The organism is Vreelandella rituensis (genome assembly GCF_003336665.1).
Taxonomy (GTDB): Bacteria; Pseudomonadota; Gammaproteobacteria; order Pseudomonadales; family Halomonadaceae; genus Vreelandella; species Vreelandella rituensis.
Genome location: NZ_QPIJ01000034.1, coordinates 1 through 49,344, shown reverse-complemented (window position 1 = coordinate 49,344; position 49,344 = coordinate 1). Strand labels below are relative to the sequence as shown.

General features: G+C 56.0%; 49 protein-coding genes and 4 pseudogenes. 23 read left to right on the top strand and 30 right to left on the bottom strand.

Going from position 1 to position 49,344, the window contains the following annotated elements; genetic code table 11:
• Positions 1–205: 205 nt before the first annotated feature.
• The 3 genes from DU506_RS13720 to DU506_RS13710 all read right to left on the bottom strand — a co-directional run bounded on the left by DU506_RS13720 (position 206) and on the right by DU506_RS13710 (position 2,959).
• Entirely contained in the window at positions 206–829 is a 624-nt protein-coding gene (locus tag DU506_RS13720) for a substrate-binding domain-containing protein (protein WP_235825626.1), read from the bottom strand.
• 8 nt (positions 830–837) lie between these two features.
• Positions 838–2,094 (bottom strand): DUF2254 family protein, encoded by a 1,257-nt coding sequence (locus DU506_RS13715; RefSeq protein ID WP_114487466.1) that lies wholly within the window; start codon positions 2,092–2,094, stop codon positions 838–840.
• 601 nt (positions 2,095–2,695) lie between these two features.
• Entirely contained in the window at positions 2,696–2,959 is a 264-nt protein-coding gene (locus DU506_RS13710) for a hypothetical protein (protein ID WP_114487465.1), read from the bottom strand.
• 187 nt (positions 2,960–3,146) lie between these two features.
• On the opposite strand from DU506_RS13710, the gene DU506_RS13705 reads away from it, so the two are divergent.
• Both DU506_RS13705 and DU506_RS13700 read left to right on the top strand, forming a co-directional pair.
• The gene (locus tag DU506_RS13705; RefSeq protein ID WP_114487464.1) at positions 3,147–4,343 is read left to right on the top strand and encodes an MFS transporter; all 1,197 of its coding nucleotides are present in this window, start codon (positions 3,147–3,149) and stop codon (positions 4,341–4,343) included.
• 29 nt (positions 4,344–4,372) lie between these two features.
• Positions 4,373–4,828 (top strand): hypothetical protein, encoded by a 456-nt coding sequence (locus tag DU506_RS13700; RefSeq protein ID WP_114487463.1) that lies wholly within the window; start codon positions 4,373–4,375, stop codon positions 4,826–4,828.
• Positions 4,829–4,846: 18 nt separating this feature from the next.
• Here DU506_RS13700 and DU506_RS13695 read toward each other — a convergent pair whose 3' ends face one another.
• Positions 4,847–5,122, bottom strand: a complete 276-nt coding sequence (locus DU506_RS13695) for a metal-sensing transcriptional repressor (RefSeq protein WP_114487462.1) — start codon at positions 5,120–5,122, stop codon at positions 4,847–4,849.
• A gap of 39 nt (positions 5,123–5,161) precedes the next feature.
• Here DU506_RS13695 and DU506_RS13690 point away from each other — a divergent pair, with 39 nt between their 5' ends.
• The 3 genes from DU506_RS13690 to DU506_RS13680 are packed head-to-tail and all read left to right on the top strand — an operon-like array spanning position 5,162 to position 7,220.
• Entirely contained in the window at positions 5,162–5,623 is a 462-nt protein-coding gene (locus tag DU506_RS13690; RefSeq protein WP_147273756.1) for a hypothetical protein, read from the top strand.
• 52 nt (positions 5,624–5,675) lie between these two features.
• The gene (locus DU506_RS13685; protein WP_114487460.1) at positions 5,676–6,410 is read left to right on the top strand and encodes a HupE/UreJ family protein; all 735 of its coding nucleotides are present in this window, start codon (positions 5,676–5,678) and stop codon (positions 6,408–6,410) included.
• Positions 6,411–6,425: 15 nt separating this feature from the next.
• On the top strand, positions 6,426–7,220 hold the full coding sequence (locus DU506_RS13680; protein ID WP_114487459.1) for a hypothetical protein: 795 nt from the start codon (positions 6,426–6,428) through the stop codon (positions 7,218–7,220).
• 301 nt (positions 7,221–7,521) lie between these two features.
• On the opposite strand, the gene DU506_RS13675 is transcribed toward DU506_RS13680, so the two are convergent.
• The 5 genes and pseudogenes from DU506_RS13675 to DU506_RS13650 all read right to left on the bottom strand — a co-directional run bounded on the left by DU506_RS13675 (position 7,522) and on the right by DU506_RS13650 (position 12,303).
• On the bottom strand, positions 7,522–7,803 hold the full coding sequence (locus tag DU506_RS13675; RefSeq protein WP_114487458.1) for a helix-turn-helix domain-containing protein: 282 nt from the start codon (positions 7,801–7,803) through the stop codon (positions 7,522–7,524).
• Positions 7,800–8,009 carry a type II toxin-antitoxin system RelE/ParE family toxin gene (locus tag DU506_RS22820; protein WP_422822335.1) on the bottom strand — a complete coding sequence of 70 codons (210 nt, stop codon included), beginning with the start codon at positions 8,007–8,009 and terminating at the stop codon, positions 7,800–7,802. Before DU506_RS22820 ends, DU506_RS13675 begins: the two co-directional genes overlap by 4 nt.
• 432 nt (positions 8,010–8,441) lie before the next feature.
• On the bottom strand, positions 8,442–9,335 hold the full coding sequence (locus DU506_RS13665; RefSeq protein ID WP_114487457.1) for a dihydrodipicolinate synthase family protein: 894 nt from the start codon (positions 9,333–9,335) through the stop codon (positions 8,442–8,444).
• A 550-nt stretch (positions 9,336–9,885) separates the two neighbouring features.
• A pseudogene (locus tag DU506_RS13655) lies at positions 9,886–10,320 on the bottom strand (MATE family efflux transporter); the annotation flags it as partial.
• Between the two features lie 114 nt (positions 10,321–10,434).
• Positions 10,435–12,303: a putative bifunctional diguanylate cyclase/phosphodiesterase gene (locus tag DU506_RS13650; RefSeq protein ID WP_235825624.1), complete on the bottom strand. Its 1,869-nt coding sequence runs from the start codon at positions 12,301–12,303 to the stop codon at positions 10,435–10,437.
• A 265-nt stretch (positions 12,304–12,568) separates the two neighbouring features.
• Between DU506_RS13650 and DU506_RS13645 the strand changes: the two genes are divergently transcribed.
• Positions 12,569–13,363, top strand: a complete 795-nt coding sequence (locus tag DU506_RS13645) for a 2OG-Fe dioxygenase family protein (protein WP_114487456.1) — start codon at positions 12,569–12,571, stop codon at positions 13,361–13,363.
• 294 nt (positions 13,364–13,657) lie between these two features.
• Here DU506_RS13645 and DU506_RS13640 read toward each other — a convergent pair whose 3' ends face one another.
• The gene (locus tag DU506_RS13640) at positions 13,658–13,894 is read right to left on the bottom strand and encodes a hypothetical protein (RefSeq protein WP_114487455.1); all 237 of its coding nucleotides are present in this window, start codon (positions 13,892–13,894) and stop codon (positions 13,658–13,660) included.
• On the opposite strand from DU506_RS13640, the gene DU506_RS22215 reads away from it, so the two are divergent.
• On the top strand, positions 13,893–14,189 hold the full coding sequence (locus DU506_RS22215; protein ID WP_235825622.1) for a group II intron maturase-specific domain-containing protein: 297 nt from the start codon (positions 13,893–13,895) through the stop codon (positions 14,187–14,189). The two genes, DU506_RS13640 and DU506_RS22215, sit on opposite strands and share 2 nt — an antisense overlap.
• Positions 14,179–14,676: a recombinase family protein gene (locus DU506_RS13630; protein WP_462965152.1), complete on the top strand. Its 498-nt coding sequence runs from the start codon at positions 14,179–14,181 to the stop codon at positions 14,674–14,676. The genes DU506_RS22215 and DU506_RS13630 overlap by 11 nt, the downstream gene beginning before the upstream one ends.
• 60 nt (positions 14,677–14,736) lie before the next feature.
• Here DU506_RS13630 and DU506_RS13625 read toward each other — a convergent pair whose 3' ends face one another.
• The 3 genes from DU506_RS13625 to DU506_RS22520 all read right to left on the bottom strand — a co-directional run bounded on the left by DU506_RS13625 (position 14,737) and on the right by DU506_RS22520 (position 16,873).
• Positions 14,737–15,993, bottom strand: coding sequence for a type II toxin-antitoxin system HipA family toxin (locus DU506_RS13625; RefSeq protein ID WP_114487454.1), 1,257 nt, complete (start codon positions 15,991–15,993; stop codon positions 14,737–14,739).
• Positions 15,980–16,318 carry a helix-turn-helix domain-containing protein gene (locus tag DU506_RS13620; protein WP_114487453.1) on the bottom strand — a complete coding sequence of 113 codons (339 nt, stop codon included), beginning with the start codon at positions 16,316–16,318 and terminating at the stop codon, positions 15,980–15,982. The genes DU506_RS13625 and DU506_RS13620 overlap by 14 nt, the downstream gene beginning before the upstream one ends.
• Before the next feature lie 426 nt (positions 16,319–16,744).
• On the bottom strand, positions 16,745–16,873 hold the full coding sequence (locus DU506_RS22520) for a hypothetical protein (protein WP_268877327.1): 129 nt from the start codon (positions 16,871–16,873) through the stop codon (positions 16,745–16,747).
• Positions 16,874–17,179: 306 nt separating this feature from the next.
• Here DU506_RS22520 and DU506_RS13610 point away from each other — a divergent pair, with 306 nt between their 5' ends.
• Complete coding sequence (locus tag DU506_RS13610; RefSeq protein WP_114487452.1) at positions 17,180–17,407, top strand: antitoxin Xre/MbcA/ParS toxin-binding domain-containing protein; 228 nt, start codon at positions 17,180–17,182, stop codon at positions 17,405–17,407.
• 45 nt (positions 17,408–17,452) lie between these two features.
• On the opposite strand, the gene DU506_RS13605 is transcribed toward DU506_RS13610, so the two are convergent.
• Genes DU506_RS13605 through DU506_RS21970 form a run of 4 tightly spaced genes read right to left on the bottom strand, consistent with a single transcriptional unit; the run spans position 17,453 to position 18,591 of the window.
• On the bottom strand, positions 17,453–17,644 hold the full coding sequence (locus tag DU506_RS13605) for an MbcA/ParS/Xre antitoxin family protein (protein ID WP_114487451.1): 192 nt from the start codon (positions 17,642–17,644) through the stop codon (positions 17,453–17,455).
• A complete protein-coding gene (locus tag DU506_RS13600) occupies positions 17,641–17,856 on the bottom strand; it encodes a hypothetical protein (RefSeq protein WP_114487450.1) in 216 nt (71 codons plus the stop codon). The genes DU506_RS13605 and DU506_RS13600 overlap by 4 nt, the downstream gene beginning before the upstream one ends.
• Before the next feature lie 7 nt (positions 17,857–17,863).
• Positions 17,864–18,055, bottom strand: coding sequence for an antitoxin Xre/MbcA/ParS toxin-binding domain-containing protein (locus tag DU506_RS13595; protein WP_220254391.1), 192 nt, complete (start codon positions 18,053–18,055; stop codon positions 17,864–17,866).
• Positions 18,056–18,081: 26 nt separating this feature from the next.
• Positions 18,082–18,591 carry an antitoxin Xre/MbcA/ParS toxin-binding domain-containing protein gene (locus DU506_RS21970; protein ID WP_220254389.1) on the bottom strand — a complete coding sequence of 170 codons (510 nt, stop codon included), beginning with the start codon at positions 18,589–18,591 and terminating at the stop codon, positions 18,082–18,084.
• A gap of 103 nt (positions 18,592–18,694) precedes the next feature.
• Between DU506_RS21970 and DU506_RS13580 the strand changes: the two genes are divergently transcribed.
• The 5 genes from DU506_RS13580 (at position 18,695) to DU506_RS13560 (ending at position 22,248) form a co-directional block, all read left to right on the top strand.
• Positions 18,695–18,874, top strand: a complete 180-nt coding sequence (locus DU506_RS13580; protein WP_147273755.1) for a hypothetical protein — start codon at positions 18,695–18,697, stop codon at positions 18,872–18,874.
• A gap of 112 nt (positions 18,875–18,986) precedes the next feature.
• On the top strand, positions 18,987–19,331 hold the full coding sequence (locus DU506_RS22700) for a hypothetical protein (RefSeq protein WP_328587983.1): 345 nt from the start codon (positions 18,987–18,989) through the stop codon (positions 19,329–19,331).
• A gap of 164 nt (positions 19,332–19,495) precedes the next feature.
• A complete protein-coding gene (locus DU506_RS13570) occupies positions 19,496–20,446 on the top strand; it encodes a metallophosphoesterase (protein ID WP_114487447.1) in 951 nt (316 codons plus the stop codon).
• 12 nt (positions 20,447–20,458) lie between these two features.
• The gene (locus tag DU506_RS13565; RefSeq protein WP_114487446.1) at positions 20,459–20,884 is read left to right on the top strand and encodes a secondary thiamine-phosphate synthase enzyme YjbQ; all 426 of its coding nucleotides are present in this window, start codon (positions 20,459–20,461) and stop codon (positions 20,882–20,884) included.
• Between the two features lie 140 nt (positions 20,885–21,024).
• A complete protein-coding gene (locus DU506_RS13560) occupies positions 21,025–22,248 on the top strand; it encodes a DUF4236 domain-containing protein (protein WP_114487445.1) in 1,224 nt (407 codons plus the stop codon).
• 80 nt (positions 22,249–22,328) lie between these two features.
• Here the strand turns inward: DU506_RS13560 and DU506_RS13555 are convergent, their stop codons facing one another.
• Positions 22,329–23,555, bottom strand: coding sequence for a PcfJ domain-containing protein (locus tag DU506_RS13555; protein ID WP_114487444.1), 1,227 nt, complete (start codon positions 23,553–23,555; stop codon positions 22,329–22,331).
• A 388-nt stretch (positions 23,556–23,943) separates the two neighbouring features.
• Between DU506_RS13555 and DU506_RS13550 the strand changes: the two genes are divergently transcribed.
• A complete protein-coding gene (locus DU506_RS13550) occupies positions 23,944–24,312 on the top strand; it encodes a PH domain-containing protein (RefSeq protein WP_114487443.1) in 369 nt (122 codons plus the stop codon).
• A 38-nt stretch (positions 24,313–24,350) separates the two neighbouring features.
• Positions 24,351–25,532 carry a hypothetical protein gene (locus DU506_RS13545; RefSeq protein ID WP_114487442.1) on the top strand — a complete coding sequence of 394 codons (1,182 nt, stop codon included), beginning with the start codon at positions 24,351–24,353 and terminating at the stop codon, positions 25,530–25,532.
• Positions 25,533–26,001: 469 nt separating this feature from the next.
• Here the strand turns inward: DU506_RS13545 and DU506_RS13540 are convergent.
• Positions 26,002–26,855, bottom strand: a pseudogene (locus tag DU506_RS13540) (IS5 family transposase).
• A gap of 222 nt (positions 26,856–27,077) precedes the next feature.
• On the opposite strand from DU506_RS13540, the gene DU506_RS13535 reads away from it, so the two are divergent.
• The 4 genes from DU506_RS13535 (at position 27,078) to DU506_RS13520 (ending at position 33,775) form a co-directional block, all read left to right on the top strand.
• Positions 27,078–28,895: a DUF262 domain-containing protein gene (locus DU506_RS13535; protein WP_114487441.1), complete on the top strand. Its 1,818-nt coding sequence runs from the start codon at positions 27,078–27,080 to the stop codon at positions 28,893–28,895.
• A complete protein-coding gene (locus DU506_RS13530; RefSeq protein WP_114487440.1) occupies positions 28,892–31,084 on the top strand; it encodes a DUF262 domain-containing protein in 2,193 nt (730 codons plus the stop codon). The genes DU506_RS13535 and DU506_RS13530 overlap by 4 nt, the downstream gene beginning before the upstream one ends.
• A gap of 291 nt (positions 31,085–31,375) precedes the next feature.
• The gene (locus tag DU506_RS13525) at positions 31,376–32,686 is read left to right on the top strand and encodes a protein NO VEIN domain-containing protein (protein WP_114487439.1); all 1,311 of its coding nucleotides are present in this window, start codon (positions 31,376–31,378) and stop codon (positions 32,684–32,686) included.
• Between the two features lie 117 nt (positions 32,687–32,803).
• Positions 32,804–33,775 (top strand): nuclease-related domain-containing protein, encoded by a 972-nt coding sequence (locus tag DU506_RS13520; RefSeq protein WP_114487438.1) that lies wholly within the window; start codon positions 32,804–32,806, stop codon positions 33,773–33,775.
• A gap of 15 nt (positions 33,776–33,790) precedes the next feature.
• Here the strand turns inward: DU506_RS13520 and DU506_RS13515 are convergent, their stop codons facing one another.
• The 8 genes and pseudogenes from DU506_RS13515 to DU506_RS13480 all read right to left on the bottom strand — a co-directional run.
• The gene (locus tag DU506_RS13515; protein ID WP_114487437.1) at positions 33,791–35,515 is read right to left on the bottom strand and encodes a class I SAM-dependent methyltransferase; all 1,725 of its coding nucleotides are present in this window, start codon (positions 35,513–35,515) and stop codon (positions 33,791–33,793) included.
• Between the two features lie 96 nt (positions 35,516–35,611).
• A complete protein-coding gene (locus DU506_RS13510; protein WP_114487436.1) occupies positions 35,612–36,514 on the bottom strand; it encodes a 3'-5' exonuclease in 903 nt (300 codons plus the stop codon).
• A 37-nt stretch (positions 36,515–36,551) separates the two neighbouring features.
• The gene (locus DU506_RS13505; RefSeq protein WP_114487435.1) at positions 36,552–37,205 is read right to left on the bottom strand and encodes a poly-gamma-glutamate hydrolase family protein; all 654 of its coding nucleotides are present in this window, start codon (positions 37,203–37,205) and stop codon (positions 36,552–36,554) included.
• On the bottom strand, positions 37,202–37,441 hold the full coding sequence (locus tag DU506_RS13500) for a hypothetical protein (RefSeq protein ID WP_114487434.1): 240 nt from the start codon (positions 37,439–37,441) through the stop codon (positions 37,202–37,204). The genes DU506_RS13505 and DU506_RS13500 overlap by 4 nt, the downstream gene beginning before the upstream one ends.
• 184 nt (positions 37,442–37,625) lie before the next feature.
• Positions 37,626–39,704, bottom strand: coding sequence for an exodeoxyribonuclease V subunit alpha (gene recD / locus DU506_RS13495; protein WP_220254387.1), 2,079 nt, complete (start codon positions 39,702–39,704; stop codon positions 37,626–37,628).
• Positions 39,704–43,504, bottom strand: coding sequence for an exodeoxyribonuclease V subunit beta (gene recB / locus DU506_RS13490; protein ID WP_114487433.1), 3,801 nt, complete (start codon positions 43,502–43,504; stop codon positions 39,704–39,706). Before recB ends, recD begins: the two co-directional genes overlap by 1 nt.
• Before the next feature lie 56 nt (positions 43,505–43,560).
• Positions 43,561–44,501 (bottom strand): annotated as a pseudogene (locus DU506_RS22695) (hypothetical protein).
• Between the two features lie 960 nt (positions 44,502–45,461).
• Positions 45,462–45,657 (bottom strand): annotated as a pseudogene (locus DU506_RS13480) (transposase); the annotation flags it as partial.
• A 250-nt stretch (positions 45,658–45,907) separates the two neighbouring features.
• On the opposite strand from DU506_RS13480, the gene DU506_RS21685 reads away from it, so the two are divergent.
• Together DU506_RS21685 and DU506_RS13475 are read left to right on the top strand one after the other, a co-directional pair.
• Entirely contained in the window at positions 45,908–46,048 is a 141-nt protein-coding gene (locus DU506_RS21685; protein ID WP_181870768.1) for a hypothetical protein, read from the top strand.
• Positions 46,032–46,385: a hypothetical protein gene (locus tag DU506_RS13475; protein ID WP_220254385.1), complete on the top strand. Its 354-nt coding sequence runs from the start codon at positions 46,032–46,034 to the stop codon at positions 46,383–46,385. Before DU506_RS21685 ends, DU506_RS13475 begins: the two co-directional genes overlap by 17 nt.
• A 628-nt stretch (positions 46,386–47,013) precedes the next feature.
• Here the strand turns inward: DU506_RS13475 and mobI are convergent.
• Positions 47,014–47,565 carry a conjugative transfer protein MobI(A/C) gene (mobI, locus tag DU506_RS13470; protein WP_114487430.1) on the bottom strand — a complete coding sequence of 184 codons (552 nt, stop codon included), beginning with the start codon at positions 47,563–47,565 and terminating at the stop codon, positions 47,014–47,016.
• 188 nt (positions 47,566–47,753) lie between these two features.
• Between mobI and DU506_RS13465 the strand changes: the two genes are divergently transcribed.
• A complete protein-coding gene (locus DU506_RS13465) occupies positions 47,754–48,110 on the top strand; it encodes a hypothetical protein (protein WP_114487429.1) in 357 nt (118 codons plus the stop codon).
• A gap of 261 nt (positions 48,111–48,371) precedes the next feature.
• Here DU506_RS13465 and DU506_RS22815 read toward each other — a convergent pair whose 3' ends face one another.
• Both DU506_RS22815 and DU506_RS13455 read right to left on the bottom strand, forming a co-directional pair.
• Positions 48,372–48,695, bottom strand: a complete 324-nt coding sequence (locus DU506_RS22815) for an IS3 family transposase (protein ID WP_422822334.1) — start codon at positions 48,693–48,695, stop codon at positions 48,372–48,374.
• A gap of 83 nt (positions 48,696–48,778) precedes the next feature.
• The gene (locus DU506_RS13455) at positions 48,779–49,039 is read right to left on the bottom strand and encodes a transposase (RefSeq protein WP_114487427.1); all 261 of its coding nucleotides are present in this window, start codon (positions 49,037–49,039) and stop codon (positions 48,779–48,781) included.
• Between the last annotated feature and the right edge of the window lie 305 nt (positions 49,040–49,344).

Sequence of the window (49,344 nt, the reverse complement as noted above, 5' to 3'; positions counted from 1 at the left end):
TGGAGGGTAGAATCGGTCATGGCGTATCCACTCTTGTTGGTTGAGATCTTGGTCGTGATCAATCAACAGGATACGCCACCCTTCCTACTTCCTCCCATACACCAGAAGTCACCATAGCTCGTTCAAGAATGATGTTGCCCTTCATTTATGAAGACATAGAGTTATAGAATCGTTCTGACCCAAATTGAGGTATCAATTCTTACTATTAGGAAGGTAGACGGGTGCTGCCGCGCAACATGGGAGTGGCCGGCAATATGAGATGCTCGGGCTGCATATCCTCTTGTATCATCTGCTTCATCAGCAGTTCAGTCGCTTTTTGGATCATCATGTCGACAGGTTGCCTAACAGTGGACAGAGAATTGCTAGGCCAAGCAGCCATGGGCACATCGTCGAAACCAATAATCGAGACATCGCTTGGCACCTTAAGAGTAAATTCATGTCGCAGAATCTCCATAGCGGCGAGTGCCAACAAGTCATTGGCTGCGAAGATGGCATCGGGACGCGTAGGTGAGCTAAACAGACGCCGGGTTGCCTGACATGCATCCTCGTAACGATAGTTTCCGATCTCAGTGGCTAGACAGTCTTGGTTCATGGAACGCAGCCCCTCAAGAAAGCCAGCTTCTCGTTGCTGATGCGTTGATGAATCCGGCAGGCCACCAATGAAGGCAATATGTTGATGCCCCAATGATGAGAGGTAGCGGCCGGCCCAGTATCCGCCCTGAATATTGTCGCTGCCGACCTGACTGATACCCGCATAATCCACCGTTCGGTTTATGATGACGACTGGTATGCCGAAGTCGTCTACCAACCCGGCTTGAGTCTGGGCCATAGTGATGGCTAGCATTCAAGCCGTTGGCGATCTTGAAATAGCATACCGTTGGCTTTTGCAAGAGCTCGCAGCATTTCAGCCTGATGTTCGACCTCAGAGACGACCGGGGCCGCCTCACAGTCCTCGGCAAGCTTTCGAACCCTATGCAGCATCTTCATCAGGTGGCGGGCTGCTTCGGGATCTTGGGAGGCCGGTCCTCGGAGGCGTTCCGCGCACAATCTCACAAGGTCGGCGGCGTTCCAGCCGACATCGTCGTAGATATAGCGGTCATCTTCGTCCTTGTCGTGCAGCTGTGGTAACCCCCGGTCAATGATTTCCTCGAGTACGCCCTCAAGGTGGACCATTACCTCGTAGGAAGTTGAAGTGTCGGCGCTTTGAAGCGCGAACGTCCCGACGTCCACCAGTTGAATTATGGTAAACGCGATGTCCATATCAGGGCTGCGGGTGCGGGCTAGTTTGAAAGCGCCGGCCACTGCGTCGAAGTTAACTTCGTCTTTGTTCTCTGTAGAGGATACGAGCGCGATAGTGCTGCGAGGGGTGACAAACTCGCCGACACGGTGACGCAGATGAATAACTCCGCCCGCCGGCAGCGCTTTACGCATCTGGTCGATGTCGATATTGGTCACCCAGCCGGCCCCCTGCGCCTGTACTGCCTGCGGTTCAGACAGTGGTGGCGGCACTTCTTTAAGTTTAAGCCGCTCCTCGGGGAGGCGATCAAGCGCTTTGAGAACATTTTCGGCAAGGCGGCTGATCAGTTCCGGTAGTGAAAGGCTCCGTGTAGCGTGCTGAATCGCCAGCAGCACGCCTGCCATCGCGGCGAGTGCGATTAACGCTACCAGCACGGTACTTACAAAGGGAGCAGAGGCCTGATCTTCGGTGGGCAATCGCAACAAAATGACCAGCACAGTCATAACGCCCGCCGACATGAACGCCAGCAGATTACGCTGGAAGTTGTCATCTAGAAAGATCAGTAGCGTTCGTGGCGAAAAGTGTGAAGCCATGAGACCGACCACAACGGTGCGCATCCACAGACCGAATACTGCGACCGTGATCAAGCCACTGAGCACCGATCCCATCAGAACCCGCGCGCCAGCGACGTTACCGAGCTCGACCGGCGGGGACGACAGCCAAATCGTATCCACGGCCATGACTGCCAGGCCTAAGCCGAGGCCGATTGCCAAGGCGACGCCCATCGCTAACGTAATCTTGCCTAAATGCAGGGATGTTAAACGCGGCGGAGTCTTGCCAAAATGTCTCTTCTTCATGCAGTTACCTTGTGGTGGCGGCCGTATTGCGATCTGAAATCAAGCTATAAGTGCTTCAGCGCTGTTTGTCCCTAGCCCTTGGATCACCGTCAGCTGATCGTGTTTGTGCAGCACGACAACGCTCAATTTAAGATCAAATATTGGACTCATGCGCTTTTATGAAAGATTCATTAAGGCAAATCAAGCAAGTATTCCCTCTCCTCAACTTGAGGAAACGACTGAGCGGTCCTTCATCTAATATTGAGGGGCTCAAACAGTCCTTTCCGTGCGTTGCCGCACTTAACAAAAGCGGAATGTGGAGTACTGCACACCAACGAATAGCTCTGAGATTCGTATACAACTCCAGGTCTTATGCTTTAATTTGAGGAGGCTGCAAGAGCGGTTAATTTGGGTTCTGGGATAAGGGCTTTCACCTAATTATGCACCGTTATATCAGCTTTAACGTATTGACCGCTTTTGGCCGTTACCGGCAGGCATATAAAACGGTCGTTTTCTTTACACGCGTTGACCGCCCACCAGGAGGCACTGGAAGGGCGGTTTTGCGTAAAGAAATTGCGTAAATTTTTCTACGTGCAGAAAAGGGGCGCTTTCTTAGGTCTGGTCAGCCGTGAATGAGCCGTGCCCCGGGAGGAACCTGGTAGGGGAGTTCGTCACAGTCACCGGGCGGTGGCTGCTGACCTTCCGGCCGATCCGGATACCAGATCCGGCATTCGCCGGGAGGTGGCAGATGGCCGCTCGGCAACCCTTGGCTGCGTTCGTAGCCGGGATACCCGCTTCCATACCCGTAGCCATCTGCATGGACGGCACAGCCTGGTAGCGCGGTGACCGCCAGCAGTGAGGCGGCCGCTCGGTACAGGGACTTCATACATCTCTCCTCGTGACGTGCCTGTCGAGATCCTGACTCCCGACATGATGCGCGAAGTCTCCCTGGCTTGCCCATCATCAATTGTTTTCTTGGTTGGCAGGAGCTAGGCTTCTCATATCCCCCCCTGGGGGATATGAAGTTGACATGTCTGGTGGCCTCGGGCCACCCCCGCGTCAAGAGGGTTCGCATGGAGCTTTTTCGCGACCGGCGCTATCGCCACCTTTTCTCCGCGCAAGTCATCGCCCTGATCGGTACCGGCCTGACCACCGTTGGCCTGGCGCTGCTGGCCAGCGAGCTGGCCGGTGAGCGCGCCGGTGAGGTGCTGGGCACGGCGCTGGCCATCAAGATGATTGCTTACGTGGGCATCGCCCCGGTGGTAGGCGCCTATGCCACCCGGCTGCCGCGCCGCGCCCTGCTGGTCACCCTCGACCTGCTGCGCGCTGCAGTGGTGGTGAGCCTGCCGTTCGTCACTGCGGTATGGCAGATTTATCTGCTGATTTTCCTGCTCAATGCCTGCTCGGCGGGCTTTACGCCAGTCTTTCAGGCCACGATCCCCGATATCTTTGAAGACGAGCGTCGCTACACCCAGGCGCTCTCCCTGTCACGCCTGGCCTATGACCTGGAGAACCTGCTGAGCCCAATGCTCGCCGCGTTGCTGCTGGTGGTGATGTCCTTCAACCTGCTGTTCGTGCTGAATGCGGTGGCCTTCCTGCTCTCGGCATTGCTGGTGGTCAGCGTGTCGCTGCCTTCGCCGCATCCTCAGACCGTCGGCGGCGGGGTCTGGACCAAGCTGACCCAGGGCATGAGTCGCTATCTGGGCACCCAGCGGCTGCGTGGACTGCTGGCCCTCAACATGGCGGTGGCCGCGGCCGGTGCCATGCAGATCGTCAATACTGTGGTCTACGTGCGACACGTGCTGGGCATGGGGGAGACCCAGGTGGCCATCGCCTTCGCGGCGGCGGGCGGCGGCTCGATGGTCGTCGCCCTCAGTCTGCCCAAGATACTGGAGCGCCTGGATCAGCGGCCGGTGATGCTGGTGGGTGGCCTGCTGATGAGTGCCAGCCTGCTGGCGGGGTTGATGGCACCGGGCTTCGTGCTGTTGTTGTTGCTGTGGTTCGTGCTGGGTGCCGGGGCCTCAATGGTGATGACGCCCACCGGCCGTCTGCTCAAGCAGTCCTGCCGGGCCGAGGAGCGCCCGGCGCTGTTCGCCGCCCAGTTCGCGCTTTCCCATGCCTGCTGGCTGGTTGCCTATCCACTGGCCGGCTGGCTGGGGAGCGCCCTGGGCATGATGCCCGCCTTTGCGGCTTTGGCCACGCTGGCCCTGGCTGCCACCCTGCTGGCCACGCGTCTGTGGCCGGCGGAAATGACAAAAGCACGCGCCTGAGCGTGCCGTTCCAGAGAGGAGAGAGACCGATGACACCCCTTGTCAGAAAGGCATCGCTGATCGTTGGCACCCTGGCCCTGATGGTGGGCGGGGCACAGACCCAGGAGGGCACTGCCGAAGGTCTGGTGGCCGGCATGGAACGGGCCGATATGACCTATCGCGAGCTGATGGAGATCATGGGGCGCGCGTCCGGCATGATGCACGAGGGCATCCTGCGGCAGAACCCGCAGATGGTGAAGAGCGGGACCCATATCATCCTCACACACCCGGCGCCGAGCCACGACCCCTGGACCATCATGGCGGAAGAGGACCAAACCGGGTTCAAGTCCAGCCTGGTCGCCTTCGATAAGCTACTGGATCAGTCCGCACAGGCCACCACTGATGCGGCGCTACAGCGTGACTGGGCGGCTGCCAGCCGAGCGCTGCAGGAGCTCAACAACTCATGCGTCGGCTGCCACGCCATGTGGAAGGACAAGGTGAAGTAGGCGGAATCGATCACGCCACTACAGATAGCGAACGATGGCCTTGAATTCCTCGATATGGGCTTGCTGTGCCTCCGTCTTGGCGTCGATGGCCTCATCCAGGCAATGGTCGATGTGATCCTGCACCAGAGTCCGTTTGGCCTGTTGGATGGCCTTCTCCACAGCGTGCAGCTGTTGGGCGATGTCCAGGCAGGGGCGGCCGTCCTCGATCATTTGAGTGACACTCTGCAGATGGCCCCGGGCGCGGTTGAGCCGCTTGATGATATCGGGGTGACTCTCGTGGGGTTGTGATGGCATCTTCAGCTCCCTGTTGTGGTTCCTATGCCCCTGGAGAGGATGTTAAGCTCTTGCCGGCAGCGTGCCAATGCCGCGCGTTGCGGTCCTGGCACCTGCGTCCTCGATTTATCCTGTCATCCTGAGTGGTTTTCCATGCTCCACCGGCTGCGCCATCGCCTCGGTTACCTGATCCTGCTGCTGCTCATCGTCCCGGGCCTGGTCCTGACCAGTGCCGGCGAGGCGCGTGCCCATGGGCCGCTGAGCGCAGCAGCGATTGAGGCGGTGCACCAGGAGGCAAAAGCCGACCGGCATGGGCACTCTCATGCCCATGACCACGGGGATGGTCGCCACCTTCATCATGAAAGTGGCAGCCACTTCCACGAGACGGCGGATCGCTTGGCGACAGGTATGAGCTTGGCACCGCGCCTCCGTGACGCCCTACGCATCGGTGCCCGGCACGGCGTGCCGCTGCGCCGCGTCTATCGCCTGGAACGCCCCCCACGGCCGGCCATCGCTGGATGACCGGGGCCGTCCGCCGGACGGCCGATACCCATGACAGACCCGTGGAGGTTTCATGTTTCCATCCCCAATGGGGGAGGCGCTCGGCTTGCCTGACAAGGCCCGACGTCATGCCCTGACCCTGCTCACGCTGCTGGTGTTGCTCCTGGGAGCCAGCGGTGATGCCTTGGCCCATGCCGTTGCCGAAGGCGACAAGGGCTATATCCAGGAAATCTATGGCGCTCACCTGATCTCGTTCGTCTACCTGGGCGCCAAGCACATGGTGACCGGATACGACCACATCCTGTTTCTGCTGGGGGTGATCTTCTTCCTCTACCGGATGCAGCACATCGCCCTCTACGTCAGCCTCTTCGCTATCGGTCACTCCACGACCATGCTGCTGGGGGTGTACTTCAACATCGGCATCAATAGCTACCTGATCGATGCCATCATCGGGCTCTCCGTCGTCTACAAGGCGCTGGACAATATAGGCGCCTACCAGCGCTGGTTCGGCGTTCAGCCCAATACCAAGGCGGCAACGCTGGTCTTTGGGTTGTTTCACGGCTTTGGCCTGTCGAGCAAGATCCTCGAATATGAGATCGCGTCGGATGGTTTGCTGCCCAACCTGCTGGCGTTCAACGTCGGGGTAGAGGTCGGTCAACTGCTGGCCTTGAGTGCCATCCTCATCGTTATGGGCTTTTGGCGTCGTACCGCCGGATTCCTGCGTCACGCCTACACCGCCAACGTCGCCATGATGTGCGCCGGTTTCATGCTGGTCGGTTACCAGCTCACCGGCTATTTCGTCGCCTGATTTAGGGAGTCCATGATGTACAACACTAATCTACCCACCCGTGCCGAGCTTCCCTCTAACAGGAAGCTGATCCGTTCCACCCTGCTGGCGGCCGTGGTGGCCGCCGTCCTGCTGGTAACCGTGGTGCTGCCGGCGGAGTACGCCATCGATCCCACCGGCGCGGGACGCCTGCTGGGCCTGACCGAGATGGGGGAAATCAAGCAGCAGTTGGCCGAAGAGGCCGAACTCGACCAAGCGGCGACACAGGCTGCCCCGGACGAGGCTTCGCCAGCCGTCACGGAGCAGGAGGCTCCGGCCTCAGCAAAGAGCCAGGCCATCGCCGACACCGCCCCTGAAACAACATCCGAGCAGCCGGCAATCGGCTCAAGCGGCGAGGCTGACCCGCTGGCCTCTTCCGCGCCGGCCCAGAATGAGCCACAACCCGAGGCCAGCCAAGCGGTAGCGGATGCTTTCTCCTCCCAGGAACAGACCTCGGAAGCGAACGAGGCGGTGACTGCGTGGCGTGATGAGGTGAGCTTTACCCTGACCCCGGGCGAAGGCACCGAGTACAAGCTGACCATGGAGGAAGGCTCCGTCGCGACGTTCGCCTGGTCGTCTGACGGGGGGGCGATCAACTTCGACACCCACGGTGACGGCAACGGCAACTCGATCAGCTACGAGAAGGGCCGCGGTGTGCCCGAAGATGAAGGTGAATTGGAAGCCGCCTTCACCGGCAACCATGGTTGGTTCTTTCGCAATCGCAATGACAACGACGTAACCGTGTTGTTGCGTGTGGGGGGAGACTATGGGGAGTTGAATAAAGCTCTCTAAAGCATTGGCCCCTAGCGCTCTCCGAAGCGCTGGGGGCTTTACTCTTACCAGCATCGTTACAGTGATGTGAAATCGTCTACGAAAGAATTAGATGAGATAGTGATTAGTGGGTTATTTGATTTAATAAAAATATTTAGGCGTATACGCGAAAGATCTGAAAGTCTTCTATTGGCCGTTACCGGCAGGCATATAAAACGGTCGTTTTCTTTACACAAAACCGCCCCTCCAAGAGGCCCTGGAGGGGCGGTTTTGTGTAAAGAAATTGCGTAAAGTTTTCTACGTACAGAAAAGGTAGGTTTTCTTACGCGGCATCTAGTACGCGCATTTCGACATGTAGCCCCGCTGCTACCACCATGTTCACCAGCGTATCGAGACCAAACAGGTGGATTTTGCCACGCATCAGATCGGACACCCTGGGTTGAGTGACGCCCAGCCGCTTAGCGGCTTCGCCCTGGGTCCAGCCCTGACGGTTAATGTGCTGTTCAAGGGCCATCATCAGACCGGAGCGAAGCTTCATGTTTTCCGCTTCGGCGGCAGTGTCCTCGATGGCGTCCCACACGCTGTCGAACGTCTCATTACTCATCGTTTCACCTCGCTTAGCAAAGCACGGTACCTGGCTTCGACCAGGTCGAGATCGGCCTTACTCGTCTTCTGAGTTTTCTTCTGGAAGCAATGCAGGACATAGACAGTCTCAGCGAGCTTGGCCACATAAATCACCCGAAACGCCCCGTTAGCGTCTCTGATACGAATTTCCCGCACGCCTTGACCAACGTAGCCATTGGCTTCCAGTCTTTCGGCTCTAGCCCCCGTTGCACCTTGTCGAGCTGGTATCCCACTTACTGTCGGACTGTCGGACTGTCGCCGGGAAAGCTCGGAGATCGGTGAGGGCGCTACCTCGGAAATTTAGGGGGTTGTGTTCTGACATGCCGCAATTATATAAAATTTTGTATGATTTGCAATGTAGAGATGCTCCTTCCCTTCTGTAGAAATGCTTGGGTGCGGCTCTGGCATCGGCTACAAGATGCGGCCATTCTGTAAAGAAAACCAAGATTTCTTTTACATCAGGGCTCACTAAACGTCCGCTCTTGGCCGTTACCGGCAGGCATATAAAACGGTCGTTTTCTTTACACAAAACCGCCCCTCCAAGAGGCCCTGGAGGGGCGGTTTTGTGTAAAGAAATTGCGTAAAGTTTTCTACGTACAGGAAAGGTGCATATTCTGATCAGGATGGCGTCAGCTCATCCAGCACCGTAGCAAGCATACGTCGGTCCTCGTCCTCCAGCGCTTTGAGAGGTAATGGAAGACAGGGGGCATCGACGAGCCTCAGAAGCTCCGCAGCACTGGCTACCACGCGCAGGCTGCCTCCATGCTTGCTGAACAGTTCCCACAATGGCCGTAGCTGATCAGAGAGACGCTGAGCTTGGATTCCTTCTCCGGCCTGAGCGGCACGCGTGATAGCTAGGGCGGTCGCTGGAAACAATCCTCCAATCACCGAATACCAGGCGTCGCATCCGGCATTCAGTCCCGTTGCTGCCATGGCGTCACCGCTAACGCCGACAGTCACATGCGGCGGTATAACAGCCTTCAGGCGTTTGACACGCTCCTTTGCAGCGACGGGGGTCTCTGGAACACCTGGAATCTTGATAGAGGCAACCTTCGGTAGTGCAGCAATGCGCCCATGGAGATCATCGGTAAAAGTGAAATGGGTGGTCCCAGGGTTGTCGTAGACGCACAGTGGTACAGAAAGATGGGCAGAAACAGTTTCGTAGAGCCCGTAGACCTCATCTTCGGAGAGCGCCTGGTACGACATGGGTGCCAGCAAGACGCCGTGTGCCCCTGCTGCCTGAGCATCCTCGGCCAGAGTCAATATGTCCCTCGTGCGCAGCGCGCTGATGCCGATGATTACCGGTACAGTCCCGGCGTGATCCACAGCTAGCTGTGCAGCACGTGCACGCTCTGCACGCGAAAGATAGGCGTAATTCCCGGTCGATCCGAGGACACCGATAGAGTCGACCCCTGCGATTACCAGCCGCTCAACCAGGCGAATGAATGCGACCTCATCGATGCCATCTTGCTTGACTGGGGTTAGTGGGAAAGCACTGAGTCCTGTGAACATTATGGGGTCCCTGTTTTTTTTGGAAAGCTATCAGCATGAGCTGAATCCCGATGGGAGGGAAAGAAGGGCAGGATACGTTGCGCCCCTTATGCTTTCGGCTCTCACGTTTTGCCAGCGGCCCGTAGCTCCACCGTGGCCTCTGCGGAGTAACTTTCCACCCGACCTTGGCATGACTATCAGTTTGAAGCACCCTGTAAAGAAAACGAAGGTTTCTTTTACATCAGGGCTCACGAACGTCCGCTCTTGGCCGGATAACGACGGTCTATGCTAGGCCGTCGTTTTTCCACATCAAACTTCCGTCTGCTCTGCCATTTCCAAAGCATCGTCTACCTCTATCCCAAGATATCTGACGGTGCTCTCCAGCTTCGTGTGACCCAAGAGCAGTTGCACCGCTCTCAAGTTTTTCGTCCGATATGGCGTCGTTCTTCCACTTCAGCTGAGCGCTGTTCAATGCCCACCTGGTGCAGGATCTTGCCCAGTCCAGCATATTTGGCCAACTGACGCTGATAGCGCCGCTGGCGTGGTGTTTTTTCTCGGCATCAGTTTAAGGCTTGCCCGGCAGCCAAGTGTCTCCATGGGCTCGGAAGAGGCTGTAGCCAAAATAGAGGACGGCACCCAGCCAGGCCGCCAACAGTTGGGGTGCCCAATAGATACGGATCAGCTCACGGGTGTCGGCGTCGGCGCCAAGCCTTGTGAAGACCGGTGACTGAATCGCCCAGAGCATCAGCACCAGACAGGCGATGGCCAGGGTCCCGACCATCAAGACAAGACTCCCTAGCCGGCGAGCCCTTGAGGTCTCGCCGGCGCCGAGGGCACGGGAAATCAGCGCGGCGATGGCGATGCCTAAACCGACCTGGATACCGATAATTAGGAAGGACAGCGGAAAGGTGAATGACTGGGCGGCCATGGGTGCCGTTCCTAGGCGTGCGATAAAGGCACTGTCGACCAACTGAAAGCCCAGGAGGGACAGCACACCGATGGCCATGGGCAAGGTTTGGCGCAACAGGGTCAGTCCCAGCGATCGAGGGGCATCGGGGTCGTTCACAAGGTCTCCAGGGTATGGCAACCCCGGGGATAGTACGTCAAATCACTACGAGGCTCAGCTCGACAGCCCTTCGTGACTAGGCACGAAACCGCCCAGCAGGCGGTCGATTTCCTTGGCAGGCATCGGACGGTAGAAGAAGAACCCTTGGACGAGGTCGCAATGCATTTCGCGAAGCAATGACAACTGTTCGGCGTTCTCGACGCCCTCGGCCACCACCTCCAATCCCAACCGATGACCGATGAAGATGGCACCCTCCATGATGGCCCTATCCTTCGGCTGTGTGGGGGCGTCGTGGATGAAGGAGCGATCGATCTTCAGGGCGGTGACTGGAAAGTGCTTGAGATAGCTCAGGGAGGAATAACCGGTCCCGAAGTCGTCGATAGCAATGCGAATACCGCGATGATAGAGGCGCCGCAGATCCTCGAGGACGGTCTCGTCGGCTTCGATCAGGACATTCTCGGTCAATTCGATGCCGATATCCCGCGGACCTAAGCCGTGACGCTGCAGTGAGTCCTCGAAGCTCTTTAGGGCATCGGGACGCACCAGTTGACGACCCGAGACATTGATGTCGATGCGGTGCTCATGAAATCCCTTGGCACGCCATTCCACCTGCTGGCGGCAAGCCTCTTCGATGACCCAGTCGCCCAGACGATGGATCACACCGGAACGCTCGGCCAGAGGGATAAACTCGGCAGGCGAGATCGGCGGGCCCTCGGCAGGCTCCCAGCGTATCAAGGCCTCGAGATTCTCTATTCGCCCACTGGCCGCCGAGACCTGGGGCTGGTAGTGGAGGGAGAATTCACCGTTATCCAGTGCTTGCTCGAGTCGCGCCGAGAGATAGTGCTGGCGAACCAGCTCATCATGGAGCTTCTGTTGGAAGAAACGTACAGCACCCCGACCATCCAGTTTGGCACGATTCTTGGCAACATCGGCATTACGAATCAATTCGCGTGACGATTCACCATTCTCGGGAAAGAACGCCACACCCAGGCAGGCCGTGACCTGACGCTCCCGACCATCCAGGACGAAAGGTTCCCGAAAGACATTCTGGACATGACGAACGGCCCGTCTGACATCGGGGTCCAACTGGACGCCGGGAAAGGCCAGCACGAATTCATCGCTAGAGACACGGGACACCAGGTCAGTGACTCGCTGGCACTCTCTCAGTCGCCGAGTCAGCTCAATGAGCAGGCGATCGCCCTGATCATAGCCAAGGGCATCATTGATCTCGACGAAGTGATCGATGTCCAGGTAGATGGTTGCCAGGCCATTGCCCTGGCGTCGACAGGAATCCAACAGACTGTCTAGGTCGACCTCGAAGGTCTGGCGATTAGGGAGATGGGTGAGCCTGTCGAAACGGGTGGCGAATTCCAGGTCACGGTGGGCGCGCTTTTGGTCGGAAAGATCGACATCCACGCAGAACATCAAGGGTGAGTCGGTATGCTCATTGAGCATCAGATGCTGCGAAAAGACCGATACCAGTTCACCGGTTTTGTGCTTGAGCTCGAGTTCATCGGCGGGTATTTCGACCCCTTCTTTGATCCAGGCACCATGCGCCTGGATCACCCCGTCACGCATGAAGGCAGGAATGATCAGATCTTCCAGTAACTGTCCCTGGGCTTCCTCAGCGGTATAGCCATAGAGACGAGTGCTACACTCATTCCAGTAAATCACTCGTCGATCGCGATCATACCCCTGAACCGCCACCTTCGGCAGACTCTCCAGCAGGGCGCGGAATCGCTGCTCACTCTCCAGATACTGGCGGCGTACTAACTCGACTTCTTCCCTGCCGACATCATGCGAATCGATGCCATCAGTTGAAGGTGTCTTTGACACCTTCAACACGAGCGCACCGGAAAACTCCCTGCGGTTCTCCTTCAGGCGTTCCGGATCTCTGTGATGTCGGGAATCGCTGGCAGTCATGGGATCCACTTAAGAAAAAACACTGTCAAGAGCCATCATAATGGCAACAATATGCACTTTGTTGTGATTATCCTATACCTATTTGTAGGAGATAGCCTATACATATACGTCATCAACGGTCTGATCCTGTTTTCAAAAAAACCACTCTTTTTTAGTACATTTCTTTGACATATCCTTGCAAACCTTTTCATTTTCCTCCTGTTGACCGCGGTGTTTACACCGGCAACACCGGGCAATTCCGCCCAGTTAACAGGAGAATACCAACATGAAACTCGATACCCTCAAGCACGGTTTCGACCTCACCTCCATGCCTGCCGATTCACTCGCCGATTATTGGAATCCGGGAGTGACTGAGGCGCTGAGGCATCAGGATTGGGCGAAAACCGATATTCGGGAGCGAATCGATCTGACCGCCTGGCAGGAGTTTACCGCTGACCTGCCGCGCGATCCCTATGTTAACCAGCGATGGAAGCGGATGTCATGGCTCGCCCTGAATGATCAGGGAGATGTCGAGGATATGGGCCAATGCCCCATGGCCCAGGGGGGGGGCTTCAACGACGCGGAAAGCATGGCGGATCGCCTGCGGTACTATGATCCGCTGACTCGGGAATTCATGGTACGCCCCGATGTGAAGGCCTTCGTTCGCGCCTGGGCAAGGCTGTGGAGTATCGGTGCGCACGAACCCATTTTGATGCAGATCACCGGGGTTCGCGGAGAAGGCAACATCGACCCCCTTCAGGGACAGGGAATTCATGCCGATGGCTGCAAGGCCCTAAGCATTCTGGTCATCAATCGGGAAAACGTGGCGGGCGCCGAAAACCACCTCTACGCAGACAAGGCTGGCACGCAACCCTTGGTCGATATCACCCTGAATCCGGGTGATATCCTTCATCTGAGCGATGACCGGCTATTCCACAGTGTCGACGGGATCGAACAGCTCGACAGCGAGGCACCCTTCGAGCGGTTCATCATCATCATCAACAGCCGCTTCGTGGACGACTTCCAGAACCGGATGTTGCGTCGCCACTTCCTGGAAGCGGTCCTCAATGAGAGCTACTGACACTCTCGGTAAATTGAGAACCTAGCAACACCAACGCCCCCGGAACTCCGGGGGCGTTGGTGTTGTGCGCCAGGGATGACGCGCAGCGCCTGACTGGCGCTGTTCCCGAGGGTGGTGCTGTGGGTGAAAGTCCCCTGCACGCCCGGCAAGGGAAAGTGCTAGCCGACGGCAAGGGTGTCTCCTGCGAGGGGGAGTCTGAAGGAAGCCCGAGGCAAAACGCTGGCTCGACGGGGGCGCCTAGCCGAACAGAAAGCGGATACGAGGCGTCATGGCGGGGTGAGATGGCAACTATCATCAAAGCCCGCTACTTGCACGGAACGCCATGACGTATATCCGACAGGCATAAGCGGGAAGGTCGCACACCTTACCCTGGGAGGTCTGGTGGTCTGCCACCGTGCTACCGGCGTCGAGAGGCGACGGGATGGGCCACCAGACGTCAGCGAAGGCCATAGTAAGTGCCGGTTCACCGCGGCACCAAGGGCCGAACATGAAGAGCCGCGAGTAGGCGATGACGTCTCGAGGATCGATCATGAAGACAGACCTTGGCGCTAATACCGTCACTCACCCAGAGGGGCAGGGGCAGTACCCTGAGTCCCGGCCGGTGAGCGTCGAGACGATCCCGGCGTCGTCATCGAGGACGAAAGCCGAGCCTGCCCCGCTCATGGAGGCTGTCGTAGAGAAAGCCAACATGGCGCGGGCTTACCGAAGAGAACTGGTTCCGGTCCTGCGTGGCTGGGCCAGCTACTTCAGCCTCGTGGATGTGAAACGTCCCTTGGAAGCACTGGACGGCTGGGTCCGACCACCGCAGCGAGCGAATCTTCGATGACACCGTCTCCGGGGCCAAGGCGGAACGACCGGGCCTGACGGCCGCCCTGGAGTTCCTACGCGACGGGGATGTGCTGGTCGTGTGGCGACTGGATCGGCTGGGACGCTCGCTGCCGCATCTGATCGAGGTAGTCAGCACCTTGGAGGCGCGTGGTGTCGGATTCCGGTCGCTGACCGAGAACATCGATACCACCACGCCGGGTGGGCGGCTGATCTTCCACGTGTTCGGCGCCCTGGGGCAGTTCGAGCGCGACCTGATCCGTGATCGCACCAAGGCGGGGCTGGCCGCTGCTGCGGCTCGTGGGCGTAAAGGGGGCCGTAAGCCCGTCGTCACCGACGACAAGCTGAAGCGGGCAAGGGAGCACCTGGCGAATGGGCTGAATGTCCGCGAGGCCGCCGCGCGCATCAAGGTCAGCAAGACAGCGCTCTACGCCGCCCTGAAGGCCAGCCAGTTTGATGCCTCAGACCACAGTGCAACCGACTCCTGACACGCCGTGCGGTCACCTTTAGACACCGGCGCTCGTGCTCTGGTCGGGGAGAAGGTCAGCTCATGCCTCGGTATAGCCTTCCAACGCAAACGGGTTCAGAAACTGCCTGCCCCACAGGAAGTTGCGGTCGACCGGGCTCAAGTCGGCCTCATCGCAGACAGCGCCCCAGTGCTCATGGATGGTCGCCCTCTGGTGATTGATGATGTCACGGGCCTGAGTCTGGCTCAGGCCAAGCCGCTCCGCGGCTGCCAGGCAGTGGACCAGTTGACTGCGGCGCTCCTGGCCATGTAGCAGCATGGCCTGGGTGGTTTCGCCACCGGTACGTGACTGCGGGCAGATGTCGTAGGCCGGCGTCAGTCGATAGCTCCCGCCATCCCAGAAGGCCGCATGGTTACGTGCATGATCGTCGGTGTTGCCGCAGAGCACGTTGAAGACGATGCGGCCGAACAGCTCGTGCAGCGTTTTCCCTGGCTGGTCGAACTCGGCTCGGACCCGATGGGCGAGATCCTCATAGCTGGCATAGCGGGCCATCATCTCGTCCAGACTGAGCAGCGTGAGGGCCGAGAGCACAATGTGCCTACCCCAGCCGTCAGGGGTCTTCACTCTGTCGAAGCGTTCCACCAGCAGGACATCCTTGCCCAGTGAGCGGGCCATCTCGACGGGCGCAACATCGAGACCTGCCTGCCTAGCCAGCCGCATGGCGACGAACTCTGCCTTCACCACGCTGTAGTGGTCAGTGCTGGAAGAAAACTTGGCCACCAGCTTGCGATCCCTATCGTCCAGTAGGGCCTTGGGTCGGGCGCCACCGATACTGCTGCCGTGCTGAATGGCCTGGTTCAGGACCGGAGGCAGCGGTTCTCCTGCCTCCACATACGTGGAGGCTTCCTGCAGCTCATCCAGGGAGGCAGCCTGGCTCTCGCGTGGCCGGTAATCGGTGGCAGATTCTTGGAAGTCCAGCGCACCGATCCTGTCCGAGCCAGTTTCGAGCAGGTAGACCAGCTCGTTGAAGTCGACACCATCAGCCGCATCGCCTTTCTTCCCTGTCAGACGGTTGATGGTGACGCGACGCCCCCAGGCATCCGGGGAGGCGTCACGCAGGCAGGAGGGTAGGGCACTGTCGGCCTGCTCCTGGGTTCCGGGCCGAAGGGGAAGCTCCCCCGGGAAGAGGCTGATCGCATCAGGTCGCTCAAGGTAGCGACGACCATAGATGAAGCGATAGCGATCTTGGTCATCGCGGTCGACGCGACCAGCGACCACGGGGGATGTCTGTTCGGGAAGCCAGATCCAGACGTAGGCGCGTCGACTAGAAGTCATCATCGATGGGCTCTTGGGGCTGACGGCGGACTCGCTTGGGGAGCAGTGTCAGCCGCTCCCGCTGGGTCGCCTGTTCGCGTTTCAGTGTGTCCGGGTTATCGGTGAACAGCGACACGCCGACCAGTGCCGCGGCTTCGAAGTATGTTCCGATGGCGACTCGGGGGGAACCCTTGGCGACCTGGCGGATCGTGACCACGCCGACACCAACCCGCTCGGCGAACTCGTCGCGGGTCCACCCCTTACGTCGCCTTCCCTCTTCGATCAGTCCGGCGAACAGGCGCAGGGAGAGGGAGGCCTTAGGGCTGAGGGTGACGTGTCGCGTTTTCATACCGACAATATAGCATCGGCAATGTGCTTTATCGATATAATAATGTCGTTTTCTTTACGTTCGCCGCCCTGGTAAGCAGGGCGGCATTTTTCCCCTGTTTCGTGTAAAGAAACTGCGTATAATTTTCTAACTTTATAAAAGGGGCGTTTTCTTTTCACGCGGCGAACCACCAAGGCTTCCTTAGTAGTTGCCGCCTCATGGTCTGGAGCGAGGAGGGCTAAGCGGTGACAGAATCTCCATGGAGATTCTGGGCAACCCCCAGGGCCACCGACAGAGCAGGGTGGCTGGCTCACGGCTCGGCAAAATATCCATAGATATTCCGGGATGGGAAGGGAGGCGACGCACAGGGATACTGGACAAAGCGTAGGAGACCTGGCGAGGGTTAAGGTCAAGCGGGAGAAGGGCTACAGCATTACCCGGCCTTCATCACCGATGATCGTCGGGCGCTCCATGTTCACGCGCAGCCACGCACGTCTCACGTAGTGTGCCAATGTCGCCGCAGGCGATGACTTCCAGTGCTGACCGGCCATCGAAGCCTTCGTTGTAATTAGCCATACTCATGAAGCCATACAGATTGTCGGGGTTGTCAAAAACTACCCGAAGTGCGGCATGGATGTCCAGCACGTAGCTGATGCGAGTGAGCTGATCATCATCCAGACTGACCCGCCATTCCGGATCATGGCGCTTCGCTTGAATATAAGTGCCGGGTGAGACGTTCAGTATCGCTGTACACTGTTAAGTGGTGGCGCCCCACTTCCCCAGGATCGTCACGGCTGTCTTTAGCCCCGTGGTGGCCTTGCCTTGGTTCGGCATAGTCGCTCCTCTATCTGTCCATATGCTGCGCAAGCGCTGGAGGCTGTAATGAAGGTCCATCGCAACATACCACTGGAGCCCGCACGGGAGGATAGCGCAATCGTAGTTTGGCGGGCAGCAATCGATCTGTTCGGGGGTGATCGAAGCGCCGCCGACCGCTGGCTGCATCATGAGGCAATGGGGCTTGGGTGGAAGCGCCCCATCGATGTCATGCAAGACGATCCTCAGCAGGTGCTGGATCTGATAGGCCGTATCGATCATGGGGTTTACACATGATCTCGAAGCACTAAGAAATCCTTAGGGGTTGCCAAGCATCGGCTCTCATGACGCGAAGCCATGGCGTAGCTGTTCCAACAACTCCACGGCAGCAGCGTAGCCCTGCGTCATTGTGCTGGCCTCCAGCGCACTGATACCCCCTAGTACCCGGCGCGGCTTGCTCAACCATCTGGCGGCCTTTTCCTGGCTACCAAATACCTCCTCGGTAAGCCGGATGATCTGTCGTTGCGCAATCAAGGTGCCTTGCCTCCTGCACCGTTGCCGTACTTTTCCCTAAGCCGCTCGATGAGCGTCTTTTCTTCCTTGCTCAGCCAGTTTTGATACACATAGCGCCAATTCCGCTCATAGATTTCCCAGGCCACTCGTTCCTCGATTGGTTCATCCGTGAGGATGGACCAGCATATCAGGCGTAACTCCGGGTAGTTCTCGGGAATAATGCGGTCGCCCATAGTGCCCTCAGCCAAGAAAGCCAGCTTCAAGCGAACGGAGATAGCGAAGAAGAGCCTCTTTGCGCCCCGACTCGACCAGTTGCTCTGGCGTCTTGTGATCAAAGAGAGGCAGCGGATCGCGATACCATGCCAATGCTTTCTGTCGGTCGCCGCTGATCTGTTCGGCGGTGCGCAGCACCTCGAAATCGATGACGCTCATGACATTCTCCATTGCGTAGCATCGCATCATGCTGGCCCGCCCCACTCCAGCGCATATAGCACGCGTCGTACTTGCTTCGTACCTGCTTCTGTTTCACAAAGCAGTATCGGGACTTGGCCGCCTAGCGCTTCATTTGGGCGCGAGAGCCAAGCGACAGCGGCGTCCTTGTTCTCTAGCACCTCTGCAGCCAACATGTTGACGGAAGCGACTCTATCAAGTTGCTCGCTTTGGTGATCCTGTAGGGCAATCCGGTCGAAGTTATCCGGTACGTTGAACTGCCCCGACAAAAAGCCCAGGCGTTGCTTTTTACACGACTCTTGGTCTTCAGCACCCACGATCTCTGGATGCTTTTGAAGATATTTGGCATTGGCCTTTGGCAACTCAAGAAAGGGCGCCCAAGATGAGCGAACAGGGCGCAGAGTTATCACGTCTCCATTCCGAGAGATTTCCAATTCCGTCACGCCTTCATAGGCCATGTCAGCGGGCAAGTAAACGATCTGCCTCTTACTGTTTTCGTAAAGGGGGACGGTTCGCATCTGATGAGCCTCCAGGGTATGTATGCCACCCAGTTTTTATCAGGTTATCCAACCCTGCCATCATGTAAAGGAAACGAAGGTTTTTTACGGCGAGGATACCAAGGTGACGCAAGAAAACGGGCAGCAGAAACCTGATGTCGGGGGAGGTTTCACCGAGAGTGCACTGGAGCGGTTGAAGGGCTCTGTTCGTGAGTACGTCAGGCCGTTTGAGCCAGTGGGTGTAGAAGACTGGGAAGCGCTGTATTTTGAAGATGGCAGCGCCACGCCGAGAGGTGATGCATAATCATCGGCTATGCATGGGTCAATACCCATAGCTTCAGCGCGATGCCCTCGAGTAGACAGGTTGTGCGCAGATTTTCGAATAACGGGCTAACAGCACAAGGGAGCGCCCCAAGCTGCAGGCGTGCCTACGGACGCTGCGTTCGAGTGATACCTTGGTGTTGTGGAAGCTCGACCGCCTTGATCGCCGATCGTTCGCTCAAAGACCTAGTTGTGCTCATCCACGAATTCGCGTCCAAGATGTAAAAATGAAGTGGGGTAATATCATGGTTCAACCATCAAAAAAAACCGCCAAAACGTTACAGCTACCTTTTTCCGAGTCAGCGCTGCTGGACGGCCTCACACCACACAGCGCACATGCTGAAGAGGTGGCAGTACCCTTTCTTACCGAGCTAGCCCCCGGTGAATCCTGTCGATCAACAACGATCTCTGTTCGATCGAAAGAGGCCGAAAAGACGTAATTCGTCGATTATGTCTTTTCTTACGGTTCCCCAACACGTAGCAAGCATGTCTTACAATAGCTTTAAGCGAGACATGTGACGTCTCTGTGCTCGTTAGCTTATGCCATCATATTTCTTATGAAAACTATATGGTTAGCGGATTTTGGCTATAAAAGGGAACGTCTATGTACGATTTGATCGGCGATATTCACGGCCACGCCGATGCACTTGAGCATCTGTTAAAAACACTTGATTACCGCTGCCAAGAGGGTGTCTGGTCGCACCCCGAGCGCCAGGTCATTTTTCTCGGGGACTTTGTCGATCGTGGGCCGAGGCAGGTGGATACGGTATGCATCGCACGCAAGATGGTTGAGGCTGGCAGTGCATTGGCGGTGATGGGCAATCATGAATTTAATGCGGTTGCCTGGGCAACCCCTGACCCTGACCAGCCCGGTGAACACTTGCGCGCTCACACGCAGAAAAACCGAGATCAGCACCAGGCCTACCTGAAGCAGGTGGGGGAAGGCAGTGCATTGCACCAGGAGCATATCGCCTGGTTCCGACAACTGCCGCTTTTCCTTGAGTTCGACGGGTTTCGTGTCGTGCATGCTTGCTGGCATCCCGCTTCCATGGCGGCCTTGCAGCCTTACCTGGATGACCAAAACTGCATTCTAGCGTCCGCTTGGCCAGCCCTGACTCGTTCGCAAGGGGCAGGGTTCGAGGCGCTGGAGACCTTGTTGAAAGGCCTGGAAATAGCGCTGCCCGCCGGGTACGACTTTCTCGACAAGGACGGCCACCCACGCCAGCGTATTCGCACCCGTTGGTGGGAGATGGAAGGCCTGACGTACCGGGATCTGGCGATGGTGCCAGCGGAAGCCATTGAGACAATTCCGCATACACCCATACCGGATGATGTGCTGCCGGGGTACGATAGTGATAAGCCGTTGTTTGTCGGCCACTATTGGTTGACCGGCACGCCGGCACCACTCAATCAGCAGATTGCCTGCCTGGATTACAGCATTGCGGCAGAGCGTCTCTCAGGCCATGAAGCACCCAAGCTCTGCGCCTATCGCTGGCAAGGAGAAACAGTGCTTACCTCAGAGCACATGGTCTGGGTGGATGCGCCTTTTGCCTAAAGAGAGAATAGAATGTGGCACCAGCAAACGATCACCCTGCGTGCACGATCACGCGGTTTTCATCTTGTCACTGACGAGATTGAGCAGGCGTTGCCCGATATGCGCTCTGTGCAGGTAGGGCTCTTGCATCTGTTGTTGCAGCATACGTCTGCCAGCCTGACGTTGAATGAGAACACCGATCCTGATGTGAGAGTGGATTTTGAAACCTTTTTTCATCGGCTGGCGCCGGAGAACGCGCAGGGCTATCGCCATACTTTAGAAGGCCCGGATGACTTGCCTGCCCATTTTAAAAGCAGCCTGCTGGGGGTCAGCTTGATGCTTCCTGTGCGTCACGGGCGACTAGCGCTGGGTACGTGGCAGGGCATCTACCTCGGGGAACACCGGCATCAGGGCGGGCCGCGCCGGATCATTGCGACGCTGCAAGGAGAAGCGGGTTAAGCGGGGCACCCTGGGATATTTTGCACTTAGGATAACGCCTCGATGGCGCGGGCCTTGCGAAGCTAGAAAAGCGACCGGATGCCTTCACTCGGATACCGCTCGATTCCTGAACACCTCACCCACTTGAATAAAGAGGTTACATGGCGTTTCGCTTTCAGCGTCGAATCACTCTCGCCCCCGGCATTCGCTTAAATCTGAGTAAGCGCGGTGTCGGCTTTTCCGTTGGGCCGCGTGGTGCAAGTGTCAGCATCGGCCCCAGCGGTGCGCATGCACATGCAGGGATTCCCGGTAGCGGGCTTGCCTATCGCACCAAGTTAAGCGCAAAGCGGGGTCGCTCCGACTCACGAGGTTCGACGGCCAGTCTTGCTACCTCAGCGCTTGCGGAGCGTATAGGGCAGGGCGAGACACTGGCACTCACACTTAAGGTAAATAGTGACGGCGAGCTTCGTTATCTATTTGAGAGCGGCACACCGCTCACCGATAGCGAAGTGCGGTTAATCCACCGTCATGCTGCAGAGAGCATACGCGAGCGGCTGGAAGTGCTGTGCGAGCAGCAAAATGCTGACTTGGTGCACCTGGGCCAACTGCATCGAGAAACGCCTTGCCCCGAAACGCGCGGCTACACGCCAAGATCGTTTCCCGAAGCGCCCCCAGCATCGCCGAAACCAACGCCCGTGCTCTGGTGGCATCGACTGTGGCCACCGGCCAAGCATCGTGTCGAGCAGAAGAACAGCCGGTGTCAGGCTGCCTTTGAAGAGGCCTATCGACAATGGGAGCGGCGCAGTGCCGAATTTGATGCCGCTGAGTTTGCTCGCCAACAGCGAGAGGAAGAGGGCGTGTTTGAAGACATGGCCGCCATGGAGCAGACCTTGCGGGAGCGCCTGGAGGAGATCGACTGGCCGCGGGAAACGGCGATTGATTTTGATTTGGGGTCGGATGAGCGAACCATCGCCGTGGACATCGACCTGCCGGAAGAAGACGAGATGCCTGATCGTGAGTGGACGATGCCCGTTAGGCAGCTCAAGCTAACGCCTAAAGCATTGAGCGCAACCCGCCAGCGCAAGCTTTATCGGGATCACGTTCACGGTATCGCCTTTCGGGTACTGGGGGCCGTGTTTGCCCGACTGCCTAACGTGCAGGAGGCCCGCGTGTCTGGCTATCGTCGTGTTATCGATCCGGCCACCGGCAGTCGCCGTGACCAATACCTTTACAGCATCAAAGCGACGCGTGACCAGTGGTGTCGCATTCACTTCGACAACCTGGATCACGTCGATCCGGTGGCCGCGGTGGACGCCTTTACCTTGCGTCGCGACATGACCAAAACGGGTATCTTCCGTGATATCGAGCCGTTCAAACTGGTTTGAAGCGCTTCCCGCCAATGCTGAACTGACGTCTTGGGAATCAAGCGCCTCTGCATCCGCCTATTGATCATGACAAGCTGACGTTAGCTCGACGCGGACGCTTGGGTTGTCTCTAACCATGCTTGGATGTTCTGTTGTGCCTCGGCTGAAGGCATGGTGTTGCGGGCACCCCTGGTCTGACTGAGTACCCAGCGTTTGCCTTGCGGCGCAATGGCAATGGTGACCGCTTGAGGGTCATGCATGTGGTAGAGCGCCAAGTGCCCCAGGGCAACGGCGCGATCATAGCTGCCGACGCAGTGCACCATGCGTTGCCCTTCACCGAGCAGCGATTGCCAGGAGGTAATCGGCGTGATGGCGTCGTTGCCAGGCAGCGGTGGCGCGGGGTAATCGCCGTGGCAGTGCTGCAGATTAATCGCACTTTTCCGACCGTTATCGCCTCTCATTCGAGCATTGAAACGTTGCACCAGCCGGTCATGTAGGGCCTGGAGTCCAGCGAGCGAGCGTACGCGATAGAGGGCTTGCGGGTGCATGGGCAGCATGCGTGAGGTATCGGTCAGCATGCGCTGCAACCAGGCGCTCGCTCCCGGGCGCGGGCGATGCCCTTCTACGATGCCATCGATCAGCACGAGCAAACCGGGCCAGCGCCCGCCCTCGTAGCGGGCCAGAAAAACCAGGTGGGTCAGGTTCAGTGAGGGATGATGGCGCAGCAGCGCCACATCGTCGGCACGGTGCAAGGTGCGCATGAGTTCCAGCAGATCGCGTCGAATCATCGGCCAAAGCTGACAACGGCGAAGCAGCTTGGCATAGGACTTTGCCTCGGGGAGCCCGGCGGCCGCGCACTGGACGGCCTGTCGCTCGCCCAACAATTGCGCAAGCATCGCGGGCGTCCACGCCGCTTGGATGCCACGGTCCACCAGCAGAATCAATAGCAATGGCGCCGACACGGCGAGCTCCCGTGCGGCTTCGAGTTGGCCACACACCTGTGCCAGTTCCATACCGAGAAAAGGTGCGACACGAATGACCGAGCGTACGCTTTCCGGCATGCCAGTCATTAGTTGCTCGCTGTGGGTGGTTGATAGCATCTCCCAGCCAATGCCCAGCGGGGCCAGAAATGTCCCGTTTGCCACGGGCTCACCATCTACCCGGCTCTCCCAGGAGAACGGTGCCGCTGACTGCCACGGTGACAGGTGCAGGGTTAACTGATACCCAACGGCTGCTTGAAAATCGAACACGACATGAGTGCCCGGATCGTTTACGGGCGCACCTGGGCACGATGTGGGCGAGGGAAGAGCAAGTGCCTTCATGGGCATGGCAAGTTCCTTTTGGCGTTATATCAGGTGTATAGCATTACCAACATGACGGTAAAGCGCATGAGTCGTTGTCTGCTCAAGCTTCCAGGTGAATCAAGCCGACATCCCGGACCCTCACCCACGCTGACGGCGAGTGCGAAGGGTATGCGGGCGATTGAGGCGCAATAATGGCCATGTGCTTTTCAGTTAAAGAAATAGTTTGGCATAGGGGTGCGACATTCAACGTCGCATTGTAGGAGTAGGCTCTTGCTAGACCGTATGCCGTTAGAATGTAAAGAAACCAACGACGTCATGCCAATCAAGGTGAAACAGTGGCTGTATGCTTAATTCAAGGGCAAGCTAATGAAGGTCTTGGTCACATGATAATTGAATCGGAAAGGAGTGCGGCATGATCGATTTCGACAACAAGGGCATTTTCAAGCTCAAGCAAGATAGCGAGTATGCCGAGAAGGTAACGGCGTTGCTGCTGGACGACGAGGAAGTGATCGACGCCTATAAGTCGATGCGCGACGGCGTGGTGTTCACCAACAAGCGGATCATCGCCGTTAATGTCCAGGGATTGACCGGTAGCAAGCGCGATTTCACCTCGCTGCCGTATAAAAACATTGTTGCCTATTCCATCGAAACCTCGGGCACCTTCGATATTGATGCGGAGCTGGAAGTCTACTTCTCTTCGTTGGGACGGGTGCGTTTCGAGTTCACCGGTGGCACCGAGATTACCGAGATATCGCGTCATATCGCAGCCTATGCCCTCTGACGAAGTGCATTAACGATTCAATGGAAGGAGCGAGCACATTGCGTATTTTTCATGGTCATTGGCGGTTTCCCTTGCTGTGTACACTGTTTTTGTCATTCCAGGTGCAAGCGCAGGAAACGGCAGAAGAGGTCGACCTCGGTGTTGACCAGGCTGAAGCCTTCGATCTGCTGGGAGAAGCCGTTGAGTATTTTGACGAACTGAAGACGTTGCCTGAAAGCCACTGGCTCAAACGCGACCAGGAAAGCGCCGAGGGCGATATCAATGCCCTGATCGAAGATGCCATTGAAGTACTGGATGTGCCCGGGCTGGCCGAGCTGCGGGAGCGCTACCGTGCAGTAGAAGACAATATTCAACAGGAGAAACGTGCCATTGCCGAGCTGCGGGAGAGGCGCATTCTCGCCCCTGACATGGAGGCGGGGGTGTTGACCCAATACACGCCCACCGAAACGCTTAAAAGCTTTACGGCTGAAACCCGTGGCGATTTTGACCTCTTGATTGAAGTCCACGAAGCGAATCTCGCCGCCTTCCAGTACGAGCTTGAACAGATGCGCCAGACGATGTCCGCTGCCCTCGCCAAGCTGGATGTCGATATGCCACCCGATCAGCTGGAGCTGTGGCTAAGCTCCGCTATCGGGGAAGATGTCGTCTCGATGGGCGTCGTATTCGATAGCATTCGCCGGCTAACGCTGCGCCTGGAGGCGCTCACCCAGGAAAGCGGTGAAAATCTGGATTTTGCCAAACGGTACTACGGCATGCTGGTGATTCTGCACAAGTTGGTGGTGCATATGCAGGAGGGTTTCATCACCAAGGTAAATGAGGAGGTGTTACCAAAGCTGCAGGGGTTTCGTGACGAGGCGGACGCCCTGATCGCGGAATCGCGGCGCCTGATTGGTGAGGGCAACAATCGGGCCGCGTTGCAACAGAATATCGATGCCAACGAACTGACCAAGCGCGCGATTGTACTGTACGAGCGCATCGTCGAAAGCCAACGGCACAAAGTGAATCAAGCGCTGGAGGTGAGCCGCAGAGAGGAGGCAGTGGCGGCGAACACCTACCGTACCGTCGCGTTGAGCGCCAGCGTCACCACGCTGATACGCGATGGTATCAATACCTTCGAGACGCTCTCCAACTTGCAGGTTCCCGACGCCGCCGAGTTCCAGAATGCCGAGATCCGCGAGGAGTTCCGCAAATTGACCGCGCGCCTGGAAGCCAGCGACTGATGGGTGATAGTCACAGGGCTTAACCTCAGACAAGGTAAGCGACTTCCAACGCTATGCCTCGAAATTGGGTCGATAAGAGTTAACGAATCTGTGACCCAATGCTCAGGCGCACTGGATATTGCCGGGGAGCTACACCTATTACTTGAATCCAGAACTCAAAACTCAAAACATAAGCCTTAAGTTGTAAGACATTTCTTACGCTGTGTAAGTAATTCGCCCGGAAGGGCGTTTTTTTTTGTAATTTATTAATTAATTAGGTCTACTGAAGTATTAGTTGATTGTATAGAAAAAAAACCAAAAAAGAAAACATGAGAATACTTGTCGCAGGGAAGCGATGTGATCCCCGAGCGGTAGCGTGTCTGTTAGGCAGGGCTCCTATTGCTGAGCAAAAGACTTCGAGCATTTTTCCTAATTGGTTCTCGTCGTCGCGAAAAGGATTGGACTTGAGCCGCTCTGCATCGGCTGCATATTACAAGCTAGTGTTTTGGTCCTGAAGAGGTGCTAGCAAGCACAGGTCGATGCATACCATTGTTTTAAAGCTACTTACCAGCTTTTCATAGCGTGTGGCGATGCGGCGTAATTCTTTAAGCCAGCCAAAGCAGCGTTCTATCGCATTCCGTTGCCGATATTTGTGCTTATCGAACCGCCTGGGTAGGCCCCGGCCGGATTCTTCGGTGCATGTTGCGCTGAGCAATCACGGGTTTCATGCCGTGCCTGTCGCAATAATGACGCAACTCATCGCTGTCATATCCTTTATCAGCCACCATATAGCGACTACGTTTGCGAGGACGCCCAACGCTACCAGGTAGATGGATTTTCACTAATGTAGAAGCGAAGTGCCGAGAAACGGCCTCTTGACCAGGAGACAGCGTGAACGCCAGCGGCCGGCCATGGCGATCACAAACCAAATGAATTTTGGTTGTTAAACCCCCGCGACTACGGCCAAGTGCATGATCTAGCGATTCTTTCGAGCCCCTTTTTACCGCCTCCAGCAGCAGCGCGTGTGGCTCGCACGGAAGTGGCATCAATCATCCACGTGTACAGGTCCATAAGCCCATCTTCACGTAACTTGAGCTGCAAGCGAGAAAGTACCGCTTCAAAGGTGCCGTCATCACGCCACTTGCGGAACCGGTCATACACCGTCGACCAAGGCCCATATCGCTCGGGTAAATCTCGCCATTTGTCGCCAGAGCACAACACCCAGAAGATACCATTGAGCATTTTTTGGTCATCCCGCCTGGGTCTGCCCATGGTTTGAGGGGGTGACATGATATCTTCAATCTGTGCCCAGCCGTCATCAGAAATCACGTAACGTCCGACCATTGCTTTCCTCTATGCTGCTGTTGCATAAGGGAAATTATCAGATAAGGCTTTTCGTACAAAACACCTAGTACTAATTGGAAATCTGTCACGTCCAGCCATGACAGTTCCTCCAAAACTGACGGAGAGAAAGCTAGCAGGTTTAGCTCCATACAAAATTTATGTCGCAATGCAGCAGCAAGTAGAGAACCCCGTAAATTTCGTTAAAGGACAAGAAGGTTACCTATGCCAGTACGCAATGAACTCGTATTGAAGCCTATCAGTGAACTGTTGCAGAAGTCTTTTTTCATCCCGGCTTATCAGCGAGGGTACCGCTGGACACGTCGGCAGGTCAGTGAGCTGCTGGACGATATTGGCGAATTTCAGAAGCAGAGCGAAGAAAGCCCTAAGAGTGTGTTTTATTGTCTTCAGCCCGTAGTTGTAAAGCAGCGCGATGGAGAATGGGAGTTGGTTGATGGCCAGCAGCGGCTGACGACGATTTATATCATCCTTAATTACTTGAAGGATATTGCAGCACTACTTGGTAAAGAGTCATACCGCCTGCGCTATGAGACCCGCCCAAATAGCGCCGCTTTTCTTGAAGATATCAGCGAAATCCGGCACCAGGAAAATATTGACTTCTTTTATATGTACGAGGCTAAGCAGGCCATTCATGAGTGGTTTGAAGCGAGGGACGGCACCTATAAGCTTAAGTTCCTGCAAACTCTGCTGAACGATGACGAGGCTGGAAAAAATGTTAAAGTGATCTGGTATCAGATCAATGAAAGGATTGACACGACAACTGTATTTACTCGGCTTAATTTGGGGAAAATCCCTCTTACCAATGCAGAGCTGGTTAAAGCACTTTTTTTAAAGGGTCTAAAATTCAATGAGAACGAGCACTACTTCGGTCAGCTCAAGATTGCAAAAGAGTGGGATGAGATAGAGCGAGCACTACAGTCAGATGATTTCTGGTTTTTTATGAGCAACGAGGAAACTGAGGCAAACCGCATTGAGTTCGTGTTGGAAATTGTGACTAAGCAACTTCCTTCTGCTGTACAGTCCATTCCCATGCATGACCCCTACTATATTTTTCTAACATTTTCGCGTTGGCTCTCGGAAAGCAGTGAGCCAATCGATCGCGACTGGGAGCATGTCAAACGCTGTTTTATGACTCTGAGAGAGTGGTACGAAGATCATACAATCTTTCATCTGGTAGGTTTTCTCGTTGCAAGGGATGTGTGTGTAAAAAATATAAAGAGCCTCTTTCAGGATTGTTCGACCAAGCGAGAGTTTCGTCAAGCCTTGGTAGGTATGGTATTTAAAAAGGCATTTCCTGATCTAGTACGTGGTGATTACGAAAGCCGAGGGTCGCTTGCGAAAGCGATTGAGGGAGAGCTTACCCAGTTCTCCTATGATTCGGGTTCTTCGAAGCAATCCCTGGTTTCCGTACTCTTGCTGTTCAACATTGCTACGCTGCTGGCCAATCCAAAAACCAATGCGCGCTTCCAGTTTGATCGCTTCAGAAAAGAATCTTGGGATATTGAGCATATTCGCTCAGTGGCAAGTGAGATGCCAGAAAGTAAGGAGCGTCAGAAAGCTTGGCTTGGGGGCGTAGTTAATTATATTGAGAACGAATTTGAAGAAGTACCTGATACCCTATCAGAGGACTTGAATAATATCCTTGCAGATGCCAAAGAGGTGCAGGCTGGCGAAACATTCGATACATCTGCTTTTGAGACCCTCTTTAGCCGCGTGCTTGACGTGTATGCGCCAAATAATAATGCAGATTTGGATCATTCTATTGGTAATCTGACGTTATTAGACAGTTTTACTAACCGAAGTTATAAGAATGCTATTTTTCCTATTAAGCGTAACCGAGTGATTGCTCTAGATAAGACGGCTACGTTTGTTCCTTTGTGTACCAAAAATGCCTTTCTCAAGTACTACAGTGATCGGGTTGGCAACATGATGTTCTGGGATTCACAAGATAGTAAGAATCATCAGCAAGCAATGACCGAGTTATTAACCAAGCTATTCTGCACGGAGGATCTAATCGCATGAAAGAGGGGAGCACGCTGACATTCGTTGAATTGATCAATAAGGTTGACTCCATACAAATACCCATACTTCAGCGCGATTATGCACAAGGGCGTGAAGAGGTAACGGAGGTTCGCCGACAATTCTTGAACTCGATTAAGCGAACGCTACTGGATGAGTATTCCAGTCAGCCACTTGATCTTGATTTCATTTATGGAAATTTTGAAGGTTCAGGTCCATTCTTTTTCTCTGTGCTTGATGGGCAGCAGAGGCTAACGACTCTGTTTCTGCTGCACTGGTATCTGGCAGTTAAGGAAGGTCATTTGAGAAATTTTCAGGAATCATTTCTTTCTGACTCAGGATCGAAGTTTACTTATAAAGTGCGCGTGAGTGCTTCTGAGTTCTTTAATGCTTTGGCAGCCGCAGATGATATCGTTTTAAGCAAAGGGCAGAATTCTATCTCTGACCTCATTGTCGATAGGCAATGGTTTTTTCTTTCTTGGCAGTCTGATCCTACCGTTAAAGCCTGCCTGACAATGCTGGATGCGATACATCAGCATTTGTTTGATTGTGAAGTGAGTATGTATGAGCGTCTGACCGATACGGAACAGCCTCGCATAATTTTTCAATACCTGAACCTGGAGTCTTTCGGCCTTTCTGACGATCTTTATATCAAGATGAACGCTCGCGGAAAACCACTTTCTGACTTCGAAAACTTTAAGGCCTGGCTCTGCAGTCATCTTGAGAAAATATCTGCCGGGAAGAGAATTGAACGAAAACTTGATCAGCAGTGGACAGATCTTTTCTGGAAAATTAGCCAAGAATTGGATGTCGAATTCGACCGACTGTATCTTCGTCTATTCAATTTAATGGCGTTCTACCAAGCCTGTGAGACGGTTGAGGGTGGGTATGAGGCCTTAGATCAGACATGGAAAACATGGCTGCAGCGTTTGAGGACGACGTCTGGCTACATTCCCGCAGATGATTTTGAGATGTTTGCCTCTTTTGACGAAGAGAACCTGCATAGAGTCGAGCTCGTACTTGACTACTTTTTCATGAACTCGGCAAATGATGATGCTCTTCAGGTTTTTAAGGATGCAGTCACCAGCGATGATTATGTGAGCCAAACGAAGTTCTATTCATGCGTCAGGTTTATTCAGACTATCGGATCTTTGGAGAATTGGACAGAGGAGGTCGAAGAACATTTTTCTCGTTGGAATCGCGTGACAGGCAACTTGATTAATAATCATCGTATCGATGAGCTTTCTCCGTTTATTTCTTCAATTCGTGGCCTTGTAGAGCTTTCAAAGCATCATCAGGGATTGTATGAATTTCTTGCTGAGAATGTCCTAGAGTTTGGATTTTCGAAAGAACAGCGGGAGGAAGAATCACGAAAAGCTAAATTAATTATTAGCGACCAGAGCTGGGAATCCCTGCTGGCTAACTACGAAAAACACTGTTACTTGCAGGGTAAAGTCGGCTTCCTTCTTGATATGGCCATTGATGCTGAGGAGATGGTTGCTGATCAGATTAATTTTAAGAAAATGGCGAGCAAAGTAGCGATATTATTAAGCGACAAAATTCTTCGCTCGAATGATTTTCTACTTGAGCGCGCATTACTTACTCTGGATGATTACTTGGTTCAGGATAGAGGTAATCGCTACAGTTTCTGTATTCCTAATAGAAGTACCTATAGGGAGCGGTCAGAAAATTGGCTCAGGGTCGTTAAGAAAAAGGCCTTTAAAAGGCTAGTGCGTAAGGTCGGGAAGGATGTTGAGACGTCGTTGAGAAAGATTGTCGCCAATGCGAATTGTGGCGGTTGGCGGCAGTTAGTGATTGAGCATCCTGAGGCAATTCGCTATTGCAGTCGACGCCTAATACACAAGAAAGGGAACCAAATCTACCTTCTAAGCAAGTCTACATTCCGAGGTTATCATGCTGAATTGAGGACTTTTATCCTTGAGAGACATCTGCGTGAGATGGACAAGGAAGAAGAGCTGTCGGCTGAAATCTCGGATTTTGGTTACATTGAGGTTTACGGTGACGAGTCTGCGTATCTTTGGATCGAATGGGAAGATGAAGATTTCTACATTTATTATGACATTGAGGGCTTTACTCTATGGGACGATGAAGAAGATCCAAACCAAGTGGAGATGCCGGTTATTCTAGAAAATTTGATTGATGAAGTTTTTCCAGAAGAGGCATTGGCGTGAGTTAATTTTGATAGTTAAAGTGCGCTATTAAAAAGCTTGAAGGTACTGCGGGGCTTTTTTCCCCTGCACCGTATTTTTTGTTGTTTTTGTGATAAAACTTGCTGCCTACCCACTGCTTGTAAGAACAATACGGCTATTGTCGCCACTGACAGCTAGTTGTCCGGTTGGGTAAATCCTTTGATGTTCAGATATCCAACGTTGTTTAATGGAATCGCCTCTTGACCAAGTGCCCCATTCAACGCGTTAGCCAACAGGACGGGTGAATATTGGTATTCATGAAGGCCTAATTTGATGATCCTACTCGACTACGAAAAGCATTTCTCCTCGCTACGCCTGCATGCGGTGAGGGGAAATAGCAGCCCGCATAAGGTAGCCATGCTGCTGGCGGTAATCGAGCTGATCGGCAGCGGCGAGATAACGCAAAACCGGATTGTCTTTGATGATGCGCTCAAGCAATGTTACTTAGCGTGCTTTGTACCACTGGCATCGGCTGCCAATAAGCCCAATTCGCATCATCCTTTTTTCCATTTGCGTAGTGAAGGGTTTTGGCATCATAAAGTGCGACCGGGGCAGCGTGAAAGCTATCAGCGCTTATCCACGGCGTCATCGCCAAGTGTGCTCAACACGCATATCGCTTATGCCTACCTGGATGACGCGCTGTTTGAGCTGCTTGGCAACCGGGTGGCGAGAGAGCTGTTGAAAACCTCACTTTTGCAAAATCTGGATGAAGAGGCCAGGCGTAACATATTGCGCCCTGAGCGCGGTGGCTGGGACTGGTTGGAGTGTGAGTTTCTGGTTGGCGACTACATAGCCATGTTGGAAAGAGAGCTAGTGGGTGCAGCGTACACCAAGGCTGAGCATCGTCGGGTGCTGCAGCCCAAACTCAATAACCGCTCTGAAGGCTCGATTGAGTTCAAGCATCAAAACGTTAGCGCGGTGTTGTTAGAGTTGGGATTGCCTTATATCCCCGGCTACAAACCGGCGTTTAATTATCAGCGGCAGTTAAAGCAAGTCGTCCTGTCTTATCTTGCTGGGCATCAGCCGTTGCTGGACGACGTTAACCGTGCGGCGGATACCGCTTCTGCGGTAACAGATAGCCAAGTAACGTGGGATAGCGTCTTTGACCCGGAGCCCCCAGAGCGGGTGCCAAGCGTGGCAGAGACGCGGCCGAGTTATCTGGCTAGACACATCAACTTTTCCGAGCGTGAGCGCCGCAACCGCGAGCTGGGCCAGCTCGCGGAAGCGTTTGTTCTCGACTTGGAAAAGCAGAGGCTCACGACAGTAGGACGCGAGGATTTGGCCAAAGAAGTGGAGTGGTCAAGCCAAAAGCGTGGTGACGGGCTCGGTTTTGATATCCGCTCGTTCGATGCTCAGCGTGACGAGGAGCGGTTTCTAGAGGTGAAGGCAACGCATTCCGGCAAGTATCAGCCATTTTTTATTAGCGAAAACGAGCGGTCGTTTTCCAATGAGTACGCAGCAGCCTTCCGGCTATATCGCGTTTATACCTTTGGTACGTCACCAAGGCTGTTCATTTTGCCTGGCGCGGTCGAGCGCCACGTACAGCTGTTACCACAAAGTTACCAAGCGCGTTTCAGTGGATAGCAGTGTGCCCTGTCCAACAACATAGGCGATCATTTGTCAGCCAACTACGCGGTATATTTCGGTAGAATACGGCAGCAGAAAAGGTGCTGCCAGACATTGAATAGGGAAATTAGATCGATGATTCTCAAGGAAAAAGACACTTTTACCGGTAGCGACAAGCGCCTTCAATACGGCCATCAGCAAGAAAAAGATGTGGCTTTTCACCTGCGCCGCGAGTTTGGCGACAAACAGCAAGTTCTGATCTTTAACGATCTACGCCTGACGCATAACGGCGAGAATGCTCAGATAGACCACCTGGTTGTCTATCCCTTCGGCTTTATCGTTATCGAATCCAAGAGTATCAACGGTGAGGTGAACGTCAACACAGAAGGTGAGTGGTCGCGTAGTTATCGCGGTGAATGGCGCGGGATGCCATCGCCAGTACGCCAGGCAGAAATGCAGCAGACACTGCTCAAAGAACTGCTGCGCGCCAACGTCGAAAAGTTCGTGCGCAAGCTGCTTGGTGTTCAAGGCCAGGTCGGTGGACGCGAATGGCGTGTGCTCTGTGCCGTATCAAGTTCGGCCATTCTGGACAGGGAAAACATGCCGTCGAAAATTTCGGATGTGACGGTGAAATCCGAGTTTGTGGCTGAACGTGTAAAGAAGTGGGTCGGCTCACTGGGTACATTCTCTTCACTTAAAGGGCGAGCCCGTTTCAACGAACGGGAGCTTGCTGACCTTGGTGATTTTCTTCTGACGCAAGATGCCCAAGCGAGACAAACGGTCCCGCCGCCCGAGATCAAGGCACCCGTCGTGGTGCCGGAAACATCAGTACAGGAAACTGCTGTTCCTCTATTGGTGTGCAAGCATTGCGGTGAAGATCATGCACTCGAGGATCGCTATGGCAAGTATGGCTATTTCGTTAAGTGCGGCAGCTGCGGCAAGAATACACCGATGAAACCGCCTTGCCCCGCATGCGATTCACGCTCGGTTGTCGTTAACAAACGCGGTCCAACCTATGCGGCCACTTGCAAGGCGTGTCAGCATCAATTTGTACTCTTTCAAGCCGCAGTAGCCGAGCCTGTGCAGTGCATTGAAACGTCAAAGTGAAGGAGATTTCTTCTGTCAAGTTGGAGACAGCAGGGGAATGCCCATCCATTCCGCCAGCTGTTGATTTGCTTTCAACCGCTGGCGCTGCAGTAGCGCACTTTCAAACAGCTCATCCAGCGATGAGGTCCGTGTGGCGAGTGGCAGTGCTACGCTCGCTTCGTCGCGGAATTGCTGTTGGATTCCTTGCTGATGGTCCAAGTAGTCCCACCAGTGCAGGATATTCTGTCTCGATTGCTGCATGACGTGAGCGGCAGGCAGTCGGTCGGACTTTGCCCGGTTGGCTTTCTCTGTAGCGGGCAACAGGTTCCAGAGGTCGTTGTTGTTCCAGCGTGCCCAGGGAAAGCAGTGATCCACTGCGTAGGCACGGCGGTGCAAATCCTGGTGCGACCAAACGCAGGGCAGGGGCGCTGTGTCTTGCAAGCGCGTTTTCACGAGCTGGCGCACCTGTTGTGTATCGCGTCGGCTTTCCTGCCACTGCAGTGCCTGGTGCAATTGGCCAATCTCATAGTCTGCGTCATAGCGCTGCATCAACTGCACCCACTCATGCACAATCGCAGGCTCTAGCCAGCAAGCATACCGACTCATGCAGTCCCATAGGGGTGTAGGAATACGGAAGGTGCCGAAAGCGGAAAGTGTGTGGCTATCGAGTCGTACAGGCTGCTCGCGGATGCGCATTCCCTGGGCGGTACCGTCAAAGATAGGGCGCTGGCTACCCGGCCAGGTGATGTAGTGGGCAGGCATCTTGAGGATCGTCTTGCTTGCATCGCGAATTGCCCGCATCACAGTCGCTGCTGCACGGGGGTCGAAAAACGGCGCTCCAATGCGCAAGTCGTGCGGTGAAAAGTACTTCAAGGCATAAAAGTCGTCTTTGGCGAATCCGTAGGCTTTGCTTCCCGGCGCCTGACGGAGTTGGTGTTCCAGCAACAACGGACGATAGAGCTTGATCCAGTAAAGCCCCACGGCACCCAGCGGCACGGTCACCCATTCGTCTGTCCGTGAAATCACGATACCCGGTGCACTGTCCGCCAAGCGTGTTAATGCACGCAGCAACCCCAGTTTGTAGGACGAGGACTTACCGTCATTGACGATGATATGTCGCAGGGTGGGCAGTGCCCCGGTACCATCATCGGGAAGCTTGAACACCCGCAAATGCCAGGCCACGCCCTCTCGGCCTAGCTGGTCCTTATTCTGACTAGCGTGTAACGGCAACAAGGCCAGGTTCTGTGCCCATTGATCCAGCGCAGGGAGGTTGACCGGCTGAAAATAACGCTCATCACCGCTTCTCCCTTCACGGCAGGTAATGACCAGAAGGCCGCCGGGCGCAAGCAGGGATGACAACACTCTTAATGCCCGCTGCTGGTCGTCAGGGACCAGGTGCATCCAGACCGCTGATACCAATATCAGCTGAAAACGCTGTGAGAGCTGGCGGACACGTGAAAGAGCCGGCAAGGTATCATTTAGCCAATTCACGTCACTGCCTTGCGTGTGCGCCAGCCCTAGTACGCGCATTTGCTCGGCTGGTTCGACGGCAATAACCTGCCAGCCACGCTCAGTGAGTGCCTTGGCATCGCGCCCGCTGCCCGCACCGACATCCAGTGCCAGACCTGGCTGCTCTGGAAGATGATGCAGCCATTCCCCGTGAACACGCTCAAAGCTCACCGAGTGATACTGGTCAAATAGCTGTGGAGCATGATCGTCGTAGTAGTGATGGGCGGAGGAAGCTGTGCGGTGAATGGCCATACCAGGTCCTTGGTGTGTGCGTCGGATTTTTGACTTGGCATTTCCAGCCGTGCAGCCGAGAGAGCCGCTTGCTAGCGGCATTCTGCTTCGTACAGTTTATATACCTTTGAATCGGGTGCGGGCCGTCTGAGGTTCATAATGTGCCTGCTCCGCTCCCCGGGCGTAGGTGGCATTCAGGAAGGACTGCTCTTCCTCGACGGCATTGGCATCCACTTCGGTCCACCAGCTTTTATTCGGTCCTCTGTCACCCGAGTGCCAGCGGTAGCCCCTGGCTTTCAAGGCCTCCTTCACATCAAAGGGAGCGCCAAAGGCGCGTATGATCACGGTGCGTTGGCGCGCACTGACCAGTAGCTGGGTAAACGCCGCCGGGTTGATGTGCATCAGCCATGCAGTGGCCAAGCAATCCACTTCTGCGCGGTGGCCGCCATAGAAAAAGCCGTGCTTGAGCAGCAGGTATTCCAGCTTGCGTCCTTCATAGCCCAATTCCTTCCATGGAATACCGTTGGCCGTACAGGCCCAGCCGCGCTCAGCAATAAAGGCAAAACGTCGCTCCATCATCGGGCGATCAAAAGAGGCATTATGCGCGATGACCAAGGGGTCTCCCTCAAACCACGTGGCGATCTCACCGTCGTCTATGCGCTGACCGGCCACATCGGCATCCGTGATGCCAGTGATTCGAGTGATCTCCTCGGGGATCGGCTTGCCGGGGTCTTCGAAATGGCTGAGTGCGCCAGAGATAGATGTGATACGCCCCGCGCTTGGACTGTAGTCACCGCGTACCAAACCCAGCTCGATAATGCTGTCCGCCTCGGTATCCAGCCCGGTGGTTTCCACGTCGGCTACGACAAAGGGACGTTCGTCACCCACGGGCGGGTGTAATGCCAGCGGAAAGGTGACAGCGGCTTTGGTTAACGGAACGCGTTCCAGAAGCCGGTAGTCGTCGGGACTGGCCTCGATGTGGGGAATTTCACTCAGCGCAAACGCCTCTGACTGTGACATACCGACCTCGTTTGTAGGGTGAATGGCGATGAAATTATTACAATCCATCTAGGCTATCACTGTCGCTCAGTATTTTCCGTACGCTGTTAACGAAGGTACGCCGCTTTCGACGCGCAAACGGGCAGATCCGTAGCCGCGGGGTGAGTTCCAGCTGCACGCCGCCCTGCTGGCCGCGGTTGCAGATATTGTCACGCCCGCGGCCATGAAAAACAGGATGGGGGCGGCTCTCGATGCCGTCATTGTTGAGCTGGCGTTCGAGCTGCTGGCAGAGTTCGAGGTGATCGCCACCGGTATAGGCGATGGCACCTCTGTCCATACAGCCGTGAAGCGTCAACACCACGGAGGATCGTCGGGCTAATGCCATGGCAACCGGCTCATCGAAGGCCGTGCTGGTAATGTGCAAATCCCAGTTATGACGGGCCTTCTGCCCATTGAAACAATAATAATTGAACGTATCGCCCGCAATTTGCTTGGCCAGTGACGAAGTGCCGGGTTCAATCTTGCCACCGTGAATCGCCATGATGGTGATGGGCGAGCCACGGTCAGCATACGCAATCGAAAAGGCACCGTCGGGCTCGTGGCGCTCAAGCGAAGCAAAACTGCCATAGCGGTCGCCACGCTGGCGAATCCAGCCTTTTTGGCGTAGCCAGGCCGTGAGCCGCTGGCGCATGGGTTGAAAACGACGATTCACCGCTCGACATCCTCACTATATGAGGCACTGCCGATCTCGGCATTGTAGTAGCAGCGCCAGGCATTACCTTGGCGGATGGAAAACTCGCCGCGGATATAGATCTCCTCGCGCGGGGCATGAGCGAAGCAGCCCTCTAGCTGGTCTAGGCGTACCCGTTGGTCGGGGACGATGGAATTGACCTCGACCACGGCGCTTGGGCATGGACAGCGCTGAATATCGCGTTGCAATACATTCATCACAGCCTTCTCCTTCATTGGCGTAATGGCGGGCCGCGCATGGCTGAAGGCGCCTGGGTTCAACAAGCGCCCAAACGCAGCAGTTGGCTGGCGGTGATCGGCGTCGCTGAGCGGCCAGGTACGGCTGCCCTTGGGTGTAACGTGAATTCCACGCCGAGCAGCTGCCGATACCCGATCCTATGGATCACGCAAACAGCTGACTGTGGCGCTGGATGCGCCGTTCGATGGCGCGTGCCAGCAAGCCCTGCTCGGTTTCGTCGCCGGGACTGAGCAGCGTAAAGGTCTTCTTCGCCCGGGTAACCGCGGTGTAGATCAGCTCCCGGGTGAGAATCGGTGACAGCGTATCGGGCATGACCAGTGCCGTGTGGTCAAATTCCGACCCCTGGGATTTATGCACCGTCATGGCGTAGACCGTCTCGATCCGCTGAAGTCGGCTGGGCAGCACCCAGCGAATGCCGCCCTTGCCATCGGGAAAGGCGACACGCAGGGTGACGCTGCTGTCGTCAGTGGCTGAGTCAAACTGCTGTGGCGCATAGAGCGTGATGCCGATATCGCCGTTCATGAGTTTCAGTCCGTAATCATTCCCCGTCACCAGCACCGGACGGCCTTCGTACCAGCGGGTAGTGTCGTCAGGTTTTTGAACCAGCCCCTCATGGGTCAGCGCCTGCTCGATACGTTCGTTGAGTGCGTTGACGCCGTAAGGACCCTGGCGCAGCGGCGTCAGCAGCTGAAAGGCCGTGTGTGCCTTGAGGATCGCTTTTGCCCAGGCATCCCACGTGTCTTTACCAGCAGTGGCCGCGGGTCGTTGCTCCTGGCGGCGGACCTCCGTCAGGTAGTGGCGCAGCCCCCGAGCATCCTCGCTATCCTTGCGTCCTTCTATCGCGAGTGATGTGAGTGCCTTGTAGGGCGCGCTGGCCGACAGCTTGATGCGTGCCAAGTCGGTGTACTGCTTGCCGGTGATAATCGCCAGCGCTTCGGGTGCATTGCCGGCGTTGATTGCCTCTGCCAGCTGACCGATGCCGCTGTTGCCCTCAAAGCGAAAGCTATGGCGCAGCTTGGCCACGGTCTGATCCAGGGGGCGTCCTGCCTCGTCCAGGTAATCGCTTGCCAGCGAATAAGCCGTGGTGGCTTCGACCCAGCGCGCCGTGGCGTCCCGGTAATGGCCCGCATCGGCACGCTGACACAGGTTGCCGAGCACAGCACCCGCCTCGACGGACGCCAGCTGATCCTTGTCACCGAGCAGTACCAGGCGTGCGTGAGGCGGCAAGGCATCCAGCAGGGCAGCCATCATCTCGATATCCACCATCGAAGCTTCGTCGACCACAACCATGTCGAACGGCAGCGGACGCCGCGCATGGTAGTAGAAATGGCGTGTCGTCGGTCTTGCACCCAGCAACCGGTGCAATGTCTTGACCTCCTTGGGGATCGCCGCCTGAGCGCCTTCGGGGAGCGCGATCTTGCTCAGCGCATCGACCTGTTCTGCGATGGATTCATTCAGGCGAGCGGCGGCCTTGCCGGTAGGAGCAGCCAAGGCAATGCGCAGGGTCGCTTGGCCCGTTTGAAGCGAGAGACTCTGCAGCAGCGCCAAAAGACGAATCACTGTGGTGGTCTTGCCCGTGCCGGGCCCCCCGGTGATCACCGCAAAGGGCGTGCGTGCGCCCAGGGCGCAGGCAATTTTTTGCCAGCGGGCGTTAACGGCATTTTTCTCGTCGGGTGAAAACAAACAATCAAGCAGCGCCCGGGCATCGGCGGGTGGCCAGTCGGTAGTCTGCGCCACCCGGGCGTCGACGGCAGCAGCAATGCGCTGCTCGTGGCGCCAGTAACGGCGCAGATACAGCCGCGTGCCCACCAGTACCAGGGGCTCGCTGCCCGCGCCAGTGCCCACGGCAGACCAGCGGCTTAGCGCGGTCTCCCAGGAGGAGGCGAGGTTGCTAGAAGCAAGGGCGGTAATGACGCGTTCGGGCGTAACGAGTTCGGCCTGGGTGTCCTGCGGCTGTACGGCAATCAAGGCGCGCGGTGTCGTCTGCAATTGCTGGAGATCCAGCAGCAGGTGACCCTGACCGGCCAGGTGGCTGACGAGCGCTGCTGCGAGCAGGCAGGCGCTATCCGCCTCGGGGCTCAGCTGGGCGAGCTGATCGGCGAAGGCGGCATCCAAATCGCGTATCCAGCCGGCTCGAGCCCAGTCAAAAAGCAGGGTGAGCAGCGCTTCGCGGTCGCTGGCCAGATGTTCAATATCCGGTGCGGGAATGGCGATCATCGTCATCAGCAAACCTCCGTGTTTTTGGCGTCATTCTTGGAATCGTTAGCGACCGTGGCCGTGTCCTGGCCGGCCATCATGGCGTCAAACCGCTCGATAAAGACGCGCGGTGGCTTGATTTTCAGCACACCGCGGGTCGGGGCATGAATGCCGCGCAGAAACACCAGCATCGCCCCACCCACATGACGGTCATAGTCGTAATCGGGCAAGGTCTGGCGCAGGTGACGGTGCAGCGCCAGCAGGTAGACCGCCAGTTGCATGTCGTAGCGCTTATCTAGCGCAGCGTGGGTGAGCGCCTCGTCGGTATAAGCGCTGTCGCTGGGCCCCAGCCAATTGGATTTCCAATCGATGACGTAATACTGCCCGTTGTATTCGGCCAGCAAATCGATAAAGCCCTTCATCAGGCCGTTAAGCCGTTGGAAGCCCAGTGTGGGGCGTGCTTCGTTGGGAAAAAGCGTTTCCCTTACCAGCTTGTCGAGCACCGGGGTCTTCGCATTGGCAGTGGCGAACCAGAAGTCCGGCTCAGCGCGGTAGTGGGACAACGCTGACAGCATGGGGCCATCGTGGCCTTTCGCGGCGAGCGGCGTATTGAGCCAGGCGGTGATGCCGTCTTCCAGCACCGAGGCGTGCGCCTCCCGTCCACGCAGGGTGCAGCGCTGCTTCATGCGGGCGATCAAACGCGGATCATGCTGGGGGCGGGCAAAGCCTTCGTTGGCGAGCGTTTCCAGCACGCCATGCAAGAAGGTGCCGGGGTTCGGCCCGCGGGGGAAGGCGTGCAGAGTACCCGCTTCTTCGGGCGAGCCGCTAACCAGTGTCTGGCGTACCGGCTGATGTTCTTCGTTCTCGACTTCCGCCTTAGGGGTTTCCGGGGCGTTGGCGCCTTTTTGTTGCAGCGACGAGTAGCTTGCAATCCACCACGGCGTGAAAGCGCGGTGGCTGGGGGTACGCGCGGATTTGAGTGCCTGACTGGCCGCCGGAGGTTGGTAGGTGACGTTGTCGCTGACGGCCGGGCTGTGGGTAATGCCGCTGCATGCCTTGCGGTGTGTCTCCCAGGTAGCTTTTAGGCTCTCCAGGTCCGGGAGTTTTTGTCCGCCGGCCAGCAGGTAGCCGATCCCCGATTTCTCTAGCTGCGCGGTCTTGCTATTGCCATGCTTGAGCGGTGCGAGACCCACGAAAGTCGCGTGCCGGGCGCGAGTGAGCGCCACGTACAGCAGCCGCATCTCTTCGGACAGGCGCTCGTCGTTGGCGGCGTCGAAACTGGCTTTGGCCTGATCCTTTTTCGCCGCCAGTTCCAGCAACGGCCGGTCGTTGTCGTCATGGAACAGTGGGGTGCCCCATTTACCGTTGATCTCGTTGAACGAGCAGATAAACGGCAGTATCACGACCGGGTACTCAAGCCCCTTGGCCTTGAAGATGGTCACGACCTGAATCAACCGGGCATCGCTTTCCAGACGAAGGATCTGCTCGTCCGCGCTGGGCTGTTCGATATGTTCGCCCAGCACACGAATCAGCGCATGGTCCCCATCCAGGGCGTCGCTGGCGTTCTGCGCCCACTCGGCCAGATGCAGCAAGTTGGTGAGGCGGCGCTCACCTTGCTCGGTAGCCAGCAATCGCTCAGGCACCTTGTAGTCGTGCATGAGCTGGCGCAGCGCCGGGAGCACGCCACGCTGTTGCCAGCGGGCGCGGTAGCCGGCGAATCGTTCCTGGGTGGCTTCCCAGTCCAGCTCATTCTGCTGGAGGGCATCAAGCTGGTGAAGCGAAAGCCCTAAGGTGGTGGTCACCAGGGCGGTGCGCAGGGTCGCGACGGCATCCGGCTCGGCCATCGCCTTGAGCCAGCGCCACATATCCTGGGCCTCCGCGGTGGCAAAGACGCTATTGCGATCCGACAGGTAGACGCTCGCCAGATTGCGCGCGCTCAAGGCCTCGCGAATGGCTGCGGCCTCCTTGCGATCGCGCACCAGAATGGCGATGTCGCTGGCTTTGAGAGGTTCAAAGGGCTTGTCGGCGTGCTGAAACCCCGCCTCGCCGTGCTGGGCCTGATTCAGCCAGGTGGCGATCTGATTGGCGCAGTGACGGGCCGCCTCGTTGAGATAGCGGTCTTTATTGATGGGTTCGTCTTCGTCGCCCACCAGCCAGGCGGTCAGCACGGAAGCGGGTTCACCGCCGAGCCTGAGTGATTCCGCACGGCCGTTGGCGTCAACACAATGAAACGGCATGGGGTTGTCACTCGCAGCCCCCTCCACGGCAAAGCGGAAAGCGCCGCGTGGGAAGTCCTTTTCTGCCTGCTGGAACAGCTGATTGACCGAGTCGACAACGGCCTCGCTGGAGCGAAAATTGGTGTCGAGGGTGTGGTGGCGTGGGGCTGTCGCAAGGCGGGCTTTTAGATAGGTGTAGATATCCCCGCCACGAAAACCGTAGATCGCCTGCTTGGGGTCACCGATCAGGATCAAGCTCGACGCCGGGTCGTTATCGGCGACGCGATAGATGGCGTCAAAAATTCGGTACTGCGCCGGGTCGGTGTCCTGAAACTCGTCGATCATGGCCACCGGGAACTGTTCTCGTAGCCGCAGGGCGAGAACCTCACCGCCATCACCGCTCAGGGCATTGGCCAGTCCCTGGATCATGTCGTCAAAGCCCATCTGCGCGCGCAGGGCGAGCTGCTCGGCAAGCCGTGCTGACACCCATGCGCGGGCATCGGCCAGCACCTGAGGCTTGAGGTCTTGTACTTGCTCGTCGAGGGCCGCCTCGACCTCATGCCAGTGATCCAGGGCTGTGTGAAGATCAAAGTCGGGCAGGGTGGCACCCTTGTTGAGCTTGAACTTGCTCGCCGCGAGCTTAGGGACAAAGCTTGCGTCCTCAAGGCTTCGTTCACCACGGCCCCAGGCCGCCAGCTCTTCCAGCCAGCTTTCAAACGTAGCGTCATCGTTTTTACCGCGAAACGTGCTGCCATTGAGTTGGCCACGCAGGTCACGCAGCGCCTGATGTATGGCATCGGCATCGTTTGAGTAGGCGTCACGCGCCCGGGCCTCGGCAGGCGCGCGCTTCTCGCGAAGAGAGGTCAACGAAGCCAGTTGCTCGCGCAGATCACCCGGCTGCAGCGGCTCGCCGTTCAGGCACAGGATGGCATCCCGGCGTTGCAGCAGGGTACGCAGCGCACTGTGTAGCTGAAAGGGCGAGTCAAACAGCGCCATCATGGCGGCGGCCAGCGCTTCGCTGAGTGGGTAGACACGGGTGCGCCAGTAATCGAATACCGCTTGCTGTGTCATCTCGGCAAGGTCTTTGACCACTTCCTGCTGGAACAACTTGCCGCTATCAAAGGCGTGTTCCTTGAGCATGCGTTGTGCCCAACTGTGGATGGTGGAGATCGCGGCATCATCCATCCACTCCGCCGCAACTTCCAAGCGTCGGGCGCAGTGGGGCCAGGTCTTCCGAGGGTAGTCATCGCGCAGCGCGGCAAGCAGGGGGTCGCTTTGGGCCAGGCCGTCATCAGGCTCGGTTTGGCGGAACGCATCGGCCGCCTGCACGAGCCGGGCGCGAATGCGGTTGCGCAACTCTTGGCTGGCCGCTTCGGTGAAGGTCACCACCAGGATATCCGGCGGGACCAGCGGCACGTGAAAGCCGTTATCTTGCGGGTGGCTGTCGTCGTCGGGCTGGCCGTGACCCAACACCAGACGCACATAGAGCAGCGCAATGGTGAAGGTCTTGCCGGTGCCGGCGCTGGCTTCGATCAGTTGGCTTCCGCGTAGCGGCAGCTCCAGTGCCAGCGGGCGTGAAGACGGCTGAGTGGGCGTTTGTGACAGCGACATCAGGCAGTCTCCTCGGTATTGGTCGTCTTGGTGGTGGCAGCAGTGGCGTTGGTGATTCAGTGGTGAAGGTCGCCGTAAAGCGCTCGGCAGGTGGGCAAGAAGTCATCGCAGGCGAAAAAGGCCTCCAGCGTGGGCAGCTCGCGCAGGGTGAGCGGGCTACGCTGCGACAGGGTGCCAAAGGCCTTCTCCCAGGCCTCCATGAGTTTTATGTCTTCCTGCAGGGTGTCGATATCCGGCCACGGCGTATCCGGCGCCGGAGTCAGGTGATCCAGCACAGCAAAGGCGAACGTCGGGTAAACCGGTAGCGGTGCCTGCATGGCGCTGAGCCATTGCTGGATGAGGCCGTCAAGCCATGTCGTGGCCTTCTCGGCGGGTATGCCTGGGATCTCCAGCGTGCCGTTGGGTGAGACCAGCAGTGTCGGGGTGTCGGGGTGGGCAAGCTGAAGTGCCAGATGAGCGGGCCAGTGGCGGGTGATCTGGGTCCAGTGCCAGCTATCCCCCTGATGGATCTGGCTGGTAAGCAGCACCAGGCGGGCCGCCCCCGCGTCGCCCTGGTAGATGTTATCGAGAGTGTCTTCCAGGGTGATCGCGATGGGATCGGTGTGGTTCGGCAAGACCACCTGGCAGACATGCTTTATCGACGGTGCCGGCTGCATGGGCTGAGGAAAACGCATCAGCTGCTGGCGATAGTCTCCAAGAGTCTCCGGCAGTCGCTCCAGCAGCTGCTGTCTCATGATCGGGCCGACCGGGGCGGGGGGTAGTCTCCGGCACGCTGACGCTGATCTTCCACCTGGGCAAACAGCGTTTCGAGATCCACCTCGCGTTCGCTTGCGGCACGTTGGCCGAGAGGTTGCAGCATCGCTTCACGCTGCTGCCATTTGGCCAGTCCCTCGAAGTGAAACGGCTCGTCGTCTTCATTATCGGCGTGTTCGTCACGCATCGTGGTCGAGAGGCGTTGCTGAAACAGGGCACTGACGGGGTCGCTCAGCAGGGCCATGAGCGCAGTGAGTTTGATGCTGTTTCCCTCGGGTGCCCACAACGGTAGCGACAGGTGGCTAGCTGCGGGGGAAGCGCTGTCATCATCGCGATCACGACGCACTTCCTGCCATTCCCGTGCGTAGGTGAATAGCGTCGAGTCGGCGTCAAAGTACCCATGCCCGAAAGGCTGTAGCGGGTGTGCCGTGGTCAGCGTGGCCAGCAGCGCTTGCTTGTGCTTTTCGCGCTCGCTAAAGGTCAGGGCCACCGAGCCAGCTTGATCGGGCAACCGCCACCCGGCGGCCAGATGGTCGCGCAGTTGGCCGACCAGCACACTGGTCGGCTGCTCGCGATTATCCTGGGCGCTGAAACCGCACCAGCTGATCACCAGCCGTTCCCGGGCAGAGAGCAAGGCTTCCAGAAAGAGGTAGCGGTCATCGTCGCTCCGTGAACGATCCCCGGGGCGATAGTGACCGCGAATGGCCATGAGGTCGAAGTCAGGCGCCTCGCTATTGCGCGGGTAGGCACCGTCCTGCATGCCGAGCATGTACACCTGACGAAAGGGAATGGCGCGCATCGGCATCAAGGTGGCGAAGGTGATACGGCCCACGATGAAGTTTTGGGCCAGCTGCGGCTCGTCGGTGCGCGAGAGCCAGCTCTCCCGCACGATGGCAAGGTTCAGCGGTAGCGTCACGTCGGCGTCCTGGATTTCCTGCTGCCAGCTTTCCAACGCCGTGTGTACCTGCCCCAGGAGTTGCTCTTCACGTGGCGTCGTAGGGGAGAGCGTGTCGCTGAGCAGGCGGGCAAGGGTGGTGGCCCACTCATGGACGTCTTGCGTCACGTCCAGGCGTTCACGGTAGCTGTCCAGGGTGCGGACCAAACGATAGAGCGAACCGACTAGCCGCACATCCAGTCCTGCCACTTCATCAAAGGGCACAATGCCTTCCCAGTCGTCACCGTCTGCGGCGGGTTCACCCACTGCATAGCCCATCAGCATGCGCTCCAGGCCGATTGGCGGCCGGCCCCGCGCCTGCCGAATTCGGAAAGTAGGACGGCGACAGTGCGTCGATCAGGCGTTGCCATGGCACCAGAGCATTCATCTGGGCCAGGAACCGTTCTCGGCGGGTAACCTTCTTCTTGTTCTGGTGCTCAGCCTGGGCAAACGAGATCTGCTTCATCGGGTGGCTCTGTCAGACGGTGGCAGGAAGGTCAGATTATACCCCGCCGATACCCATCAGGCAGCTGCGGCGGGATTTGTGCAGCGTTTCCCTAGGTTGCTCGCTGATCTGCTTCAAGCAATTCAAAAGACAGTTTTGAAAGGAGCTCTAAGTACATTGTCAATGCAGTTAGATTCTTTCAAGGTATGACTTTCGAAGCCAAAACAGGACTCTAGCAAAGTTTTTTAAACTTTATTATAGGAGCAAGGGAATGAAGCATCAATGGATTACCGCTGCAGCGTTGGCAAGCGTTGCACTCTTCATAACACCCGCAGTAGTGGCCGCCGAAGATGACACGCGGCTATTCAAGCACTGGCACTACGGCCAGCACATAGATGACTTCCCGCTCTAACGCAGCATTTTCCAGTCCTGCTAACTTTACTTCAATGGGCAATTTTGGATGTGCAATGATGGTTATAAACGCACTGGCAATAAATGCAGAAAAAACACAAGCAGAAATTGATAGATTTAATGCGGATTTAGCTGAAATAGCTAAGCAAAAAAATCTCAGGGTTAAAGGAGTAAGTGGAGAGGCTTGCGATATAGAGCACCATGAGCAAATGTACGCTTTTAAATACATTATGTTGATTTTAATTGTGATTAAAGCTACGCGGGCGGTTATTTTTATTCATGCGAAACCGAAATTTCTTATAGTTTGGAAACTGATTACCGTGGGGGAGGGAATATAAATGTAGAAGTGGAGTGTGAGATAAGTGTTTCTTATAAGCACGCCTCAGGAATGGTAGGTGGAGATAGCGAAAGCGAATACTACAGTTCTAGCTTAAGTTCTTTTGGTAGTAGCTCCGAATATATGGATATAGACTTTTCATTTTATTCTTTTGATGAGGTCTATAGCCGGTAGAACAGCGGCCCACGAACAAGTGATGACGACAATTTCTCTCTATTGAACGCAAGCGCAATGATGCTACTTGCCTCCAGACAACCGAATTCCTTGTACGTTATTTCGTCATCAAGGCCTTCGAACGACCAAGATAGATCACAAACCAACTCTTCTATAGTTTTTTTCACGATACCTCCCTACGAGTATCATACCGCTGCACGAGTATCATACCGCTGCACGAGTACGATACCCGTCTACGATGATCCAGCCATATTGACACGATCCGACAACAGTGTGTTTTTGCTAGAAAGAGCACGCACAAATGCCAGAACAACGAACCGGAGCAAGTCGAGCGACCATCAAGCGCCTCAGGAGCCGCCAGAGGCCTTCGCCCGCACCCTGACCCCGCCGAACAGCCCGAAAAGCCGCCAAAAGGCCCCTGAGGGGCCTCAGAGCGGTGCTGACCGAACCCGCCACTAGCCTTCATCGTGATCACCCCACCCGGCCTTGAGTTCGCGTCTTGCTAGCCGAAGGTTTCTCCGGGCTTCAGACATATAGATGAACGCTTTTCTGTTAATTTGATGATGATCTTCGAAACCGAAAGCTAATTCAGACTCCCACGCCGCCGCAAACTTAAAATCTCTCTTTTGATAACGGAACTTGCCTGATCGTTTGACGTGATCGGCAAAATAACTGCCTTTTTTCTGCTGAAAGATATTTCGAAGATACGCAATTTCCAACGTTCCATTTTTAACCCTGACGCGATGCCCTAGAGATACCTGCTCACCATCCGCAATCTTCTCCTCGACTTCACGCCAGAAAATATCGGCAACAATGCGCGAATCCAAACCAACGAGATTAACCAGCTTTTCGATTTCGTTAAATACCAGGTCGAACGACGACTCGCTTGCGAGCCGGATATCATCCTCATCGAGCGCGTCCCTCGCTGCCACCGCATCCGGCTCGATTAACTCCTGAATACGCTCCAGCGTGAACACACCATCCTGCGCAGAATTCTCATGGGCCATAAAGGTCTCTCCCCCCAGTTAATAACTAACTGGGCCATAACATTGATGTAAGCCAGATTTCCGAGTGAAAAGTACGACAAAACCAGGCTGAGGGCAACCCGCACGCTATATTTTAGGTCAATGTTCCCGCCCAGTTAGTTAACTGGGTGGAGGGGGGTCTTGCGCCCAAAACGGGCCATTTTTGGAAAATGGCGCAGGTCAATGTTCCCGCCCAGTTAGTTAACTGGGTGGAGGGGGGTCTTGCGCCCAAAACGGGCCATTTTTGGAAAATGGCGCAGGTCAATGTTCCCGCCCAGTTAGTTAACTGGGTGGAGGGGGGTCTTGCGCCCAAAACGGGCCATTTTTGGAAAATGGCACAGGTCAATGTTCCCGCCCAGTTAGTTAACTGGGTGGAGGGAGGTCTTGCGCCCAAAACGGGCCATTTTTGGAAAATGGCGCTGGTCAATGTTCCCGCCCAGTTAGTTAACTGGGTGGAGAGAGGCTTTCCGCCCGAAAGCTTGCTAACCGCTTGCCGCGAGCAGGATACTCGTGCAGAGGTATCTTGAAACTTACTTACTTACGGTGTGACTTTAGAAACGTAGGTGCCCACAACTAAATATTGAGTAAAATATAAGTCTTCAATACCAATTTTTATAGTGATAATTGTTGGTTATTTGAATGTGTTTATATGTTTTTTCAGCTTTTTTGTGGAAGCTTTTTTATATAAAAAATGAAGATTTTATATATAGATATTTTTAAAAAGAGAAAGCCGTATATACAATAGTTAGGACAGTTTCATGACGCAATAGCGCCCTAGTTTTACTGTGTCATAAATAGACTTTGCTACAATGTAGGAATGATATTTGATGTGGCAACAGTTTTTTCGAGTTCGTCGTTGCCTTGAACTTGCGCCTTGTTTTGCACACCAAGCCTTCCTCCTGCATTAATCGGCCAATGCGACGCCGACTGACTGATTCATTATCTTCAGACAGCTTCTGCTGGAGACGGCGCGTCCCATACGTCGCTCGGCTGGCTTGATGGTGTTTATGAATGTTGGCCTTCAACGCTTCATCTCGCTGGTTTCTCAAGCTGGGTGACCGTAATTGCCACTCGTAATAACCGCTTCGAGAAACGTCAAACACCCGACACATCAGAGCGATGCTGAATTCGCTCTGATGGTGCATGATAAAGATGTATTTCAGCGTGATTCTTTGGCGAAGAAGGCTGGCCTTTTTTAACAGTCCCGCTCCTCCTTGAGTCGGGCATTTTCACGACGCAGTTGTTTTAGCTCCTCATACAGATGCACGTCATTTACCTGCTTACCGGAGCCTGGCGGTGGTTCGCCGTGAAATTTATTGATCCAGGTGTGCAGTGTATTAACGTTCACCCCCAGTTCTCGGGCGGACTGGGCAACTGGCTGATTCGATTCTATCGCCAGTTTGACGGCACCTTCTCTGAATTCGTCGGTATAAGAATTGGTTTTCTTCTGAGTCATGACACACCTCTATAAGCAGGAGATATTACCTGCGTCTGTGTGTCCGGGAAACTATAGCCACTTCAGTCGTTTAATGGATAACGGGCATTGCTGCCTCTGGGATCAGGAAGGTTATCAACCCGCTTTATTCATCACGCCCGCGGTAGCGTCATTATTTAGCGCTTTACGACTACGTAATCCGAGTTTTGTGGCTATCTGACGTCTTCTTGACGGGGTAACGATGCAATATTGTTTTTTAGCGCTCCTTTTTTATCGCGCCTTGGCATAGATAGCCGCCTCTTACCCACGACGTGTTCTCGGCCGTT

Bases quoted from the DNA above. Each gene is read 5' to 3' on its own strand.
- DU506_RS13710 (WP_114487465.1), bottom strand. From the start codon at position 2,959: ATGAAGTCCCTGTACCGAGCGGCCGCCTCACTGCTGGCGGTCACCGCG.
- DU506_RS13625 (WP_114487454.1), bottom strand. From the start codon at position 15,993: ATGATGACTTCTAGTCGACGCGCCTACGTCTGGATCTGGCTTCCCGAA.
- DU506_RS22520 (WP_268877327.1), bottom strand. From the start codon at position 16,873: ATGGCTAATTACAACGAAGGCTTCGATGGCCGGTCAGCACTGGAAGTC.
- DU506_RS13650 (WP_235825624.1), bottom strand. From the start codon at position 12,303: ATGACTGCCAGCGATTCCCGACATCACAGAGATCCGGAACGCCTGAAG.
- DU506_RS13690 (WP_147273756.1), top strand. From the start codon at position 5,162: ATGTTAAGCTCTTGCCGGCAGCGTGCCAATGCCGCGCGTTGCGGTCCT.
- DU506_RS13500 (WP_114487434.1), bottom strand. From the start codon at position 37,441: ATGAATGTATTGCAACGCGATATTCAGCGCTGTCCATGCCCAAGCGCC.
- DU506_RS13720 (WP_235825626.1), bottom strand. From the start codon at position 829: ATGGCCCAGACTCAAGCCGGGTTGGTAGACGACTTCGGCATACCAGTC.
- DU506_RS13600 (WP_114487450.1), bottom strand. From the start codon at position 17,856: ATGGGCGACCGCATTATTCCCGAGAACTACCCGGAGTTACGCCTGATA.
- DU506_RS13705 (WP_114487464.1), top strand. From the start codon at position 3,147: ATGGAGCTTTTTCGCGACCGGCGCTATCGCCACCTTTTCTCCGCGCAA.
- DU506_RS13520 (WP_114487438.1), top strand. From the start codon at position 32,804: ATGATTCTCAAGGAAAAAGACACTTTTACCGGTAGCGACAAGCGCCTT.
- DU506_RS21685 (WP_181870768.1), top strand. From the start codon at position 45,908: ATGAAGCATCAATGGATTACCGCTGCAGCGTTGGCAAGCGTTGCACTC.
- DU506_RS22215 (WP_235825622.1), top strand. From the start codon at position 13,893: ATGAAGACAGACCTTGGCGCTAATACCGTCACTCACCCAGAGGGGCAG.
- DU506_RS13715 (WP_114487466.1), bottom strand. From the start codon at position 2,094: ATGAAGAAGAGACATTTTGGCAAGACTCCGCCGCGTTTAACATCCCTG.
- DU506_RS13465 (WP_114487429.1), top strand. From the start codon at position 47,754: ATGGCGCAGGTCAATGTTCCCGCCCAGTTAGTTAACTGGGTGGAGGGG.
- DU506_RS13645 (WP_114487456.1), top strand. From the start codon at position 12,569: ATGAAACTCGATACCCTCAAGCACGGTTTCGACCTCACCTCCATGCCT.
- recD (WP_220254387.1), bottom strand. From the start codon at position 39,704: ATGACGATGATCGCCATTCCCGCACCGGATATTGAACATCTGGCCAGC.
- DU506_RS13595 (WP_220254391.1), bottom strand. From the start codon at position 18,055: ATGAGCGTCATCGATTTCGAGGTGCTGCGCACCGCCGAACAGATCAGC.
- DU506_RS13510 (WP_114487436.1), bottom strand. From the start codon at position 36,514: ATGTCACAGTCAGAGGCGTTTGCGCTGAGTGAAATTCCCCACATCGAG.
- DU506_RS13560 (WP_114487445.1), top strand. From the start codon at position 21,025: ATGGCGTTTCGCTTTCAGCGTCGAATCACTCTCGCCCCCGGCATTCGC.
- DU506_RS13610 (WP_114487452.1), top strand. From the start codon at position 17,180: ATGAAGGTCCATCGCAACATACCACTGGAGCCCGCACGGGAGGATAGC.
- DU506_RS13555 (WP_114487444.1), bottom strand. From the start codon at position 23,555: ATGCCCATGAAGGCACTTGCTCTTCCCTCGCCCACATCGTGCCCAGGT.
- DU506_RS13675 (WP_114487458.1), bottom strand. From the start codon at position 7,803: ATGAGTAATGAGACGTTCGACAGCGTGTGGGACGCCATCGAGGACACT.
- DU506_RS13570 (WP_114487447.1), top strand. From the start codon at position 19,496: ATGTACGATTTGATCGGCGATATTCACGGCCACGCCGATGCACTTGAG.
- DU506_RS13640 (WP_114487455.1), bottom strand. From the start codon at position 13,894: ATGATCGATCCTCGAGACGTCATCGCCTACTCGCGGCTCTTCATGTTC.
- DU506_RS13535 (WP_114487441.1), top strand. From the start codon at position 27,078: ATGCCAGTACGCAATGAACTCGTATTGAAGCCTATCAGTGAACTGTTG.
- DU506_RS13525 (WP_114487439.1), top strand. From the start codon at position 31,376: ATGATCCTACTCGACTACGAAAAGCATTTCTCCTCGCTACGCCTGCAT.
- DU506_RS13695 (WP_114487462.1), bottom strand. From the start codon at position 5,122: ATGCCATCACAACCCCACGAGAGTCACCCCGATATCATCAAGCGGCTC.
- DU506_RS13620 (WP_114487453.1), bottom strand. From the start codon at position 16,318: ATGAAAACGCGACACGTCACCCTCAGCCCTAAGGCCTCCCTCTCCCTG.
- DU506_RS13475 (WP_220254385.1), top strand. From the start codon at position 46,032: ATGACTTCCCGCTCTAACGCAGCATTTTCCAGTCCTGCTAACTTTACT.
- DU506_RS21970 (WP_220254389.1), bottom strand. From the start codon at position 18,591: ATGCGAACCGTCCCCCTTTACGAAAACAGTAAGAGGCAGATCGTTTAC.
- DU506_RS13550 (WP_114487443.1), top strand. From the start codon at position 23,944: ATGATCGATTTCGACAACAAGGGCATTTTCAAGCTCAAGCAAGATAGC.
- DU506_RS13680 (WP_114487459.1), top strand. From the start codon at position 6,426: ATGTACAACACTAATCTACCCACCCGTGCCGAGCTTCCCTCTAACAGG.
- DU506_RS13685 (WP_114487460.1), top strand. From the start codon at position 5,676: ATGTTTCCATCCCCAATGGGGGAGGCGCTCGGCTTGCCTGACAAGGCC.
- DU506_RS13700 (WP_114487463.1), top strand. From the start codon at position 4,373: ATGACACCCCTTGTCAGAAAGGCATCGCTGATCGTTGGCACCCTGGCC.
- DU506_RS13455 (WP_114487427.1), bottom strand. From the start codon at position 49,039: ATGACTCAGAAGAAAACCAATTCTTATACCGACGAATTCAGAGAAGGT.
- DU506_RS13515 (WP_114487437.1), bottom strand. From the start codon at position 35,515: ATGGCCATTCACCGCACAGCTTCCTCCGCCCATCACTACTACGACGAT.
- DU506_RS22815 (WP_422822334.1), bottom strand. From the start codon at position 48,695: ATGTGTCGGGTGTTTGACGTTTCTCGAAGCGGTTATTACGAGTGGCAA.
- mobI (WP_114487430.1), bottom strand. From the start codon at position 47,565: ATGGCCCATGAGAATTCTGCGCAGGATGGTGTGTTCACGCTGGAGCGT.
- recB (WP_114487433.1), bottom strand. From the start codon at position 43,504: ATGTCGCTGTCACAAACGCCCACTCAGCCGTCTTCACGCCCGCTGGCA.
- DU506_RS13530 (WP_114487440.1), top strand. From the start codon at position 28,892: ATGAAAGAGGGGAGCACGCTGACATTCGTTGAATTGATCAATAAGGTT.
- DU506_RS13565 (WP_114487446.1), top strand. From the start codon at position 20,459: ATGTGGCACCAGCAAACGATCACCCTGCGTGCACGATCACGCGGTTTT.
- DU506_RS13665 (WP_114487457.1), bottom strand. From the start codon at position 9,335: ATGTTCACAGGACTCAGTGCTTTCCCACTAACCCCAGTCAAGCAAGAT.